Annotated in this window: 53 protein-coding genes, 1 tRNA gene and 4 pseudogenes; 23 read left to right on the top strand and 35 right to left on the bottom strand. The window is 69.2% G+C overall.

The window, feature by feature from the left end:
- Window positions 1-434: 434 nt before the first annotated feature.
- Window positions 435-779 (top strand): peptidase inhibitor family I36 protein, encoded by a 345-nt coding sequence (locus tag ABZ826_RS12705; RefSeq protein WP_361446668.1) that lies wholly within the window; start codon window positions 435-437, stop codon window positions 777-779.
- 572 nt (window positions 780-1351) lie between these two features.
- On the opposite strand, the pseudogene ABZ826_RS12710 reads toward ABZ826_RS12705, so the two are convergent.
- From ABZ826_RS12710 to cdgB, 4 genes and pseudogenes are all read right to left on the bottom strand, one after another.
- Window positions 1352-1543, bottom strand: a pseudogene (locus ABZ826_RS12710) (IS1380 family transposase); the annotation flags it as partial.
- Between the two features lie 21 nt (window positions 1544-1564).
- Entirely contained in the window at window positions 1565-1798 is a 234-nt protein-coding gene (locus ABZ826_RS12715) for a group II intron maturase-specific domain-containing protein (protein ID WP_361446670.1), read from the bottom strand.
- A gap of 3 nt (window positions 1799-1801) precedes the next feature.
- Window positions 1802-2734, bottom strand: coding sequence for a CBM35 domain-containing protein (locus ABZ826_RS12720; protein WP_361446333.1), 933 nt, complete (start codon window positions 2732-2734; stop codon window positions 1802-1804).
- A 152-nt stretch (window positions 2735-2886) separates the two neighbouring features.
- Window positions 2887-4530, bottom strand: coding sequence for a diguanylate cyclase CdgB (gene cdgB / locus ABZ826_RS12725; RefSeq protein WP_361446335.1), 1644 nt, complete (start codon window positions 4528-4530; stop codon window positions 2887-2889).
- A gap of 368 nt (window positions 4531-4898) precedes the next feature.
- On the opposite strand from cdgB, the gene ABZ826_RS12730 reads away from it, so the two are divergent.
- Entirely contained in the window at window positions 4899-5405 is a 507-nt protein-coding gene (locus ABZ826_RS12730) for a flavin reductase family protein (RefSeq protein ID WP_361446337.1), read from the top strand.
- 75 nt (window positions 5406-5480) lie between these two features.
- Here the strand turns inward: ABZ826_RS12730 and arfB are convergent, their stop codons facing one another.
- Window positions 5481-5915: an alternative ribosome rescue aminoacyl-tRNA hydrolase ArfB gene (arfB, locus tag ABZ826_RS12735; protein WP_361446339.1), complete on the bottom strand. Its 435-nt coding sequence runs from the start codon at window positions 5913-5915 to the stop codon at window positions 5481-5483.
- Between the two features lie 272 nt (window positions 5916-6187).
- Here arfB and ABZ826_RS12740 point away from each other — a divergent pair, with 272 nt between their 5' ends.
- Entirely contained in the window at window positions 6188-6763 is a 576-nt protein-coding gene (locus ABZ826_RS12740) for a TerD family protein (protein WP_361446341.1), read from the top strand.
- 254 nt (window positions 6764-7017) lie between these two features.
- Window positions 7018-8598: a M4 family metallopeptidase gene (locus ABZ826_RS12745; RefSeq protein WP_361446343.1), complete on the top strand. Its 1581-nt coding sequence runs from the start codon at window positions 7018-7020 to the stop codon at window positions 8596-8598.
- 26 nt (window positions 8599-8624) lie between these two features.
- Here ABZ826_RS12745 and ABZ826_RS12750 read toward each other — a convergent pair whose 3' ends face one another.
- Together ABZ826_RS12750 and ABZ826_RS12755 are read right to left on the bottom strand one after the other, a co-directional pair.
- The gene (locus tag ABZ826_RS12750; protein WP_361446345.1) at window positions 8625-10034 is read right to left on the bottom strand and encodes a M1 family metallopeptidase; all 1410 of its coding nucleotides are present in this window, start codon (window positions 10032-10034) and stop codon (window positions 8625-8627) included.
- A gap of 233 nt (window positions 10035-10267) precedes the next feature.
- Window positions 10268-10828, bottom strand: coding sequence for a heme-binding protein (locus tag ABZ826_RS12755; RefSeq protein ID WP_361446347.1), 561 nt, complete (start codon window positions 10826-10828; stop codon window positions 10268-10270).
- Window positions 10829-11059: 231 nt separating this feature from the next.
- Between ABZ826_RS12755 and ABZ826_RS12760 the strand changes: the two are divergent.
- The 5 genes and pseudogenes from ABZ826_RS12760 to ABZ826_RS12780 all read left to right on the top strand — a co-directional run.
- Window positions 11060-11626: pseudogene (locus ABZ826_RS12760) on the top strand (sensor histidine kinase); the annotation flags it as partial.
- A gap of 140 nt (window positions 11627-11766) precedes the next feature.
- Window positions 11767-12981 carry a transposase gene (locus tag ABZ826_RS12765; RefSeq protein ID WP_361446349.1) on the top strand — a complete coding sequence of 405 codons (1215 nt, stop codon included), beginning with the start codon at window positions 11767-11769 and terminating at the stop codon, window positions 12979-12981.
- Between the two features lie 33 nt (window positions 12982-13014).
- Window positions 13015-13618 (top strand): annotated as a pseudogene (locus ABZ826_RS12770) (histidine kinase); the annotation flags it as partial.
- Complete coding sequence (locus tag ABZ826_RS12775) at window positions 13615-14244, top strand: response regulator transcription factor (RefSeq protein WP_361446351.1); 630 nt, start codon at window positions 13615-13617, stop codon at window positions 14242-14244. The pseudogene ABZ826_RS12770 and the gene ABZ826_RS12775, both read left to right, overlap by 4 nt.
- A gap of 211 nt (window positions 14245-14455) precedes the next feature.
- The gene (locus ABZ826_RS12780) at window positions 14456-14953 is read left to right on the top strand and encodes a hypothetical protein (RefSeq protein ID WP_361446353.1); all 498 of its coding nucleotides are present in this window, start codon (window positions 14456-14458) and stop codon (window positions 14951-14953) included.
- A gap of 20 nt (window positions 14954-14973) precedes the next feature.
- Here the strand turns inward: ABZ826_RS12780 and ABZ826_RS12785 are convergent, their stop codons facing one another.
- The gene (locus ABZ826_RS12785) at window positions 14974-15651 is read right to left on the bottom strand and encodes a pentapeptide repeat-containing protein (RefSeq protein ID WP_361446355.1); all 678 of its coding nucleotides are present in this window, start codon (window positions 15649-15651) and stop codon (window positions 14974-14976) included.
- 175 nt (window positions 15652-15826) lie between these two features.
- On the opposite strand from ABZ826_RS12785, the gene ABZ826_RS12790 reads away from it, so the two are divergent.
- Window positions 15827-16828, top strand: coding sequence for a zinc-binding dehydrogenase (locus tag ABZ826_RS12790; RefSeq protein ID WP_361446357.1), 1002 nt, complete (start codon window positions 15827-15829; stop codon window positions 16826-16828).
- Window positions 16829-16957: 129 nt separating this feature from the next.
- On the opposite strand, the gene ABZ826_RS12795 is transcribed toward ABZ826_RS12790, so the two are convergent.
- Window positions 16958-17431, bottom strand: coding sequence for a GNAT family N-acetyltransferase (locus ABZ826_RS12795; protein ID WP_361446359.1), 474 nt, complete (start codon window positions 17429-17431; stop codon window positions 16958-16960).
- A 4-nt stretch (window positions 17432-17435) separates the two neighbouring features.
- Entirely contained in the window at window positions 17436-18473 is a 1038-nt protein-coding gene (locus tag ABZ826_RS12800; RefSeq protein ID WP_361446361.1) for an aminoglycoside phosphotransferase family protein, read from the bottom strand.
- 33 nt (window positions 18474-18506) lie between these two features.
- On the opposite strand from ABZ826_RS12800, the gene ABZ826_RS12805 reads away from it, so the two are divergent.
- Together ABZ826_RS12805 and ABZ826_RS12810 are read left to right on the top strand one after the other, a co-directional pair.
- Window positions 18507-19181 (top strand): rhomboid-like protein, encoded by a 675-nt coding sequence (locus ABZ826_RS12805; protein ID WP_361446363.1) that lies wholly within the window; start codon window positions 18507-18509, stop codon window positions 19179-19181.
- 55 nt (window positions 19182-19236) lie between these two features.
- Entirely contained in the window at window positions 19237-20637 is a 1401-nt protein-coding gene (locus ABZ826_RS12810; RefSeq protein WP_361446366.1) for an FAD-dependent oxidoreductase, read from the top strand.
- An 82-nt stretch (window positions 20638-20719) separates the two neighbouring features.
- On the opposite strand, the gene ABZ826_RS12815 is transcribed toward ABZ826_RS12810, so the two are convergent.
- The 3 genes from ABZ826_RS12815 to ABZ826_RS12825 form a co-directional block, all read right to left on the bottom strand.
- Entirely contained in the window at window positions 20720-21643 is a 924-nt protein-coding gene (locus ABZ826_RS12815; protein ID WP_361446368.1) for an aminoglycoside phosphotransferase family protein, read from the bottom strand.
- A 175-nt stretch (window positions 21644-21818) separates the two neighbouring features.
- Window positions 21819-22259: an NUDIX domain-containing protein gene (locus ABZ826_RS12820; RefSeq protein ID WP_361446370.1), complete on the bottom strand. Its 441-nt coding sequence runs from the start codon at window positions 22257-22259 to the stop codon at window positions 21819-21821.
- A 155-nt stretch (window positions 22260-22414) separates the two neighbouring features.
- Window positions 22415-22858: a helix-turn-helix domain-containing protein gene (locus tag ABZ826_RS12825; RefSeq protein ID WP_361446372.1), complete on the bottom strand. Its 444-nt coding sequence runs from the start codon at window positions 22856-22858 to the stop codon at window positions 22415-22417.
- A 397-nt stretch (window positions 22859-23255) separates the two neighbouring features.
- Between ABZ826_RS12825 and ABZ826_RS12830 the strand changes: the two genes are divergently transcribed.
- From ABZ826_RS12830 to ABZ826_RS12840, 3 genes are read left to right on the top strand one after another with little or no spacing between them, the layout of a single operon-like run.
- Window positions 23256-24050, top strand: coding sequence for a thioesterase family protein (locus tag ABZ826_RS12830; RefSeq protein ID WP_361446374.1), 795 nt, complete (start codon window positions 23256-23258; stop codon window positions 24048-24050).
- On the top strand, window positions 24047-24748 hold the full coding sequence (locus ABZ826_RS12835; RefSeq protein WP_361446376.1) for an SDR family oxidoreductase: 702 nt from the start codon (window positions 24047-24049) through the stop codon (window positions 24746-24748). The genes ABZ826_RS12830 and ABZ826_RS12835 overlap by 4 nt, the downstream gene beginning before the upstream one ends.
- A complete protein-coding gene (locus ABZ826_RS12840) occupies window positions 24729-26174 on the top strand; it encodes an MFS transporter (protein ID WP_361446378.1) in 1446 nt (481 codons plus the stop codon). Before ABZ826_RS12835 ends, ABZ826_RS12840 begins: the two co-directional genes overlap by 20 nt.
- 366 nt (window positions 26175-26540) lie before the next feature.
- Here the strand turns inward: ABZ826_RS12840 and ABZ826_RS12845 are convergent, their stop codons facing one another.
- Both ABZ826_RS12845 and ABZ826_RS12850 read right to left on the bottom strand, forming a co-directional pair.
- Window positions 26541-27284, bottom strand: coding sequence for a class I SAM-dependent methyltransferase (locus tag ABZ826_RS12845; RefSeq protein ID WP_361446672.1), 744 nt, complete (start codon window positions 27282-27284; stop codon window positions 26541-26543).
- Window positions 27285-27449: 165 nt separating this feature from the next.
- The gene (locus ABZ826_RS12850) at window positions 27450-28340 is read right to left on the bottom strand and encodes a GNAT family N-acetyltransferase (RefSeq protein ID WP_361446675.1); all 891 of its coding nucleotides are present in this window, start codon (window positions 28338-28340) and stop codon (window positions 27450-27452) included.
- 170 nt (window positions 28341-28510) lie between these two features.
- Between ABZ826_RS12850 and ABZ826_RS12855 the strand changes: the two are divergent.
- Window positions 28511-28821: pseudogene (locus ABZ826_RS12855) on the top strand (integrase); the annotation flags it as partial.
- Window positions 28822-29116: 295 nt separating this feature from the next.
- Here the strand turns inward: ABZ826_RS12855 and ABZ826_RS12860 are convergent.
- The 10 genes from ABZ826_RS12860 to ABZ826_RS12905 all read right to left on the bottom strand — a co-directional run bounded on the left by ABZ826_RS12860 (window position 29117) and on the right by ABZ826_RS12905 (window position 37448).
- A complete protein-coding gene (locus tag ABZ826_RS12860; RefSeq protein WP_361446380.1) occupies window positions 29117-30346 on the bottom strand; it encodes a hypothetical protein in 1230 nt (409 codons plus the stop codon).
- On the bottom strand, window positions 30285-31394 hold the full coding sequence (locus ABZ826_RS12865) for a site-specific DNA-methyltransferase (RefSeq protein ID WP_361446382.1): 1110 nt from the start codon (window positions 31392-31394) through the stop codon (window positions 30285-30287). The genes ABZ826_RS12860 and ABZ826_RS12865 overlap by 62 nt, the downstream gene beginning before the upstream one ends.
- Window positions 31395-31616: 222 nt before the next feature.
- Complete coding sequence (locus ABZ826_RS12870) at window positions 31617-32084, bottom strand: NUDIX domain-containing protein (RefSeq protein ID WP_361446384.1); 468 nt, start codon at window positions 32082-32084, stop codon at window positions 31617-31619.
- Between the two features lie 90 nt (window positions 32085-32174).
- Entirely contained in the window at window positions 32175-32705 is a 531-nt protein-coding gene (locus ABZ826_RS12875; protein WP_361446386.1) for an ATP-binding protein, read from the bottom strand.
- Between the two features lie 117 nt (window positions 32706-32822).
- Window positions 32823-33560: a methyltransferase domain-containing protein gene (locus ABZ826_RS12880; RefSeq protein ID WP_361446389.1), complete on the bottom strand. Its 738-nt coding sequence runs from the start codon at window positions 33558-33560 to the stop codon at window positions 32823-32825.
- A 60-nt stretch (window positions 33561-33620) separates the two neighbouring features.
- Window positions 33621-35015 (bottom strand): hypothetical protein, encoded by a 1395-nt coding sequence (locus ABZ826_RS12885; RefSeq protein WP_361446391.1) that lies wholly within the window; start codon window positions 35013-35015, stop codon window positions 33621-33623.
- 2 nt (window positions 35016-35017) lie between these two features.
- Window positions 35018-35782: a hypothetical protein gene (locus ABZ826_RS12890; protein ID WP_361446393.1), complete on the bottom strand. Its 765-nt coding sequence runs from the start codon at window positions 35780-35782 to the stop codon at window positions 35018-35020.
- Between the two features lie 39 nt (window positions 35783-35821).
- Window positions 35822-36406 carry a hypothetical protein gene (locus tag ABZ826_RS12895; RefSeq protein ID WP_361446394.1) on the bottom strand — a complete coding sequence of 195 codons (585 nt, stop codon included), beginning with the start codon at window positions 36404-36406 and terminating at the stop codon, window positions 35822-35824.
- A 152-nt stretch (window positions 36407-36558) separates the two neighbouring features.
- Entirely contained in the window at window positions 36559-36858 is a 300-nt protein-coding gene (locus ABZ826_RS12900; protein WP_361446396.1) for a hypothetical protein, read from the bottom strand.
- 80 nt (window positions 36859-36938) lie between these two features.
- Window positions 36939-37448: a nucleoside-diphosphate kinase gene (locus ABZ826_RS12905; RefSeq protein ID WP_361446398.1), complete on the bottom strand. Its 510-nt coding sequence runs from the start codon at window positions 37446-37448 to the stop codon at window positions 36939-36941.
- A gap of 408 nt (window positions 37449-37856) precedes the next feature.
- Here ABZ826_RS12905 and ABZ826_RS12910 point away from each other — a divergent pair, with 408 nt between their 5' ends.
- Together ABZ826_RS12910 and ABZ826_RS12915 are read left to right on the top strand one after the other, a co-directional pair.
- Window positions 37857-38516, top strand: coding sequence for an NUDIX hydrolase (locus tag ABZ826_RS12910; protein ID WP_361446400.1), 660 nt, complete (start codon window positions 37857-37859; stop codon window positions 38514-38516).
- Window positions 38513-38926, top strand: a complete 414-nt coding sequence (locus tag ABZ826_RS12915) for an NUDIX hydrolase (protein ID WP_361446402.1) — start codon at window positions 38513-38515, stop codon at window positions 38924-38926. Before ABZ826_RS12910 ends, ABZ826_RS12915 begins: the two co-directional genes overlap by 4 nt.
- A gap of 359 nt (window positions 38927-39285) precedes the next feature.
- Here the strand turns inward: ABZ826_RS12915 and ABZ826_RS12920 are convergent, their stop codons facing one another.
- From ABZ826_RS12920 to ABZ826_RS12945, 6 genes are all read right to left on the bottom strand, one after another.
- The gene (locus tag ABZ826_RS12920) at window positions 39286-40611 is read right to left on the bottom strand and encodes a hypothetical protein (RefSeq protein WP_361446404.1); all 1326 of its coding nucleotides are present in this window, start codon (window positions 40609-40611) and stop codon (window positions 39286-39288) included.
- A 14-nt stretch (window positions 40612-40625) separates the two neighbouring features.
- Window positions 40626-42335 carry a mobilization protein gene (locus ABZ826_RS12925; RefSeq protein WP_361446406.1) on the bottom strand — a complete coding sequence of 570 codons (1710 nt, stop codon included), beginning with the start codon at window positions 42333-42335 and terminating at the stop codon, window positions 40626-40628.
- On the bottom strand, window positions 42332-43075 hold the full coding sequence (locus tag ABZ826_RS12930; protein ID WP_361446408.1) for a MobC family plasmid mobilization relaxosome protein: 744 nt from the start codon (window positions 43073-43075) through the stop codon (window positions 42332-42334). The genes ABZ826_RS12925 and ABZ826_RS12930 overlap by 4 nt, the downstream gene beginning before the upstream one ends.
- Before the next feature lie 135 nt (window positions 43076-43210).
- The gene (locus ABZ826_RS12935; protein WP_361446677.1) at window positions 43211-43939 is read right to left on the bottom strand and encodes a DUF2637 domain-containing protein; all 729 of its coding nucleotides are present in this window, start codon (window positions 43937-43939) and stop codon (window positions 43211-43213) included.
- A gap of 489 nt (window positions 43940-44428) precedes the next feature.
- Window positions 44429-45721 (bottom strand): DUF3631 domain-containing protein, encoded by a 1293-nt coding sequence (locus tag ABZ826_RS12940; protein WP_361446410.1) that lies wholly within the window; start codon window positions 45719-45721, stop codon window positions 44429-44431.
- A 233-nt stretch (window positions 45722-45954) separates the two neighbouring features.
- The gene (locus ABZ826_RS12945) at window positions 45955-46185 is read right to left on the bottom strand and encodes a hypothetical protein (protein ID WP_361446679.1); all 231 of its coding nucleotides are present in this window, start codon (window positions 46183-46185) and stop codon (window positions 45955-45957) included.
- A 93-nt stretch (window positions 46186-46278) separates the two neighbouring features.
- On the opposite strand from ABZ826_RS12945, the gene ABZ826_RS12950 reads away from it, so the two are divergent.
- Complete coding sequence (locus tag ABZ826_RS12950) at window positions 46279-46959, top strand: helix-turn-helix transcriptional regulator (protein ID WP_361446412.1); 681 nt, start codon at window positions 46279-46281, stop codon at window positions 46957-46959.
- Between the two features lie 5 nt (window positions 46960-46964).
- Window positions 46965-48623 (top strand): tyrosine-type recombinase/integrase, encoded by a 1659-nt coding sequence (locus tag ABZ826_RS12955; protein WP_361446414.1) that lies wholly within the window; start codon window positions 46965-46967, stop codon window positions 48621-48623.
- Between the two features lie 129 nt (window positions 48624-48752).
- Here the strand turns inward: ABZ826_RS12955 and ABZ826_RS12960 are convergent.
- A tRNA-Thr gene (locus tag ABZ826_RS12960) sits at window positions 48753-48826 on the bottom strand.
- A gap of 179 nt (window positions 48827-49005) precedes the next feature.
- Here ABZ826_RS12960 and ugpC point away from each other — a divergent pair.
- The 3 genes from ugpC (at window position 49006) to ABZ826_RS12975 (ending at window position 51524) form a co-directional block, all read left to right on the top strand.
- Complete coding sequence (ugpC, locus tag ABZ826_RS12965) at window positions 49006-50142, top strand: sn-glycerol-3-phosphate ABC transporter ATP-binding protein UgpC (RefSeq protein WP_361446416.1); 1137 nt, start codon at window positions 49006-49008, stop codon at window positions 50140-50142.
- A 223-nt stretch (window positions 50143-50365) separates the two neighbouring features.
- Window positions 50366-50779, top strand: a complete 414-nt coding sequence (locus ABZ826_RS12970) for a hypothetical protein (protein ID WP_361446418.1) — start codon at window positions 50366-50368, stop codon at window positions 50777-50779.
- A gap of 34 nt (window positions 50780-50813) precedes the next feature.
- Window positions 50814-51524: a nucleotidyltransferase family protein gene (locus tag ABZ826_RS12975; RefSeq protein WP_361446420.1), complete on the top strand. Its 711-nt coding sequence runs from the start codon at window positions 50814-50816 to the stop codon at window positions 51522-51524.
- Window positions 51525-51606: 82 nt separating this feature from the next.
- Here ABZ826_RS12975 and ABZ826_RS12980 read toward each other — a convergent pair whose 3' ends face one another.
- The 3 genes from ABZ826_RS12980 to cysS form a co-directional block, all read right to left on the bottom strand.
- Window positions 51607-53253, bottom strand: a complete 1647-nt coding sequence (locus ABZ826_RS12980) for a DoxX family membrane protein (RefSeq protein ID WP_361446422.1) — start codon at window positions 53251-53253, stop codon at window positions 51607-51609.
- A gap of 105 nt (window positions 53254-53358) precedes the next feature.
- Complete coding sequence (gene rlmB / locus ABZ826_RS12985; protein WP_361446424.1) at window positions 53359-54315, bottom strand: 23S rRNA (guanosine(2251)-2'-O)-methyltransferase RlmB; 957 nt, start codon at window positions 54313-54315, stop codon at window positions 53359-53361.
- 83 nt (window positions 54316-54398) lie between these two features.
- A complete protein-coding gene (gene cysS, locus ABZ826_RS12990) occupies window positions 54399-55802 on the bottom strand; it encodes a cysteine--tRNA ligase (protein ID WP_361446426.1) in 1404 nt (467 codons plus the stop codon).
- Window positions 55803-55846 lie beyond the last annotated feature (44 nt).

A 55846-nucleotide genomic window follows, 5' to 3' on the forward strand; every position in this document is an offset into this window, starting at 1 on the left:
CAGCCACCGGGCCAGGCACCACGACGTCGGCAAGACCGTCAAACGCGCCGAATCGATCAAAGAACACCAAGCCCGCCCACGTTAAACGCCAAGCTAAGCAAGCTAAGCAGATCACCAAGCGCGCCCAGTGCAACCAGGGCCTACACATCCTTCACCGCTCCTACGACGGGTAACCGTATGCAAAGAATCAGCCATAGATGCATATGCCGAGAGTAGGTGACGCCCGCGTCGAGGTCGCCAAGTATAAGGGGAACTATCCACCTAACCAGGGCATTCCTGGGTCGAGAAAATCGGAATAGATCACGCAAATCGACTAGGAAGGGTTTCAGGCTGACATCCTTGCCGTGCCTTTACTTAAAGGTGTGGATCCGTGAAAGATCTACACGCAATCCCCATGCGGGGGAGTCATTAGATAGAGGGAACCTCATATGAGCATGCTCAGGAAAAGCCTGACGACCGCGGCTGTGGCCGGCGCATTGCTGGGCGGCAGCTTTGTCACCCCGGCTGCGGCGGCTGATCCCAATACCTGTCCAAAAGGGTACTTCTGCGGATGGTCGGGAACGAACAGGACTGGAACCAGGACCGTCTACTTTCAAGACCCCGGCTGCTATCCCTTCAAAACTGCCCGGTCCGTCTCAAACCAGACGTCCTATCGCATAGTGCTCTGGCACATCAGCACCGGCTGCGGCCAGGGCACCAAGCTAGTCACTCTGAAGCCGGGTACCTACTCGGACAACACCGGTTCCACCGTTACGGGGGTTGAAGTCTGGAAAAATTAGCCTCGCTGTTTGGTTGAGATGAGGCGGCGTCGCCTATCACCAGCTGTTGGGTGGCCGAGGTAATTTAAAGGTTCTTGAACAGGGTGGAGTCCCGGCGCGGTGGTTGGGTTCTCCGGGGTCCTCGGGGCGTGGGCGGACGGGAGTTTGCCGGTCAGCCGACGGGTCGGGGCAGTGCAGCGAGGCGATGGAAATGCGTGGCCAGGCGCAAGGGGCGGGAACTGCGCCGGGCGAACGAGGCCCTGTGGACGGCCTCGGCTTTTTTCGCCGCGCAGCTCGACCCGACCCAGGTGAGGGTGCTCAACGACGAGCACCCTCACCTGGGAGTCGAGCCTACTCCGGGAACTGCACATCCCTTCCTCCACCTACTACCGGTGGCGCCGCGCGAAGAAGGAGCCGTGCGAACGGCACCACCGGGACGCCGAGCTGACCGTGAAGACCCGGCAGGTCCACGAGGACTCCGACGCGATCTACGGCTCGCCACGCGTGCATGCCGTCCTCAAGCGCGAGGGCGTTTCATGTCGGCCGCAAACGGGTCGAGCGGCTCATGCGCGAAGCCGGTCTCGCTGGTGGTCCCGCAGTACGGCCAGATCCGCAATGGCCTCGCCGCCATCGGCGAGCGTCACCGCCAGATCAGTGGCGATCCGGCCCGGATCATGCCCAGTCCCGCGCGGCCGAAGCGGCCTGAGCGCGGTGGAGTACGCGGCGGTGAGGCCGGTGGCATCAGCGAGATCCGCCAGCAGCCGTGCCCCGGCGTGCCCGACCACCCCCGAACCATCGGCACTGACCTAGATCTTCGGGTGCCTGTGCAGAGCCCACCGGTGGGTGAGCTGCCACAGGTAGGAGTCCAGCGAGACGGAGACCTCCTTGGACACCACCGTCTGGTGGTAGGCCGCCCACCCGCGAACGATCGGATTGATCGCCCGCAGGATAGCGAGGGTCTCCGCGCCCCTCAGGGCACGGATCTCCTTCCTCTCCCGGGTTCGGACACCAGGAGAGGCCGCAAAGCGTTCGCCCTCAATGGGCTAACCGTTCGCAGGGGTGACTTCCAGCCAATCCAGGATCACGTCGCACTGATTCCCTTCCTGGCACGAGATGCTGATCTCGTTCTCACCCTTGATCAGGTCGACCGGCGCCCAGGTGGTCTGCCAGTTCTTTTCCCAGTTCGAGTCGGACGAGTGGATGAAGTTCTTGAGGCCGATGGGCTGCGAATTCGGCTTGCCGTTCACCGTCAGCGTTGCATTAGCGTCCTTGGCCGGAATCGCATAGCGCACCGTCAAGCGGTACTTGCCTTCCTCCTCTATCGCTGCCTTCCACGTCACGGATGACCCAACCGCGTTGAAGCCCGTGACGTATGAGCCGTTCGGGCCTTCCGCGCCCTTGACCGACTGGCTGACTTCCGCCGAACCGCCGAGCTTCAGCGTCGCCGCGTCCTGCTTGGGCAGCTCGGCCGGTGCCTCGGAGCTCGCGGACTCCTTGGGCTTCGGGGACTCCTGCACCTGGCTGCCGGGGTCGGCGGAGGAGGTGGCCTCGTCCTTCTTCTTGTCCTTCTTGTCGTTGCCCGTCAGCAGCGCGGCACCGATGCCGATGAGCACGACCAGGACCACCGCGACCGCCCCGATCAGCAGGCCCTTGGTGTTCGGGCCGCCCTTGCCGGGGCCGCCCTGCTGCTGGACCTGCGCGGTGGGGGCGCCGGGGTACGTCTCCGGGGCCGCGTACTGCGCGTTCGGCTGGCCGTACGCCTGCTGGTGCGGCACCTGCTGCCCGTACTGGCGCTCGCCGACGGTCCGCACCTGGTTGTAGGAGGTCCGGGGCACACCGGGCTGCGGAGCCGCCGGAGGGTAGCCGTAGCCGCCCTGCCTCGGCGGCTGGGCGCCCGCTGCCTGTCCGTCCTCGTACAGGTAGCCGAACGGATCGTCGTCCTCGGGCGTGTTTGCGCCGTTGTTCCCGGCCGTCATCCCTGGGTCACTCCTCACCATGTCGCCAGCCGTCGCCGAAAATTGCCAGCCGTGGCCGACCGGCCGAGCCTACCCCGAACGGCTCGCACCAAGAATTGCCGTCGCCCGTCCCACGACCACCTCCAGGTGCAGGAACGGCGCCGCCGTGAACATCAGCCGGCCCTGCGGTGAACCTTCGCCCGGGACCGCTTCTCCACGTACATCCGCTGATCCGCGGAGCGCAGCACCTCTTCGGCGGTCATGCCGCAGGCGGCCCAGCCGATGCCGAAGCTCGCCCCGACGCGCACCGCCCGGCCGTCGACCCGAATGGGCGGAATGATGGCGTTACGGAGGCGTACGGCCAGGTCCGCGGCGTCCGCGGCGCCGAGTCCGTCGGCGAGCACGACGAATTCGTCACCCCCGAGCCGAGCGACGGTGTCGCCGTCGCGGACACAGGTGGTCAGGCGCCGGGCGACCTCGATCAGCACGGCGTCGCCGGTGTGGTGGCCGAAGCGGTCGTTGATCGACTTGAAGCCGTCGAGGTCGCAGAAGAGAACCGCGAGGCCCTTCGCCCCGTCGTCGTTCTCGGTGTCGGGTGCGACGGCATGCACATGATGGTCGTACGGCCCGCCGGGCGCCGCGTCCACGTCGTAGCCGTGCGTCCGCGCGTCCGGATCGTCGGTGTCGCCGTACGCCGCGTCCAGCGCCTCGACCGCGGTGGTGGCCACCGAGTGCGGGCGCTCGCAAAGCCGGGAGCCGAGCCGGGAGCGCAGTTCGGCGCTGTTGGGCAGACCGGTGAGCGCGTCGTGCGAGGCACGGTGCGCGAGATGCAGCTCGTGCCGCTTGCGCTCCTCGATGTCCTCGACGTGGGTGAGCAGGAAGCGCGGGCCGTCCGCGGTGTCGGCCACGACGGAGTTGCGCAGCGACACCCAGAGGTAGGTGCCGTCCCGCCGGCCGAGCCGCAGCTCGGCTCGACCGCCCTCGGCGGAGGTGCGCAGCAGGGTGCCGATGTCCTCGGGGTGGACGAGGTCGGCGAAGGAGTAGCGGCGCAGCACGGACGCCGGGCGGCCGAGCAGCCGGCACAGGGCGTCGTTGGCGCGCAGCAGCCGGCCGTGCTGGTCGCCGCCCATCTCGGCGATGGCCATGCCGCTGGGTGCGTACTCGAAGGCCTGGCGGAAGGACTCCTCGCTGGCCCGCAGCGCCTGCTGCTCCCGCTCCAGACGGACCAGGGCGCGCTGCATGTTTGCTCTCAGCCGGGCGTTGCTGATCGCAATGGCCGCCTGCGACGCGTACATCTGGAGGGCCTCACGGCCCCAGGCGCCGGGGCGGCGGCCGTTGCGGGGGCGGTCGACGGAGATGACGCCCAGCAGATCGGGGCCGCCGCCGGACGCGTACATCGGGGCGTAGAGGCGGTCCTGGGGGTGCCACTCGTCCTCGAAGCGGGGATCGGGCCCGTCGGTGTGCCACTGCGGTACGTCGTCGTCGAGGAGGACCCAGCCGTCGGTGTGGGGTATGAAGCGGAGCTCGTCCCACTCCTCACCCATCGAAAGCCTGCGCTCCCAGGAGCTGCGCGAGCCGACGCGGCCGGTGATGAGGGCTTCCGCCGCACTGTTGCCCGCGAAGGCAGCGACGACGAGATCGCCGTCGGCACGGACCAGGTTCACGCAGGCCAGCTCGTAGCCGAGACCGGCGACGATTCCGTCGGCCACGGTCTGCAGTGTGTCGGCCAGGCTCCGCGCCGTATTGAGATCGGCGACGGCCTGGTGCAGCTGCCGCAGCGTCGCAAGACGGACGTACGGCTCCGACTCGGCCTCCATTGCTCGCACTCCCCGAGACCTCGACAGCACTCCAGGTTTCATATCGACGTACTTGCTGCAGTGTCACGGCCACTGAATCACAGTGAGCTGTGTAGTCGGTACACAGGGTCAGCAAATATTGCACTCTGTGACTCAAGTCACAAGAGGTGGTAAAGGGGTGAGAGTGTCGCGCGGCTGCGGTCCGTCCTTTTCTTGAACGCAAATCCGGGCGTTGCAGCACCGGGCCGCCGGGGCCGTGACCGGGGTCCTAGGACCGGCCTGGTCCCCTGGTCCGATGCGGCGGGACGCCGGGCGCGGCTAGCGTGCCGGGTGTGTTGCAGACGAAATCTCCCGCCCCGCGTTCCGAGCCCATCCCCCATGCTGAGGGGGTGAGCAACGATGAGTTCCGTGGCGCCCTGGCCCGGCTGGCCGCCGGAGTGGTGCTGATCACCGCCGAGGAACCGCCCCTGGACGAGAACGGACGCGGCGAGGACGTCGGGATGACGGCGACCGCCTTCATGTCGGTGTCGCTGGACCCGCCGCTGGTCATGGTCAGCCTGCGCAACGGCTCACGGATGGACGATCTGCTGGCGGAGCAGCCGCTGTGGGCGGTCTCCGTGCTCGCCGAGAGCCAGCGGCACATCGCCGGACGGTTCGCGATGAAGGGCCGGATCAGCGACCGGCTGCTGTTCGAGGACATCCCCTTCTCACGGGGAGAGATCACCGGCGCGCCGCTGGTCGGGGGCGCGCTGGCCACGCTGGAGTGCCGCACCGAGCAGCGGGTCCCGGCGGGCGACCACATGCTGGTGATCGGCCGGGTGCTGAGCGCGGCCCTGCCGAGCGGCGACGGGGCGCCGCTGACGTACTTCCGGGGGCGGTATCGGCAGTTGGGGTGAGACTCCCCGACCGACGACGCGCGGCCGGAGCGTCCGTGCTCCGTCACCAATCACGGCCAAAGTGCCCGCGCGTCGTCACCAGTCGCGGCCGGAGCGCCCGCGCTTCGTCTCGCCGCGCTGCTTCTTCTCGCGCAGCCGTCGTTCGTTGATACCGCGCGGAATCCTGGTCTTGCGGCGCGGCCTCGGGGGCGGCGCCGTGGCCTCGGCCAGCAGGGAGGCGAGCCGTACGAGCGCCGTCTCCCGGTTGCGCCATTGGGAGCGGTGCTCGGACGCCCGTACCGCGATCACTCCGTCCACCAGCCTGCCCTCCAGACGCTGAAGCGCCCGCTCCTTCCACACGTCGGGAAGCGATGGGGTCGCCGCGAGGTCGAAGCGGAGCTCCACCTGGGAGTCGCTGGTGTTGACGTGCTGCCCGCCGGGCCCGGAGGACCGCGAGAAACGCCACATGAGCTCGGCCTCCGGCAGGGAGACCGAACCGCGGATGACATAGGGCCCGGACATGACACCCATGTTCCCCGGCCCAGTGGGCGTTCGTCACCTTCTTTTGCCGCACGGGACGGTCCGGCTTTCGCGTACGGAGTGGCCGGAGGGGCTTCGGCACAGGAGCGGGGGCCTCGGCGGGCAGGGGGGCCTCGGCGGGCAGGGGGCCTCGGCGGAACGGGGGATTTCGGTAAAGAAAGTAAAGGGAGCAGGAACCTCCCGGTCCCTTGTCCGCGTTATGACCTGTGACGGTAGCTTCTCGATGGCATGAAGCCCGCACTCGACGATGAAAGGGACTTCCCATGGCTGTAAGCCTGTCCAAGGGCGGCAACGTCTCGCTCACCAAGGAGGCCCCGGGCCTGACCGCCGTCACGGTCGGCCTCGGCTGGGACGTCCGCACCACCACCGGCACCGACTTCGACCTCGACGCCTCGGCGATCGCGGTGGACACCGGCGGCAAGGTCGTCTCCGACGGCCACTTCGTCTTCTTCAACAACAAGTCGACGCCGGACCAGACCATCGTCCACACCGGTGACAACGTCACGGGCCAGGGCGAGGGCGACGACGAGCAGATCAACGTCAACCTGGCGGGCCTGCCGGCCGAGGTCGACAAGATCGTCTTCCCGGTGTCGATCTACGACGCCGAGACGCGCAGCCAGAACTTCGGCCAGGTACGCAACGCCTTCATCCGCATCATCAACCAGGCCGGCGGCACAGAGATCGCCCGTTACGACCTGAGCGAAGACGCCGCCACCGAGACCGCCATGGTCTTCGGCGAGCTCTACCGCAACGGCGCGGAGTGGAAGTTCCGCGCGGTCGGCCAGGGTTACGCCTCGGGCCTGCGCGGCATCGCCCAGGACTTCGGCGTCAACCTCTGACGTTCCTGCAGCCAGTAGATCCGTACACACCGGGAGCCCCCGGCCGCGTCCCCTGCGGCCGGGGGCTCCCGCGTGTCTGCGCGATGTTGCACAACTACCCCTGGGTTCCGCCGAATAGCGAACACAAGCGCACCCCATTCGGACAAGAAGTAGTCAAAAAAATGTGAGGCATTTGTTAGTGCACCGTCAATCTTGGTCATTCGGTGGCACGCTCTCCGCTCGTAACCCCCCACGGAACGAGCAACGGAGAACACATGACCCCCCACATGAACACCCGTCGCGCCGCAGCCCTGGCCGCCGTGGCCGCGATGGTCGTCGTCGGCGTCCAGACCGGTTCGGCCAACGCCGCCCCGGACAACGGCACCGACGGCCCCTCCGCCTCTCGCAGCGCCGTCCCCTTCGGCGCGAACAGCGCGTCGCAGCGCACCGCCGCCATCGAGTCCGCCCAGACCGACGCCTCTTCGACCGCCGACTCCCTCGGTCTCGGCAGCAAGGAGAAGCTGATCGTCCGTGATGTGATCAAGGACGCCGACGGCACCGTCCACACCCGCTACGAGCGCACCTACGCCGGGCTCCCGGTCATCGGCGGCGACCTGGTGACCCACACCGCTCGCGGCGGCAAGCTCAAGGGCGTCACCAAGGCGACCAAGGCCCGGATATCCGTGCCGTCGACGACGGCGAAGATCAAGACCGCGGCCGCCGCCCGCAAGGTGATCTGGGCCGGCGACGACAAGCCCGTCCTCGCCTTCGAGACGGTGCGGACCGGGGTGCAGAAGGACGGCACGCCCAGCAGGCTGCACATCATCACCGACGCGACCACCGGCAAGAAGCTCCAGAGCTACGAGGCGATCGAGACCGGCATCGGCAACAGCCAGTACAGCGGCCAGGTCGATCTGACGACCACCAAGACCGGCTCCGGTTTCGAGCTGACCGACGGCGACCGGGGCGGCCACAAGACGTACGACCTCAACCAGGGCGAGAGCGGCACCGGGGCCCTTGTCACGGACGACGACGACACCTGGGGCGACGGCACCGGCAACGACCGCCAGACCGCCGCTGTCGACGCCGCCTACGGTGCGGCGAAGACCTGGGACTTCTACAAGTCGGCGTTCGGCCGCGACGGCATCGCCGGTGACGGCAAGGCCGCGTACTCGCGGGTCCACTACGGCGACGCGTACGTCAACGCCTTCTGGGACGACAGCTGCTTCTGCATGACGTACGGCGACGGCGCCGACAACAAGAGCGCCCTCACCGCTCTCGACGTCGCGGGCCACGAGATGAGCCACGGCCTGACCGCGTCCACCGCCAACCTCGACTACGTCGGCGAGTCCGGCGGTCTCAACGAGGCGACCAGCGACATCCTCGGCACCGCGGTGGAGTTCTCCGCCGACAACAGCACGGACGTCGGCGACTACCTCATCGGCGAGAAGATCGACATCAACGGCGACGGCACCCCGCTGCGCTACATGGACGAGCCGAGCAAGGACGGCGGCTCCGCGGACTACTGGGACAGCAGCGTCGGCGACCTCGACGTGCACTACTCCTCCGGCGTCGCCAACCACTTCTTCTACCTGCTGTCCGAGGGCAGCGGCGCGAAGACGATCAACGGCGTCGACTACGACTCCCCGACCGTCGACGGCTCCACGGTCACCGGCATCGGCCGGGACAAGGCCGTCCAGATCTGGTACAAGGCCCTCTCCGAGTACATGACGTCGACCACCGACTACGCGGCCGCCCGCACGGCCACCGAGAAGGCGGCGACCGACCTGTACGGGGCGGACAGCGCCGAACTCACGGCCGTCGACGCCGCTTGGAGCGGCGTCAACGTGAAGTAGCGCCAACGGTCGTGCACGGGAGCCGGTCAGCCCTCCGAGGCGGGCCGGCTCCTGCCGTACAGCCAGGTGTTCCACAGCTTCGTCAGATCCTTGCCGGTCGTCTTCTCCACATAGGCGGTGAAGTCGGCGGTGGACGCGTTGCCGTGCCGGTGGGCCTTCGTCCAGCCCTTGATGAGCGCGAAGAACCGCTTGTCGTCGTGCACGGCCTGCCGGATCTTGTGGATGACCATCGCCCCGCGCCCGTACACCGGCGCCTGTGAGATGTCCGCGGCCGTCGGTGGATCGGCGGGCGGAAAGGCCCAGTTGTCGTCGTCCTCGAAGGCGGCGTCGAACCGGTCCTGGACCGGGTTGTCCTCCTTGTCGGCCTCCCACATCCACTCCGCGTAGGTCGCGAAGCCCTCGTTGAGCCACATGTCCCGCCAGCTCTCGGGCGTGACGGAGTCCCCGAACCACTGGTGGGCCATCTCGTGGACGAGCAGCCCGGTGCTCGGCGGGCCCGGGAAGTACGGCCGGTTCTGGGTCTCCAGCGCGTATCCGGCGTCCCCGGGACGCCCGACGATCGCGCCCGTGGCGGAGAAGGGGTACGGGCCGAAACGTTCCGCCTCCCATTTCACGACCTCGGGAACACGGGCGAGCACCCGCGCGCTGTCCGCCGCCACCTTCGTGTCCGCGGCGGTGAACACCTTGATGCCGTCCGGGGTGGTCGACGACTTCGTGTCGAACCGGCCGATGGCGACCGTCGCGAGATAGCTCGCCATCGGTTCGGCGACGTGCCAGTGGTACGTGGTGGTGCCGCCCGAGGTCGCGCGGGACGCCAGCTCGCCGTTGGAGACGGCCGTCAGCCCCTTGGCGACGGTGACGGTGATGTCGTACGACGCCTTGTCGCTCGGGTAGTTGTTGCCGGGGAACCAGGCCATGGACCCGGTCGGCTCACCGAGCGCGACCGCTCCGTCCGCCGTCCTCAGCCAGCCCTCCTTCGACTTGTCCGGGTCGGTGATGGTCTGCGGGGAGCCGGAGTAGTGGACGAAGGTACGGAACGTCCGGCCCTTGCGCAGGTGGCTCCCGATGTCGGCGTCGGGGCGCAGCGTCAGCTCGTGGCCGGCCCGGTTGACGGCGGCCGGGCGGCCCTCGACGGTCGCGGACTGCACGGTGAGCCCGGCGAGATCCAGGTTGAAGGCGCTGAGGTCCTGGGTGGCGCGCGCGGTGATCGTCGCGGTGCCGCGCAGCCGGCGGGCGGGCGCGTCGACGTCGAGGGCGAGGTCGTAATGCGTGACGTCGTAACCGCCGTTGCCGAGCTTCGGGAAGTACGGGTCGTGCAGACCGGCCGCGCCGGGGGCGCCTTCGACACCGCCGGCGCAACCGGTCGAGGTCGTCAGAACCAGCAGGGCGAGGACGGCGGCTCGTGCCTTGCGGCGAACCGGTGTTCGGTGATCCACACACGTGATCCTAGGCGCGCGGCGTCCGAACGCGGGGTGCGGACGCGGCGGACCGGCCGGGCGCGGGGCGCGGTGGGCCGGCTGGGGGAAGCGGGCCGGGCGGGTGCGAGGGGGAAGGACGCGGGGCCCCCGCCCGGCCTGCCGGTCCCTCAGGCCTGCCCGGTCTGCCCGGCGCTCAGGCCCGCCCGTCCCTCAGGCCTGCCCGGCCTGCGCGCGCGTTCGGGCCGCTCGGCCTACTTGGCGAGGGCTGCGACACCGACCGTCGCGAACTTCTCGTCGAGGTCGCCGCTGGGGGCGCCGGCCACGCCGATGGCCGCCACCGGGGCACCCTTGACCTGCACCGGGGCGCCGCCCGCGAGGAACAGGGTGCCGGGGATGTCCTTGAGGGTCGGGGCCTGCTGCAGGCGCTTGGCCAGCTCGGAGGTGGGCGCGTTCCAGGAGACTGCGGTGTACGCCTTCTTCACGGCCGACTCGTACGCCTGCGGGCCCGCGCCGTCGCCGCGCAGCGTCACGATGGTGTTGCCGTTGCGGTCGACGACGGCGACGGCGACGGCGACACGCTGGTTCTCCTTCTGCGCGGCGTCGAGGCTGGCCTGCGCGGCCTTGGTGGCGGCCACGGTCAGGTGGGTGGTCTGCTGGAGGTTCCGGTTCGAGGTGTCGGCCTGGACGGCGGCGGCGGGCGCGGCAGCCGGGGTGGAGGCGTTGGCGGACATGGCGCCGAAGGTCCCGGCGCCGAGTGCGACGGCGGCGACGGCACCGGTCAGGACGCGGGTACGCGGCGACAGCTTCTTCATGGTGGGTTCCTTCGGCAGCAGTTCGGTGGGTGAGCTTCTTCCGCTCTGTCATCGATCCTCCGGCCGCACAGGGCGCCGTACGGTCGACGAACCGGCTCGATGCCACGCGCGGGACGGCCGACGGCCCCATCGGCCGATCGGTTGATGCGGGGGTGGCCGTCCGGGGCGACCATGGACGTGTCCGTGCAGGTCAGCAGTGCCGACGACGACAGTGAGGAGCGAGGGCACAAGGTGAAGCACCGAACCCGATCGGCACCCGGCACGGTCACGGGCCGAACCGACGGCACCGGCAGGGGAAGGGCCGGTGGCACCGGCACGGGACGGACCGGCGCCACCGGAGCACGCGGGAGCGGCGACCCGGACGCACGCCGGCTCACGTTCCTGATGCACGCCGCGTTCTTCCTGCTGCTCGGCGCCTCGCTCGCCCGCTTCCTGCTGCGGCACCCCGGCGAGGGCCGCACCCCGTGGATCATCGCGCTCTCCGTCGCGCTGGCCGTGCTGTACGTGCTCGGGCCGGTGCTCGGTTCGCGTCCCACGCCGCGCAGCCTGGTGTGGCTGGGGGTGCTGGTCGCCGTATGGATGGTGCTGGTGGCCCTCGCGCCGAGCTTCGCGTGGTGCGCGGTCCCGCTCTTCTACACCGGGCTGCGGATCCTTCCGCCACGCGCCGCACTCGTGCTCGTCGCCCTGCTCACCCTGTTCGTCGTCGCCGCGCAACTGCGGCTGGCCGAGGGTTTCGACCCGAACCTGGTGCTCGCACCGCCGGCGGTGGCGGCCGTCGCCACAGCGGTCTTCGTCCATCCCTGATCTTCGCGGGGAATCCCGGCCTTCAGGCCGGGCGGGAATGCGATCCTTGGACCGGAGGCGCGGAGCGCCGGAGTGCTCTGCGTTGTCAGTGGCGCCAGCTATGTTGATCGGACTGACCGAAGGGGGGTGGCTGGGTGATTCGTGCGTACAAGTTCCTCATGCGGCCCACCGTCCGGCAGGGCCAGGCGCTCGGTGAGATGCTGCGAGATCACTGCTCGCTCTACAACGGTGCATTGCAGGAACGGCGTGATGCCTACCGTCATGTATCGAAGACGAGCATCAAGTGCGGGATGCAGTCGGCGCAGTTGAAGGATATCCGGGCGTTCGACCCGGAGCGTCAGGGGCGTTGGCCGTTCTCCTCGCAGCAGGCGTCCTTGCGCCGGTTGGACAAGGCGTTTGCGGCGTTCTTCCGGCGGATCAAGGCTGGGGAGACGCCTGGATACCCGCGTTTTCGTGGGGTGAACTGGTTCGACACGGTGGAGTTCCCGAAGGACGGGGACGGCTGCCGCTGGGATTCCACCCCGCACGACTCTGTCGCCCGCGTGCGCTTGCAGGGTGTCGGACATGTCAAGGTCAACCAGCATCGGCCCGTAGTGGGCAAGGTCAAGACGGTCAGCGTCAAGCGCGAGGGCCACAAATGGTTCGTCGTACTGACCGCCGAGCAGGAGCGGCCCGAGCCACTGCCGCCAGCGGGCAGCGTGGTCGGCATCGACCTGGGCATCGCCAACTTCCTCGCCGACTCCAACGGCGGGTTCGTGGAGAACCCCAGGCACGGACGCCGCGCTGCCGCGAGGCTCGAAGCCGCCCAGCAGGCGCTGTCCCGGTTCCCGCGCCGCAAGGCGAAGGACCGCACCGCCAACCACCGGCGGGCCGTGGAGCAGGTCGCCAAACTGCATGGCAAGGTGCGCTGTCAGCGCCTGGACCACACGCACAAGACCGCCCTCGGCCTGGTCCGCGCGCACGACTTCATCGCGCACGAAGATCTCAAGATCCGCAACATGAGCAGGGCCCCCGCCTCCAAGCCGGACCCCGACCAGCCGGGCACCTTCCTGCCCAACGGTGCCGCCGCGAAGGCCGGGCTGAACCGCTCGATCAACGATGCTGGTTGGGGTGTGTTCCTGACGATCCTGCACGCAAAGGCTGAAAGCGCCGGGCGGGAAGTGATCGCCGTGGACCCCCGCAACACCTCCCGTACGTGCCCCGAATGCGGGCACACCGCGAAGGAAAACCGGCCCACACAGAAGAAGTTCCACTGCGTCGCGTGCGGCCACAGCTCACACGCCGACACAGTCGGGGCTCTCAACGTCCTACGGGCCGGGCTGGTCCGTCGCGAAGCCCAACCGGCATAGCGAGAAGCCCCGCTCTTCAGGGCGGGGAGGAGTCACATGCAGCGTCAGGCCGTGCGGCAGCGCGAACTGATCGACGACCTGCTGCGCACCCGCCGCGAACTGGCCGCCACCGAACGCCGCGAAGGAACCCTCGCGGAACGCCAGCGGCTCTCGATGGAGATCCACGACACCCTCGCGCAGGGCCTGTCCAGCCAGCAGATGCTGCTCCAGGCCGCCGACCGCACCTGGGACGCCGACCCGGCGACCGCCCGCCGCCATGTCCGTACGGCGACGGGCATCGCGGAACGCAATCTCGCCGAGGCCCGCCGCTTCGTCCACGACCTGGCCCCGGCGGATCTCGCGGAGGGCGGCGGCCTGGAGGCGGCGTTGCACGCACTGGCCGCACGCGAGACCGCGCAGGCGCAAGGGCGGCTCGCCGTCCGCTGCCATGTGGAGGGGGAGCAGCACACCGCACCGCCCGACCGCGTGCACCCCCGGGCCCGGCGACGGCGTACGCGGCCACGGGCTGCCCGCGATGCGCGCCAGGCTGCACCAGCTCGGCGGCGCACTGACGATCGAGTCGGCACCGGGCGAGGGTACGGTCCTGTCCGCCGCCGTCCCCCTCACGCCCGCCCCCGCCCCGGAGGCCCCCGCATGAACGTGAAGCCGCCCGTACGCATCCTGCTCTGCGACGACCACGCCGTCGTACGCGCCGGGCTGCTCGCGCTGCTCGGCAGCGAACCGGACATCGAGGTCGTCGGCGAGGCCGGCAGCGGCGAGGAGGCGGTCGCCCTGGCCGCCAAGCTCACCCCGGACGTCGTCCTGATGGACCTCCAGCTCGGCGAGGGCATCGACGGCGTCGAGGCCACCCGCCGCATCGCCGCCACCGAGGCCCACGTCCTGGTCCTCACCACGTACGACACGGACGCCGACATCACCCGCGCCATCGAGGCGGGGGCCACCGGCTATCTGCTGAAGGCCGAGCGCCCGGAGGAACTGTTCGCCGCGATCCGCTCGGCCGCCCAGGGCCGCACCACGCTCTCCCCGCCCGTGGCCAGCCGTGTCATGGCCCGCATGCGCAAGCCCCGGCCCGGCCTCACCGACCACAAACTCGACATCCTGGCCCAGCTGTCCCAGGGCCTGGGCAACCGGGACATCGCCCGCGCCCTGTTCATCAGCGAGGCCACGGTGAAGACCCACCTGGGCCGCATCTACGACAAACTCGGCGTCGACACCCGCGCGGGCGCCGTCGCCGTGGCGAAGGAGCAGCGGCTGCTCCCGTAGGCCGGCCCCGAACGGGACCCCCCGCGACAGCCACGCGTCGGCGACCGCCCCGGCCCCGACGGCTCTGCCCGCCTCCAGATCGCGCGGGCCGGGGTGTCCGCCGGACCGGCCCCGGTGAATCCGGCGAAGACCGCCGCAGCATCGGCCTCACCCGATCGAGCAGTCACCGGCCCCGGCGTTGACGTGTGCTCGGGCATGACACCATCGAACCGTGCTCGATATCGGCTACTCCCTCTCCCGGCGCTTCCCCGATCCCCCGCAGACCGACTACCGCCGCGCGGACGTCCACGCCCTGCGGCACGACCTCTTCTCCGGGGACGTCTACCTCGCGGACACCAAGGCGGACCGCGAGGTGTCCACAGCCTGGGGATGGGTGCCGGTGCTCGACTTCGCGTGGGCGCTCTGCGACATCGTCGAGCAGATCGACCAGGACCCGCGCGGCAACCGCTCGCACCGGCCGCAGTTCGCGGAGCTGGACTTCACGGAGTCGTCCGACCGGATGCTCTTCGAACGCCGCTTCGGCTGGGTCGACGTCGAGGCCGACTGGATGCCCGGCGACGAGCCCCCGCTCACCTTCAACCACGCGATGCTGCGCCGCGAGGCCCGCGACTTCCTGCACGATCTGATCGCCGACCTCGCCGACATGCACGAAGGTCTCGCCGACAATCCCGTGATCTGGGACCTTCAGGCCCGCTTCCCTCGTGTCTGATCCGGGTGCCGGCCCGGCGGCTACGCCTCCACCCGCACCCCGATCTGCGCCGCGAACGCCGGAGCCAGCTCCATCAGCTGTGCCGGGCTGATCACCGCACCCGCCAGCCGCTCCACCCCGCGCGCGATGTCCAGCTCCGCGACCGTCCGCAGGTCCACCGCCTCCATCCGTACGGAACTGAAGTCCGCCCGCTTCAGCACGCAGTCGCGGAACTCCACCCGCACCAGCTCCGCGCCCCCGAAATCCGGCTCGGACAGCACACAGCCCTCGAACACCACGTCCTTCAGCCGCGCCTTCCGCAGATTCAGGTAGTCGATCTTCCCGCCGCGCACCAGCACCCGCTCCAGCACCGCGCCGTGCAGCTGCACCCCGCCCAGCCGCGCGTCCACCACCTCCACATCCCGCAGCGACGCCCCCGCGAGATCGGTGCCCACCCCCCGTACGCCCGTCAGCACCGAGTCGATGAAGCGGGCCCTGACCAGCTCCGTACGGTCCAGTGCGCAGCCGTTCAGCGCACAGTCCATGAACCGGGCACCCGGCCCCGCCCCGTCCGCCAGATCCGCCCCCTCGAAGCACACCCCGTCGTAGTCCCCGTCGGGCTCCAGCCCCTCCCCGTCGTACGGAACGAGCGGGGGCAGCCGCACCTCCGGCCGCCGTGCCGTCGCGATGGTGTCCGTCTTCCTGCTGCTGCGTGCCATGCCCCCATCGTGACCCACCCCGTTGACAACGCCCCTCGCGGCGGCGGGAGGAACGGAACAACCACGGCGCCACGACAGGACTTGACCTCAAGCGGACTTGAGGTCGGAGGGTGGCTCCACAGGTCCCGCAGGACCTGCCCGCCTCCACAGCGGCCGACACGACGGGGAGTCCACCGTGCATGCCATTCGTCTTCATACCTTCGGCCCGGCCGAGAACCTCGTCCACGAGCGGACCGACGACCCCCTGCCCGGCCCCGGCCAGGTCCGTATCGCCGTGGCCGCGGCAGGCGTACACCTTCTCGACACGGCTCTGCGCGAAGGCATGAGCGGCCCGTTCCCGGCCCCCGCCGAGCTGCCAACCATCCCCGGCCGCGAGGTCGCCGGCCGGGTCGAATCACTCGGCGAGGGAACCGATCCCGGCTGGCTCGGCCGGCGCGTCGTCGCCCATATCGGCATGGTCCCGGGTGGCTACGCCGAACTCGCCGTCATCGACGCCGAGAAGCTGCACCCGGTCCCGGACGGCCTCGACGAAGCCGCGGCCGTCGCCATGATCGGCACCGGCCGTACCGCCCTGGGCATCCTGCAGTTCACCGAGCTCGGCCCCGGCTCCACCGTCGTCGTCCCGGCGGCGGCGGGCGGCATCGGCACCCTGATCGTGCAGTACGCCAAGAACGCCGGGGCCACCGTCATCGGCCTCGCCGGAGGCCCCGCCAAGGTCGCCGCCGTCCGGGCGAACGGTGCGGACCTCGCCGTCGACTACACGCTCCCCGACTGGGACCGGCAGGTCCGCGCCCACCTCGACGGGCTCGGCCGCCGCGCCACCGTCGTCTACGACTCCGTCGGGGGGACCATCGGCCGGGCCGCCGTCGACCTCCTCGGCGCGGGCGGACAGCACATCGTGTTCGGCTGGGCCGGCGCCGGACTCCACGACGGAGCCCCGCTCACGTTCACCGACGAAGAGCTCGCCGAACGCGGCATCACCTCCGAGAGCGTGCTCGGCCCCGTCATGATGGCGAAGGCGGGCGGTCTGCGCGTCCTCGAAACCCGTTCGCTCGCCGAAGCCGCCGCAGGCCGGCTCCGCCCCGCCGTCCAGCGCTTCCCGCTCGCCGAAGCGGCCGCCGCCCACCGCGCCCTGGAGACCCGGGGCACGATGGGCAAGGTCGTCCTGATCCCGTAACCCGGCATCCGCCGGCCGAGCGGCCCCCGGGGCCGACCGCCTCCCGTGGGCCAGCAGGTCCATGACCCGGCATCCCGCGCCCGAGCGCGCCTTCCGGCCCGGCCGCCTCACGTGGACCGGCGGGGTCCGTCACCCGCCGAGCTTCGTCAACGCCCCGTCCGTCAGCCGGTACACCGTCCACTCCTCCTGCGGCCGCGCGCCCAGCGACTCGTAGAACGCGATGGACGGGGCGTTCCAGTTCAGCACCGACCACTCCAGGCGCTCGTAGCCCCGCGCCACGCAGATCCGCGCCAGCTCCGTCAGCAGAGCCTTCCCGTGCCCGCCACCGCGCCGCTCCGGACGTACGTACAGGTCTTCCAGGTAGATGCCGTGCACCCCGCGCCACGTGGAGAAGTTCAGGAACCACAGTGCGAAGCCGACCACCTCGCCGTCGTCGTCCGACTCCGCGATGTGCGCGTACGCGGCGGGCCGCTCGCCGAACAGCGCCTCGTGCAGCTGTTCCTCGGTGGCCCTCGCCTCGTGCAGGGCCTTCTCGTAGTCGGCCAGCTCACGGACCATGGCGTGGATGACGGGAACATCGGCAGGGGTGGCGGTACGAATCATGAGGTCAGCGTAAGCACCGGCCCGTGACCGGCCGGCCCCGCCCCAGCAACTGCCGCGCGATCTCGGCCTGGTCCGGGGCCAGCCGCCGCTGCCCGTCCGACACGTCCCACAGACCGTTCTGCAGCAGCCGCCCCAGCGTCCAGGCCCGCGTCCGCTCCCGGTCCAGTCCCAGCGCCTGTGTCAACACGTCGAACCGCCACCGCACCGCCGCCGCGTCGAATCTGTTGACCAGCGCCGGAAGCAGCTCGAACGCCGGATCGCCGACCAGTGGTTTCGGGTCGATGGCCACCCACCGGCCCTCCCTCCCGGCCAGTACGTTCCCGTAATGCAGGTCCCAGTGCAGCAACCGGTCCCCCGGCTCACCGGCGACCTCACACACCGCCGCCGCGCAGTCCGCCAGCAGCCGCCGCTCCTCCTCGTCCGCCAGCGCCGCCACCGCCCCCGGCGCCTCCTGAAGCATCCGCGCCGCCATCTCCCCCAGCCCTCGCAGAGCCGGTGGCCCTGGCGGAACCGGCGATCCCGACAGAGCCGGTGGCCCTGGCAGAGTCGGCGATCCTGACAGCCCGCGATCCGCCGAAGCCGGAGCCGAGGCCGAGGCCGAGGCCGAAACAGGAGCCGGTACGGACGAAAGCCGGGCCAGCAGCCCCGCCAGAATCAGCACCGCCTCCCGCTCGTCCGCCATCCCCGCCAGCGAGCGGCGGCCGTCCAGTCGCTCCAGCAACAGCGTCCCCGTCGCCGTGTCGTGGTCCAGCAGCTCCACGGCCCCCGCGCCCGCCTCGCCCCACACCCGCAGCGCGACCGGCTCCCCCACGGTCTCCTCGTCCACCGGCTGGAGCTTCAGCGCCGCCGGACGACCGTCCGCCACCCGCACAACCGGAAGCACCAGTGCGCACACCCCGTGGAACGCCTCCCCGTCCCGCCGCAGCCCCCACCGCCCCAGGAACTCGGCGGCCCGCCCCGGCAACGCCGCCAGAAAGACCCGCCCGGCCGCCCCGTTGTACTTGGACTGGGTGTCGATCAGTCCGTCCGGAATGTCAATCACGCGGACGATCGTAGAGCCGTGCATCAATCGGATATGACTCCGAGCAGCCCCGCCCCGCCCACCCGGCCGCGCACCACCGCCGGCTCGTGGATCCGCAGCGTCGGCTCATGGATCCGCAGCGCACCGGGCACCTACATCTGGCTGGCCGCGCTCTTCGTCACAACCGTCATCGTGCACCAGATGTCCCCGGACTTCGAGAAGGACTTCCTGCGTCAGCGCTCGACCAACATCCACGAACTCTCCCACGACCCCGTACGCGTACTGATCGTCAGCGCCTTCTGGATCGACAGCGGCCTATGGGTCCCCTACGCCATCCTCTACACCGTCTTCCACGCCCCCGCCGAACGCTGGCTGGGCACCCTGCGCTGGTTCGCCGTCGCCGTCGCCGCCCATGTCCTCGCCAGCCTCGTCAGCGAAGGCATCCTGGCCTGGGCCATCCGGCACGGACACGTACCGGAGTCCGCCGCCAACACACTCGACATCGGAGTCAGTTACGCGCTCGCGGGCGTCATCGCCGTCCTCACGTACCGCGTCCCGACGTCCTGGCGGCCCGTGTACCTCTTCGCCGTACTGGTCTTCTACGGCATCCCCCTCGTCACCGGCCCCACCTTCACCGACCTCGGCCACTTCACCGCCGTACTCATCGGCCTCGCCTGCTACCCACTGACCCGGTCCCGGCACAGGACGAAAACCCCTCCGGCGCAGTAACGTCCCGCTCACACGCTTCACGACAGGGCTTCACACCGGACAAAGCAGGGGCAACATGAGCACCGTCAGCACCGTCAACGGCGGCATATCGTTCTGGTACGCGGACCAAGGCACCCCCCTGGCCCGGGAGCCCCTGCCCGGCGACACCACTGCCGACATCTGCATCGTCGGCGGCGGATACACCGGGCTCTGGACCGCCTACTACCTCAAGAAGGCCGTCCCCTTCCTCAACATCGTCGTCCTCGAAGGCAAGTTCTGCGGCTACGGCGCCTCCGGGCGCAACGGCGGCTGGCTCTACAACGGCATCGCGGGCCGCGACCGGTACGCGAAACTCCACGGCCACGAAGCCGCCGTCCGCCTCCAGCAGGCGATGAACGACACCGTCGACGAAGTCGTCCGGGTCGCCGCCGAGGAGAACATCGACGCCGACATCCACCAGGGCGGTGTTCTCGAAGTCGCCTACACCCCGGCCCAACTGGCCCGGCTCAAGGACTTCCACTCCGTGGAGATCGCCTTCGGCGAGAAGGACCGCGTCCTGCGCGGCGCCCGCGAGACCGCCGAGCGTGTCAACGTCACCGGAGCCGTCGGCTCCACCTGGACCCCGCACGGCGCCCGCCTGCACCCGGTCAAACTCGTCAAGGGCCTCGCGGCGACCGTCGAGGCACTCGGCGTCACGATCCACGAATCGACACCGGTCACCGAGATCGAGCCCAAGCACGCCCGCACCCCGTACGGCACCGTCCGCGCCTCGTACATCCTGCGCTGCACCGAGGGCTTCACCGCGAACCTCAAGGGCCAGAAGCGCACCTGGCTCCCCATGAACTCGTCGATGATCGCCACCGAGCCGCTCCCGAGCTCGATGTGGGACACCATCGGCTGGGACGGCCGCGAGACCCTCGGCGACATGGCCCACGCCTACATGTACGCCCAGCGCACCGCCGACGACCGCATCGCGCTCGGCGGTCGCGGCGTGCCGTACCGCTACGGCTCGGCCACCGACAACGACGGCCGCACCCAGCCCGCCACCATCGAGGCCCTCCGCGACATCCTCGTCCGCCTCTTCCCCACCACCGCGGCCGCGCGCATCGACCACGCCTGGTCCGGTGTCCTCGGCGTCCCCCGTGACTGGTGCGCCACCGTCACCCTGGACCGCTCCACCGGCCTCGGCTGGGCCGGCGGCTACGTCGGCTCCGGCGTCGCCACCACCAACCTCGCCGCCCGTACCCTGCGCGACCTGATCCAGCAGGACTCCGGCCAGTCCGGCCCCACGGAGCTGACGTCCCTGCCCTGGGTCAACCACAAGGTCCGCCGGTGGGAACCGGAACCCTTCCGCTGGATCGGCGTCCACGGCATGTACGCCGCCTACCGCGCCGCCGACCGCCGCGAACTCGCCTCGCCCCGCGTGGGCACCGACCCCATCGCCAAGGCCGCGGACCGGCTGGCCGGGCGGCACTGAGCGAACGGCCGGACCCCCGCCACCGGGTGGTGGCGGGGGTCCTCGGGCCCTGCGGTCAGCGGTGCGAACGCCGAGCGGGTGCTCATGTGCCGGAGTCGTGGTCGGCCAGGACCTCCCCGATCACATGCCGTGAGCGGGCGGCGAGCGGGGGATTCCGGTGCTGGTAGTAGGGCAGCTGGATCAACGCGACGGAGAGCGCCCAGCCGCGGCCCCGCTGCCAGGTCGCGGCGTCGACCGCCAGAGCGTCACCGAAAGCCCTCCGGTGTTCGGCGGAGAAGATCTCCCACGCGGGAAGCAGGTCGCAGGCGGGGTCCCCGACGCCCAGTCCGCCGAAGTCGATGACCCCACTCAGCCGGTCCTGCCGGAACAGCAGGTTCCCCGAGGACAGATCCCCGTGGATCCAGACAGCCGGCCGGCTCCAGGCCGGTGCCCGCAGCGCGGTGTCCCACGCGGCGGTCACCGCTTCGGTGTCGATCGCCCCCGGTCCCGTGTCCGTCGCCAGTGCCGCGATGGCCTCGCGGGTCGCGGCATCGCGGTCGGCCAGCGGCACGCCGCGGAAGAAGTTGTGATCTCCCGGGGGCGGCCCGCCGTCGGCGTCGACCGACTGCAGGCCGGTGATGAATTCAGCCAGCTCAGCGGCGGTGCGGCGGGGATCGGCGACGCGTTCCGCGTTCTCGCCCCGAAGCCAGGGATACACCGACCAGTGCCAGGGATAGCCCGCGCCGGGGACTCCCTTCCCGAGCGGCTCGGGAACAGGCAGCGGCAGGAGCGGTGCGAGCCTCGGCAGCCACTGCTGCTCCTTGGCCACCTGCAGGGCCGCTCCAGGGATACGAGGCAGCCGTACCGCCATGTCCGCGCCGAGCCGGTACATGGCGTTGTCCGTGCCCGAAGAGGCCACCGGTTCAACGGGAAGATCCGTCCACTGCGAGAACTGCGCACCGATCAGCCGCCTCACGAGAGGGACGTCGAGCTCCGCCTCGTCGGCATGCATCTTCCCGGCAACCATGAAAACCCTTCGTCGGCTCGGCAGACCTTTGAACGTGTTGAGCGCGTCGACCGCTTGTCCGCATCGACCGCGTCGACCGCGTTGTCTGCATTGTCCGGTCTTCCATGTCGACCGCTCGTCCGCGTCGATCCCACCGTCCCGGAACGTCCGGCACATCACAAGCGAATTACCCGGCTCACCGGCCGGTCACGTCCGGCGTCCGGCGTGCACCGATCATCGCGAGAGCATCGAGCGCGGCCGCGGACAGCATCGAGTCCTCCAAACCGGACAAGGGCATCCAGCTGACAGCACTCGTGGAGTCATCGGCCTTGGTCACCACGGGCGGGCCGGGCTTGAGATCGACGAGGTAGAAGAGCCCCACCAGGTTCCAGCCGATCCCGAGCCGGTGGGCCGTGTACGCCCGCGCGTCCACCAGCCGGGCGTCGAGGAGTTCGAGGCCCGTCTCCTCGTACAGTTCACGCTCCAGCGTCTCCCGCGGCTGCTCGCCCGGATCGATCCCTCCGCCCGGCAGGTGCCACAGCCCGGGTTCGAAAACCGGTGACTTCTCCGAGAGCCGGGTCAGCAGCAGTTGGTCCCGCACGGTGGCCATGCCGTACGCCGATACGCGGGAGCGCACGTCGCTTTCCAATGTGGCCCCCCTGACTCCGAGTCGGGCGGACTTCACCGCCCCGTGCGGACCATCTATTGACCACACCCGATGAGGGACCGGTGACCACACGCGATGAGGGACCGGCCGGTCTCGCCCTCGTCCCGGCGCCGGGGCGCCCCGGACTACTGCGGGACGCCGCCGAGACGGATCGCGTGGGTGCTGTCGGGAGGGACAGGCCGACTGCAGGCGTCACAGACGGTGCGTGGATGGAGTACCTCTCCGCAGTCATGCCTCAACACCGTCGGGGGTTCCCCCTCGGTCACGTAGCGGTCGCCCCATTCCATGAGGGCGAGCAGGACCGGCTGCAGCGCGAGCCCGGCCTCGGTCAGCGTGTACTCGTAGCGCGGCGGGTGTGCCTGGTAGAGCTCCTTGGCCAGGACTCCGTTCTCCACGAGCTTCTTCAGCCGGGCCGTGAGGATGTCCCGGCTGGCGCCGGTGTTCGCCGCGATCTGGTCGAAGCGGCGCGCCCCGAGGAACACCTCCCGCAGCGCGAGCAGGCTCCAGCGCTCACCGATGACGGCGAGCGAGTTCGCGATGGAGCAGGAACGTGGGCGAGCGGCGGGCATCTGGGTGGACCTCCTGGGGTTGCGGCGGGCCGACGGGTCACAGCGCGTCCGGGCGCCGCTCCCCGATCCGGCCTGATCCGAATGACAGACCCCTGAGGGCTGTCCCGTAATCCCTGGCGGGCGCGCGACGACAGCTACGGGGCAGCCCTCAGTTGTCGTTTCCAACCCACTATAAGCACGGCGCGTTGGAAAACGGGACCCACCATGCGTCCTTGGCGGTCGACGCCCGGAATGGCGCTCGGACACCGAACGACATGACCGTTTGATTTTCAAACTGACACACCTATAGTGAGTCCTGTTTTCCAACTGCCTAGCGGCTCGTTGGGCTCGACCGAATGAGGAGACGGGAATGAGGGCTTCATCACCCGGCAGCGCGTGTGCCACCGATGATCAGGCGGTGGCTCGGATCGACCCCTTGTGGCGGTCCTGGGCGGGGGCGCACGGGGGGCATGTCGCGGCGGCCGCGCTCACCACCATGCGGGAACGAGGCGTCGGGGAAGGCCGTCCGGTCCGCGCCCTGACCGCCCACTTCCTCGCCTCTGTCGGCTCCCTTCCGCTCCATCTGTCCCTGTCCAGGCCGCCGGTGGGGCGCCGGGCCGCGACCTGCGCCTTCACGGGCCATCAGGACGGAGCCACGGTGCTCGTGGGCTCGGCGGTATTCGGCCACGGCCGCCGGGGGCCCGGCTATGTCGGGCGGACCTCGCCCCGGGTACCGGGTCCGGCCGACTGCATGCCCCTCGACCTGTCGGCCGGGTTCGTGGCCTTCGCCCAGCAGGTGGAGGTCCGTCCCGCCACCAAGGCGCTGCCCCTCGCCGGGGGTGAGCGGGCCGAGCTGGTCGCCTGGGTGCGGTTCACCGACGGGCGGGCGCTGGACGAGGCCGCGGTCGTCACCCTCACCGACGTCCTCCCGCCCGCCCTGTTCGCGCACTGGCGCACCCCGCGCCCGGTGCCGACCGCCGAGCTGACCATCCACTTCACCGACGCGCTGGACACCGAGGCACTCACGGGCTGGGCCCTGGTCCGGATCCGCACCGAACAGGCCGGCAGCGGCTGGGCGGTGGACGACAGCGCGGTGTGGTCGGCCGACGGCCGACTGCTGGCCCTCGCCCGGCAGGCCCGCGTCGTCCAGGACGCCTCCGCGGATCACGCGTCCTCACCCTCCTCCACGACACTCCAGCAGGAGACCCTGTGAACATCAACGGATCCATCGCGCTCATCACCGGTGCCAACCGAGGACTGGGCCGTGCCTTCGCGCAGGGCCTGCTGGCGCGCGGCGCGCACACCGTGTACGCAGCGGCCCGCGACCCGAAGTCGGTGACCGACCCCGGACTGACGCCCATCGCACTCGACATCACCGACCCGGCCTCCGTGGCCGCAGCCGCCGAGCGCTGCTCGGACACCACCCTGCTGGTCAACAACGCGGGCATCCTGCGCGGCGATTCGCTGCTCGGCTCGGACACCCTCGACGGGGCGCGCGCCGAGCTGGAGACCAACCTGTTCGGCACACTCGCCATGTGCCGAGGCTTCGCCCCCGTTCTCGGCAGGAACGGCGGCGGGGCCCTGGTCAACATGGTCTCCGTGCTCGCCTGGCACACGCTCCCGCAGATCGGCTCCTACGGCGTCTCCAAGGCGGCGGCCTGGTCGATGACCAACGCGGTACGCGAAGAGCTGCGCCCGCAGGGCACCCTCACGGTCGCCGTGCACGCCGCGTTCATCGACACCGACATGGCGGCCGGCACCGACCAGCCCAAGATCAGCCCCGCCGACGTGGTCGAGCAGGTCCTCGACGCCGTCGAGGCCGGCCGTGAGGAAGTCCTCGCCGACGCCATCACCCGCCAGATCAAGACCATGCTCTCCGGAGGAACGAACCATGACCACCGTTCTGCGTGACGCGGCAGCCGGGGAACGCGGCACCGCCCACGGCAGCAGCCCCGTGCCGGTCCTCGTCGCCGCCTGCCTGGGGCTGTTCACGGTGTTCCTCCAGACCACCGGGACCATCGGCACGCTCGGCGCCGTCCAGACCGACCTGCGCCTCGCCCCGGCCGACATGGTGTGGGTGCCGAGCATGTACACCCTGGTCGTGGCGTCCTGCGTACTCGGCGCCGGCGCACTGGCCGACCGGTGGGGGCGCAAGCGCGTCTTCGTCGCCGGCACCGCGGCGATGGCCGCGGGCGCACTGGTGCTGGTCCTGGCCGACAACCTGGCCACCGTCCTCACCGGCCAGGCGATCGCCGGCCTGGGCGGTGCCCTGATCACGCCCAGCTCGCTCGCGCTGATCACACACGCCGTCCGCGACCCGCGCCGCCGCGCCGGGGCGATCGCCGCATGGGCGGCCACCTCCGGGCTGGGGCTGGCCGTCGGCCCCCTCATCGCGGGCCTCGCGCTGCGCTGGTGGACCTGGCACGCGGCATTCTGGCTCAACCTCGCCGTGGCGGGCCTTGCGGCGGCGGTCGCGCTCGGCCGGGTCCCCGAGTCCCGCAACCCGGCCCAACACCTGGACTGGGCGGGGCAGTTCACCGTGATCGCGGGTCTCGCGCTACTGGTCTTCTGGCTGATCGATGGCGGTCACCACGGCTACGGCTCCGCACGGGCCCTGGCCGCTGTCGTGGCAGCGGCCCTTCTCCTGGCCGCCTTCACCATCGTCGAACTGCGCCGCACCGCCCCCATGGTCGACCTGCGACTCATGCGCGATCCGTCCTACAGCGCCTCTCTTCTGCTGGCCGCGATCGTCCTGTTCGGCTTCGTCGGCCTCTCCCTTCTCCAAGTGCTGTGGCTACAGCGGGTACGGGGCCTGACCGCCCTGCAGGTGGGCGTCCAACTCCTCGCGGAATTCGGCGCGTTCATCGCCGCCTCGGTCCTGGCCGGAATACTGGTGCGCCGACTCGGCCCGCGCGTCCTGATCACGGCGGGCCTGCTGCTCGCGGCCTTCGGCGCCGCCCTCTTCACGCAGGTCGAACCGGACACCGCGTTCGCCGGGTACGCCGCCGCCTTCGTCCTGTTCGGCCTCGGCTGCGGTCTCGCCAACGCCCCGTCCACCGCCCTCGCCGTCGGCCACGTCCCACCCGGCCGCGAGGGCGAGGCCGGCGGCACCGTCAACGCCGCCCGCCAGATCGGCGCCGTCCTCGGCACCAGCATCCTCGGCACACTGATCACCACACGCTTCGAGGACCGCGTCACCCACGTCCACGACCCGCGCACCGCGTTCACCGACGTGGTCGCCCACGCCACCTGGGTCGCGGTCGCGGTCCTCCTCGTCGGCACCGCCCTGGCACTCGGACTGTCGGGGTGGTCCCGCCGTAGGACCACCGCCCCATAAGAGGAGCTCAGGACAGCGAGCGGGGCGCTGCCGGAAGCCGCGGAATCGCCGGAGAAGAGTTCGGCGCCGACCATCACCCCGTTGCACGGCGGTTGCACGGCGGTCTTGGAGTTCGGCGAACCCTTCCGCGAGCGCCCGTCATCGACGAAACCGGGCGAGGCCCCGGTCGGGTAGCCCGGGGCATCCCGGCCCCGGGCTACCCGACCAGGCTCGTTTGCGGCGGCCAGTGGCCGTCGTCCGGTGCCGCGTGGCCACCGGACGACGACTCACCTGTCACCCGAGCCGCCCTTCCTGATCGCGGAAGCTGTCCCGGGCCCCGAGAGCAGGCAGCCGGGTTGCCACCAGGTTCTGGGCGGCGGGGCTGTGTCAGGCGTGGTCGGGCGTCCGACCGAGTACGAGGGAAACGAAGCCCAAGGTGTCCCGGTAGCCGCGCAGCCATTCGGTCCGGCGGACGGTCGCCGTGGTGAGCGCATGGGAACTGTCCGGATCGGCCGGGTGGTCGAGCGCCCAGGAGGCGAGCGCCCCCCAGCAGGCCCATTCGTAGTCGTCCAGTTCGTGACGTGTGCTGACGTGCCCGTGGATCGGCGTCCATCCGTCGGCGACGACGCGATCCACGGTGGTCGCCAGGTCGGTGAGGTCACCGAGCATGTCGATGGCCTCCTGGGACGGGGCTCGGTCCCAGAATCCCTCACCGATCAGGACACGGCCGCCGGGGGCCAGGTGCTTGCGGGCCGCGGCGAGGGTGGGCAGCAGACCACCGAAGGCGTGCGTGGCCCCGACGCTGATCACCAGGTCGAACGGCTCCGCGGAGACGAAGCCTTCGGCTTCCTGGTGGTGGAGGACGAGGCGGTCCTCCCCACCGCAGTCACTCGCCGCCTGCCGGGCCCGGGCCAGAGCGTCCGCGGAGATGTCCACGCCCTCGGCGTGCAGCTGCGGTCGTACGGCCAGGGCGCGCAGAAGCCATTCCGCGCTGCCGCAACCGAGGTCGAGCACCCGCTCGTCGCCTCGCGGCAGCCCGTGTTCCAGGAGCCGACGCACGGAGATGTCGTCGAGCGGAGACTTGATCGGGTGGTTGGTGTGGGCGATGGAGGAGATCTGTTCGCGGTTCAAAGCAAGCCTTTCCACGACGGGACGCACCTCGTCCCACTCCGGGACGGAGTCCTGCGAGGTGCTCGTCGATGCTTGAGTCCTGACGAAGAGTCGGATGGCCCGAAGACCGGCGTCGACCGGCCTGCGGGCGGACCCTGCTGACGCTGTGTCCGATTCCGAGATCGGCTAGTGCGGCAGGAGATCGAGCTTGTGGTGGACGATCCGATGGGTCGGCGTGTAGCCGACCGCGTCGTTGATCGCCCGCATCGGCACGTTGCCGTCGGCGGTGTCGGTGCGCAGGCCGTCGAGGTTCGGGTGCAGGTCGCGGGCCTGGATGATGGCGGCCGCCTTCATCCACCGGCCGAGACCGTTCCCGCGGTGCTCGGGCAGGACGCCGGTGCCGTAGTGCTGGCCGTCGCCGGTGCCGTCGCCGGGGACGACCAGCTCGGTGAATCCGGCGATCGAGCCGTCGGTCTCGTCGATGGCGACGACGGTGTGCAGCACATCGCCGCGCCGGGCCACGGCCGCGGCCGCGGCCCGGACGCGATCCACGTCCCAGTCCACCGTGCCGTAGTCGGTGTCGCCCATCGGCATGTCGTCCATGGCGCGGCGGGACAGTGCGAACGTGTCCGCGAGCTCGTCCGGGACAGTGCCGTCCCAGGAGAACAGCCGATAGCCCGGATGGGGCCGTTCGACGAGCGCCGTGAGCGCCGGCAGGTTCGCCTCGGCCAGGTTCAGCCGGGTGAACGTGAAGGCCGCGGCTTCGTTGAAGCCTCTGGCCGAGAGGAACCGCGCACCGGGGGACCCGGGTTCGGCCTGCGTCGCGAGCGAGCGGCGGCCGTCCTCGCGGGCGGCGTGCGCGGCGGCGGTCAGCAGCAGCGTTCCCGTGCCGTGTCTGCGTTCGGACGGGTGGACGTGCAGGTCCATCTCGGCGTAGTGCTTCTGTCCGGGCGTGGTGAACAGCCGCAGAAACACCGATCCGACAGGGATCCCATCAGCATCGGACGCCAGCCACGCAAGGCGGCGACTGAACGGCCTGTGCTCAGGATCGATCAGTGAGGTGATGTGAACGGACAGGGTGGCTCCAGAGTGAGGTGGTGTACGTCGAAATCGGGTTCGACAGCTCAGCACTCGTGCGCATGTGCTGCACACCTCCTCCTCGTTCGATGAGCCCGCCGTCCGGCGGCCGGTTGACCGTAGCGACCTGGGAAACGCGAACGCGAACCCTTTTCTCCGACCATGGATTTCAAGACGAGACGCGGGCCGCGGCCGGTGACCTGTGGCAGGAGCACAAGGTCGTGTTCTCTCGTTCGGCCCGATCCTGAACGAACTCGGGGTGGACATGCCCACGATCACGGAGATCCTGCGGCACACCCAGATCAGCCGGACCCGCCGGTACGTGAAGGGTCGATCGCACCTGTCGAAGGACGCAATGCGGCGCATGGGCGAGTTCTCCGTACCGCCGCCAGAGGCCCCGCCCGAAGCCACAACTGAGACCGGAACTGAGACGACGGACACCCGCGCGGCCCGCTCCCGGCGTCGTCGCCGCATCCGCTGAACAAAAGAACCCCAGCTCAGAGCGCATCTGAGCTGGGGTTCCACTTGAGCCCCCTGTCGGATTCGAACCGACGACCTACGCATTACAAGGGCCTACAAGATCATCCCGGGTGGTGGTGGACGGTGCCACCGAATCCCGTTTCCACTGGTCAGAGGCTTGCGGCCGTGACAGGCGTGACGTTCGGTCTGCCCTCCTGCCACCCAGTCCGCTCACGCAGCGCTCACGCATCCGCCGATGCAACGGCGGAGGCAGCGGACTGTCCGCTACCGGTTTCCTGCCAGGTCGAGCCGCGCCTCTAAAGGGTCATCTGTCCAGAGTTCCCAACAGTCTTCTTGCTCTTCTTGGCGGGCGCGAGCTCTGGGAGGTACTTGGAGAGGCGCAGCGTTATCTGGCTCCGCAAGCGGTCAACTGACCCGCCGGCCTGTAGAGCTGCTTCCGGTGCGACGTCGAGCGTGTAGTGGCTCAAGGTAGCCGAGTCGGTGCCGATCACCCGCCACAGCGCTAGAGGATTCGGGGTGTTCGTTGCCGACTCTTCGACATCAAAGACATAGATCCATGCTGGCGGGTTCTCAACCGGCTCATTGCCTTCTCGTACAAGCCTCCACGTGCCGTCCCCGTATTCGACCAAGTCCGGGCGGCCCAAGTGTCGTTGCCAGCTATCCCACACCGCACGCGGGATAGCCAGAATGCAGCCCGCAGACGATTCATGGGCGCCAACTTGGAACTTGAACATCATCTGGTAGAAGGTCCGCTTGAACGCGTTCGCAATATTCGGCCCCTCAACCTTCTCTGAAAGCCATTGAGGGTGCGAAGCTACAGCATTTCCGAACTCTCCAGCATGCATATGCCTCGCGTTCCGGAGATTCGAGACGGCCTTCTGGTAGGTCCCATGAAAGTCCATCGTCTGAATCTCGAATACCCCGTAGCGACCTACACTAAGGGCGCCCGCATCGTCCGGCAGAAGTTCGATCATGGTGGCGTCGAATGAAAATTCTGGCGATCGATCGGTCGGACTGATCGAGATTTCACCGCCGAGCTTGTTCTGAAAATACACGATTGTGGGCTTGGCGTCGGCGACCCTACTACGAACCTTTGTCGCCGCAGCCTCATCCTCCAGGACCGGCACGGCCACGATACTGACATCGTCACCCTTTGCATGGCCGAAGAGCCGGTGGGCGGCATCATGCAGCATCTCAATGTCCAAAGCCCGGAACGGGCAGGCCAGCCAGTCTTGGCGGCTACCGTTACTGGTACTGCTAATGGTGCAGACACCTGCAGAGTTGGCACGCTTGACGCACTTCGTTTGACTCCCCGTGACCTCCGTCAGGAACGGGCAGCGCTCAACTGCCTGGTCCTGGAGGCTTGCCGGCGTTTCCGCGACCACTGGGTAAACTCGGTGCCCGAACCACTCGGCAATAAAGTTCCCCGGCTCCTTCTTGGCCTTCCCGCCGCTCCCGGACAATTTAAATCCCCACCTCGTTGTTTTCCTCGCCAAGATCGAAAGAAAGTTGCCCGGCCGCCTCACGGGCGTTCCTTGCGGCAGCTTCATGGAATGGCTTGTGCAGCTCAAATCCGATTGCCTTGCGACCATTCTTTGCGGCCACTGACAACGACCGCCCGGTACCGCAAAACGGGTCGAGGACCGTACCCCCCGGTGGGCAGGAACTAAGAATTCGCGGCGTGATCAAGTCAGCAGGGAATGTCGCCGAGTGGCCATCCGAACCAGAACGGACATGCGTCTTCACCACGTCAAGCGCGCCTTCTTCTACTTCCTGGTGGTCGTAGTAAGAGATCTCGGTTTCGTCGCCATCGATGGGTTCAAGTTCTTCAAAATCGTAGTAGACGACATCTCGCGCACCTTGTTCGACCTGGTCGATGTCGTAAAAGTACTTCGCGCGTCCCTCCTTGGGGCGTTTCACGAAGTGGAAGAAGTGTTCGTGGGCCAGCCGTAGCCGGTCTTTTTCAGGGCGCGGGGGAACGTTCGGCTTGTGCCAGATCAGATCGTTTCGCAGGATCCAGCGCCGGTCCTGCATAGCGATGGCGAAGCGGCTCGGAATAAGCAGCAGCTGCTTCTCCTGCCGGAAGCCACCCATCGGCGTGCGGCGCCGTGACCTCGGATTGTCTCCCAGCCCCTGGCGTCCATCGTGTCGGATGCTCGACCACCGGGCGAAGTAGGTGTCTCCGATATTGATCCACATACTGCCGCCGGGCTTAATCGCAGCGGCACCGCGTTGCAAGATCTCCACAAGGTGGCTGATGAACCACTCAGGCAAGGGCTCCAGGCCCAGAACGCCACCGTGGTCCCGGTACCACTCGTAGGGCGGCACGTCGGTCTGAACCCGGCTTGAGTCCTCAGCGAGCCACTGCTTGAGGACGTCCTCGTTGTGGTCTTGCCCATAGCTGCGCAGGCCCCAGTATGGCGGCGAAGTGATCAAGAGGTCGATCGACTCAGGCGCAAGATCTGCCATGAGGTCGTATGCGTCGCCGCAGCGAACTTGAATCCGATCATCGTCGGCCACGGCCTCATCCTGCTCTTGCGTCGCGCTCTGCGTCATCTCTACCTGTTGAACCACCTATGCAGAGTAGAGGGTCATGCCGTCAGCTAGCGAAGCACGACGGGTTTTACTCATCGGGATCCGGGCTGAGATCATCCGGCGCGTCCTTGGCAAGGTCGATCTGCAAGCACCGTGCCAGATTGAGCAGAGCGCCTGCCAGCGCCCAGGCCATGACAGGGCACGAGAGCCTCATTGGAGCCTTGCCTCCGGACTCGGTGGCGAGGCTCCATGCCGAGAGAGTCAGCCGAGGTGCGGGTAGGAGCCGACCAGAAAGTCGTCGATCTGCTGTCGCATGCTCGGGTGAATGTCGTACTGATCGAGGTCGGCGGGCTGGACAAAGCGCACTTCGTCGGCTTCGTCGTTGATTGTGGGGGCGCCGCCGGCGGGGTGGCCGATATAGGTGTTCTCGTACTGCTGGCGGATCTCGCCGTCGGTGTACGCCACGATGTGGTTCGGGTTGGTGTAGACGCCGAGGAAACCGGTGATCTCCGCGATGATTCCGGTCTCCTCCAGACACTCGCGGACCGCGCACTCGGCTGCGGTCTCGCCGATGTCCTGGGCTCCGCCGGGGAGGGCCCACTGGCCGGTGTCGCGGCGACGCTGGAGAAGGATGGCGCCTGTCTCGTCGGCGACGAGCAGGTTGCTGGCCGGGATGAGGGTGTTCGCTTTTGGAGCGGCCGGGTCGTTGTAGTACTCAGTCCTGCCCACGTTCGGCGATCCTCCCTCGGTCGGCACCCAACGGACTCGCGCCAGCCCGGACGGGCTGGCCCCGCGAGCCTAGCCATTCACGTCCCGCAGTCACAGCTCGCGTAGGGCAGTGAGGACCTGCCCCATCACGAGCGGGGTGACTTCCGGACCACCGCCGGCGAGGCCGGTAATTGCTTCCTTGGGGTGCGTTGGAATCTCGGCCCAGACGGTCTTTCCGGGCGGAGAGGGCTCGGGATAGTAGCCCCAGCGGTTGGCCATGGTCTGGGTCAGGAGCAGTCCCCGACCTCCGGTGGCGTGACTGTCGCTCGCTCGGGGCGTCGGCGGGCGGGGGTCGCGGTCGCTGACCGCGACCAGAACGCCACGTACGGTCGGCCAGAGTTTAAGAACGATCGTTCCGATGGCGGCGTTCCCGGCGTAGGGCGCTGTGGTCACCGCGGGTGGATGTGCATGTTGGATCGCGTTGGTGGCCAGCTCCGATACGAGGAGACGTGCAACCTCGATGCCTTCGACCGGGAAGCGCCAGTGCTGGAGGACATCGACGGTATGGCGGCGGGCCCAGGCGACGGCGTTCGGGGTGGCGGCGAGGGTCAGTTCACTGGCAGGCGGTGGAATCTGGTTCATGCGGGTGGCTCCCTCGGCGACGTGGCCGGGTGGGTGCAGCGCTTTGGCGTGCATGGAAGCCCGCGAGGCCGGGACGGCTGGAGACGGGGCGCCTCGGCCTCGCGGGCGGCCTGTGGGCTACTTCGTGGCGACGACGTAGACGCTGCCCCAGCGGCGCTTCGGGTTGGCCATGCTGGGGTCGAAGGTCCAGGGCTCGACGGTGGTGAAGCCAGCCTCGGTGAAGAGCTGGACGAGCTTCTCGTGGTCGTAGGCCCACAGGTGCGGGGTGTACGTGGGGTCGTCGTCCTGGTCTCGGAAGACGAGGTTGACGAGGTCGAGACGGGTGTTGATGTCGTCGCGGCAGTCACGCTTGGCGTACCAGCGCTGGATCGTCTCGTCGGAGGCGTCCAGAGTGCCGGGGTACTGGTTGAGGGCGAAGGCGGCGTCGGGGACGCCGGTGGTGATCCGGCCGCCCGGCATGAGGACGCGGTGGGCTTCGCGGATGTAGTGCTTGGCGGAGCGGGGGTAGTCGATGTGCTCCAGGAAGTGCTCGGAGAAGATTTCGGCGGTGCTGTCGTCCTGGAGGGGGATGCCTTCGCGGATGTCCCACAGGAGGTCGGCCGGCGGGACGAGGTCGATGTTGAAGAAGCCGTCGATGCGGTGGCCTCCCCCGCCGATCTGAACCCTGTCGGGCTTGTCGTCGATGCGACCGTTGGGCCAAGCGCGGCGGCTGGCGTGGTGGTACCGGTGAAGTTCGATCTCCTTGGCGGCGGTCCGGAGGGTGCGGGCGAGGCCGTGGGTGGTGGCGGGGTCGGCGAGGACGGAGGCGATCTGCTCGCCGAGAAGGTCGACGGAAGGCATGTTGGAGGGACTCATCACGGATCTCCTGCGTGTGAGGTTGCTCGGGGTGGGGTGTGCCGCGATCGGCGGCGTTGATCAGGCAGCGCTGGGCGCGGGAGCTGCCCACTGGTTGTTGCGCATGAGGGTGTACTTGATGTCCACCAGCCGCGGAGCGATGGTCAGCGCGAGCTCTTCGGCGGGGTGAAGGTGGCCGGCGTCGTCCTGCTCCGCGCGCCAGACGCGGTAATCGAGGTTGGGGTAGGCCGGGTTGATGCCGATCTCACCCTTGGGCATCGTGCCGTTGAACGGGACGACGATGTCCATGTGGTTCCAGTAGTTCCAGGCTTGCAGCGCTTTGTGCTGGTCGAAGTAGAAGTAGAAGTCGGGGTAGCGGCCGAAGGTGCGCAGCTCCCGGTGGATGAGGTGGCCGAGAAGCGGTCCGAGCTGGGTGGCCAGCGAGTCGAACTCCCAGCGCGTGTGGTGCCAGGCTTCGGGGACCTCGTCGGCTGCGAAGAGGCGGGCAGCGACGAGGTAGCTGATCCGTTCGACCATGTACGCGCTCGCGTGGTTGGTGTCGATGGTCGGGTCGACTCGATGAATGAGCGCGGCCAGTTGCTTCGGACGCGGACGGAACTTGGCCAGGTCGAACTTGCCTGCCATCGCGGGGAAGGAGGCGAACAGCATCTCCTTGTAGAGCCAGTTGTTGAGCTCGCCGAGTTCGGCCAAGCGCCTGGTGTGACGGGAGGTCGAGTGGAGCATCAGGTACTCGGCGACCGCTTCGAAGTACAGGTAGCCGAGGATCGGCAGGCGGGGGATCGTCTCGTCGAGCAGCTTGAGGAACGGCTCGGCGTCGACCCGGTTGCCCCGGAAGGCGACGCCGGAAGCGGTGGCAAGAAACGCGGCCGAGTTCTTGACCCGGCTGACGACTGTCTCGCGTAGCTGGTGCCGTTCGTTCTTGCTCAGCAGGTATTCGAGGTGGCTGTAGATCTGTAAGTGGATGAGGCCCAGGCGCAGGTAGTCCACGCCGGCGAGTCCGCGGTACGCCTGCGGCGGGGTGTCGATCTCGAAGATAAGCGGGGTGGGGACGCGATCGGTGACGCCGAGCTTGGACAGGAAGGCCGGCGCTTCCTTCGTCAGGACGTAGGAGCCGAGGTTGTGCATCCGGAGGCCCTGGTCGGTCGCGGTGAGTGGCGCGCAGTAGATGCTGCCGACGAGACATCCGCCCGACGGGTAGAGGACCCCCTGCCGGCTGATCTCCTCCAAGGCGTGGGTGACGTGCAGCAGGTGCAGCTTGCCATTCCCGCTGAGGGCCTCGAAGAGGGCGTTCTGCCGCAGCAGGTGCCCGTTCGGGGTGTCCTCGGCAAGGCGTTTGTCCCAGGCCGTGGTCTGAGCGTCGAGTGGGGCGGCGTGGTCGGTGACGCTCGGGATGAGAGCGGAGTCGAAGAAGGCGTGGGCATCGGCCCACAGGTGGTAGGCGTCGCGGAAGTCCATGGTCAGACCAGGCCCTTCTCGGCGAGCGCGTAGCGGACGGCTGCGGGACCGCTGGCCCCGGCGAGGTAAGCCCGCTCCGAGACTAGGACCAGGTCGAAGGCGGGCCCACGCAGCTGGTCGAAGGCGGGTTCGTGGACATGCCGGGAGTCGGGCCACCACTTGAGCTTCGGCAAGCGGTAGCGGTCCAGGGCGTCGGCGGCCTTGACCAGATCAGTGATGCGCTCGACGCGGGCGTGGTCGGCCGTGTCGTCGGCCGCGAACTCCTCGTACGGGATGTCGTGCAGCCGCACGGCGGTGGCCGCCTGCACGATCCGCCGTGGTGTGGCGGCGAGGCCGAAGTGTCCCCAGACGGTGTCGGCGTTCGCGGCGAGCCATATGGCCGCGCGGGCGCCGTGCCCGCGGTCGTCCTGGTCGTGGCGCCGCTGGCAGTCATGTACGGCGGCGGCGAGGATCGCCGTGGCGGCGTCGGCGTCGTCGAGGCCGTTCGCCTCAGCGAGGACGGCGGCGAGCGCCGCAGTCCTCATGGCGTGCCGCACGCCGTGGAGCGACGTGTACAGCCGGGGGTCCGCCCACCACCGTGTCGGCAGTCCGCCGTGCGCGAGCAGCAACTTCGACTGCGGGCGCAGGACCGGTATCGGCGTCGGCGGAACGTCGGGCCTGTTGTCGCTGATCCACGCGACGGTGGCGTGGTCCATATGCTGGTGGAGCGGGAGCTGCCTTCGGGCAGCCAGGTCGATCAGACTTGCGGTCAACGGGGTCGTGCTCACTCGTGCCCACCCCCTTGGTGGTCTCCGCGGTGATGTTCCCTACCGGATCGGCGCGGCCTGCTGTTCGCGCTCCTTGCGTTCCTTCTCGGCCGCCTCGAAGGCGGCGGTGAAGTCAGCCAGCTCCTGCTCCGTCATCAGGGTCACGCCGAGTGTCGAGGCGACGTCCGTGATCCTGGCCTCAGCCTCGGCACGAGCGGCGTCGGGGGCGCCGTCTTCCAGCAGGACCTCGAACTCGGCGTGGTAGGCCCACGCCTCACTCCACTTGACCGCGATCTCAACGTCGTCGAAGCGGAAGTTGTGACGGAAATTGAACGCCTCGTGCATGGCCGTCTCGAACCCGAGGGCGTTGAACACCTTCACCGCGGCGGGAACGTCGGCGGGGGCGATGGCGAACTCGGTCTCCTCGAAGGCCGCACCCTGCCCGATCTTGCTCCCCTTGAGGGTGATCTTGGCGGTGCCGGCGGCGGTGTTGTCGGTGACCTTCAGGAGCTGGTCGGGCAGCACGTAGAAGTAGATGTGCTTGTCGTCGGGGCCCAAGTCCTCGCCGTCCGTCTTCAGGCGGGTGACGAGCTGGTCGTGAATCTCCTTGGTGAAGCGGGCACGCATCTCGATCTCGACGGCCACGGGCCTGTCTCCTCGTTTCAGGCATGGCGAAGCCAGCCGGACCCTGCCGTGCGGGGGCTTTCCGGTCGGGCGCCGCTATGAGGTTGGTGGTCAACCTGGGTGATGCGGCCGATGCGGGTGCTGGCCGCGTCACCCAGGTGAATCGGTAGGTCTCAGCCGAGGTCGCCGAAGCGCGCCTCGACGACACCCGCGTGCAGGTAGGTCGGCAGCGAGACACCTCCCACCGACGTACGGCCGGTGGCGACCTGCTCCTCCGTCTCGCCGGGGAAGCCCTCCAGCAGACGCAGACACTGCTCGACCCACTCACGCGACGCGGGCCAATCACCCAGGTCTCGATGGCGTACGGCCAAGGCGTACGCGGTCTCGGTGGCCGCCCAGCGGTCGGTCGCCAGCTCGCGCTGGAAGATCGACTCCAGCTCGTCGGTGGAGGCAAGGCGGGTCTGGTTGGTCATGGTGCCCTCTCGGTTCAAACGGTCGTGCCCCAGTGGTGATCAACGCCCAGGCGTCCCCGCAGTGACGCCGTGACCCGTTGCTAGTAGGTGTAGATCTCGGCCAGCGTCTTGTAGTCCTGCAGTTCGTCCTTCTCGAACCACAGCTCCACTTCCTGCTTGGCCTCCTCCGCGTTTCCGGAGGCGTGCACGAGGTTCGCGACCGCCTTGCCGGAGGCGATGCTGGCCGCCGAGCTGTAGTGGGAGAGGTCTCCCCGCACGGTGCCGGCCGGAGCCTGGTTCGGGTACGTGCTACCGACGATCTTGCGGACCGTCGCGATCGCGTCGAAGCCTTCCAGCACCAGGGCGATGACCGGCCCCTGCTGCATGAACGTCGAGGTGACGTTGTAGACCTCGGCCCCCAGCCGCTCCTCCAGGTCGAAGTAGTGCTTGCGGGTGAACTCCTCGTCCATCCACTTCATCTTCGTACCGACGATCTTCAGTGCCGCGTCCTCGAACCGCGAGATGACCCTTCCTGCCAGGCCACGCGCCAGCGCATCGGGCTTGAGCAGGACGAGCGTGCGCTCGACAGTGTGTGCCTGAACCTCGGCCATTGACTTTCCCTTTCGCCTTGCCAGATAACGAACATGACGTGCTATCAGCCGTCGTCCGTTGAGGTTACCGGCGCTGACCGGGTGGTTCAGACGTGCGGGCAAGGCCCCGGGCGGGCGATCATCCGTGAGGAAACGGCGACCGGTTCGCCAGCGTCCTGATCTGGCCAACTTGCCTTTATCTGTTATCCGCTGAGCATGCGCACCTAGAATCTCCCTGTGGTCGTCCGGCGCTCTCGCGCCTCTTGTACGCCTCCCAGGAGCCGAGCTATGGGCAGTGGCTCCTCGGCCCCCGGTGACTTCGATTCTTCCGGGGCTCCTCGCGCGAGGCCATGCAGTGCCGGTGCAGTGGGAGTGCAGTCCGGGCGGACGGGGTTCCTGCACTGAGACAGCAATGAGGGGACAGTCCTTGTGGACGTGGTCGAGCGCTGGAGTGGCCGGTACGCGTGCCTGCTGCAGTCCGCCCTGCGGCTCGGGAACGAACAGTTCGCCGCTCACCTGGGCATTGCCGTCAGGACGGTAGCGACCTGGCATGGCGACGCGTCTGTCATGCCTCGCCGGGAGATGCAGCAGTTGCTAGACACGGCCCACGAGCAGGCCCCGCCCGCCGCGCGTCAGCGCTTCGCGCTTCTGCTGGCGAAGGAGCAGGCACCGTCAGACTCGGTTCCACCCGGCGCGCAGGCACTGCGTGTGGCCATCGCTGTGGTCGTCCGCGACAGCGACGTCCTCCTGGTCTGCCGGCGGGACAGCGACGCCGCGGGGATCACCTGGCAGTTCCCGGCTGGTGTCATCAAGCCCGGCGGTAAGGCAGAGACCACCACTGTGCGCGAGACGTTGGACGAGACAGGGGTCCACTGCGCGGTACGCAAGCATCTCGGGAACCGCCTTCACCCCGCGACCGGCGTCCTGTGTGAGTACTTCCTCTGCGAGTACCTGGCCGGCGAAGCCACCAACAGCGATACCGCGGAGAACATCGACGTGATGTGGGTGCCCAGAAACGCGGTGCCCCGCTTCATCTCCGTCGATACGATCTTCCCACCCATCCTGGCCGCCCTGGAGGAGCAGACGTGACGCAGCAGACCACGGACGAGCGGCCGGGCATCGCCGCCGCCATCGTCGTTCACGAAGACCGTGTGCTCATGGTCCGCCGCCGGGTGAGCGAGGGGCAGCTCTCCTGGCAGTTCCCTGCCGGTGAGGTCGAGCCCGGCGAGGAGCGTGAGGCCGCCGCCGTACGGGAGACCCAGGAGGAGACTGGGCTGACCGTGGAGGCGGTCAAGCTGCTCGGCGAGCGCGTTCACCCCAAGACGGGCCGCCTCATGTCGTACACCGCCTGCCAGATTCTGGGCGGCACAGCTCACGTCGCCGATACCGAGGAGCTGGCCGAGCTTGCCTGGGTCGCCCACGGCGACATCCCGGAGTACGTGCCGTACGGACTGTTCGAGCCGGTACAGAACTACCTTGACGGGGCCCTGAACTCCTGAGGGATGCCCCGAACCCGCGGTTACCGCCTGCCCATACGCCGGGTCGTATATCACGATCGACACTCCCCGACTGACCACGAAGCCCTGCAGGCTTCCTCCGGATCTTTGCTCCGCCAGTACCCTGGCCCGGCACTGGCCCTGAACCGGTGACATCACCGTAGCCCTCGACCGGCTCACCCAGCTGCCCGGCCGTGGCGGGCCAGCCAATCCTCCATCCCTTCGACCGCACCTCAACACCCGGAGCCGTGGGACTCGACGCCACCCGAGACGACGCTCCGGTCTTCGGCCCGCACAGCCTCAGCCCGCAGAACGAAAACGGTCCACCGACTCCGTCGGCGGACCGTCACTAAGCTTCGAGGCTAGCGGGGATCAAATAGCGCTCGCTCCAGTTGGCGCCACCCCGGCTTTGGTGCCGCGACGGGTCGTACGACAGTGAGAAGTCGTCCGTCGAGACACACGTCGAACCGTCCTTCCGACCGTGCCATTCTCTCTCGGATCGCCACCTGCCGGGGCGGCCTTTCCGCAAGTACTCCGACCAAGACCTCGTGCTTCGCGGGCCCCAAGGCATCAGCCGGTACCCATCGGCCACGTACCGAAATTCCTGCGAGAGTGGCCTCTTGCTCTGATTGAGGGGCAGTTACGTAGAGCCTGCTCATCGCTTCCTCTGCGATTTCCTGGGGCGGCCGTGTGGGTTCATCCACCATGAGCCCAAGTGTTTCGATCCCCTTGGTCTCCCCGTTTGCAACACCTCTGCCTACCGCTCCCGTCGGGGACTGCTGATTCGTCGGACCCGTCGGGGACTGCTGATTCGTCGAGGGAACGTTGGTGCCAGAGGCTGCATGCGCTTCTGAATCGCCCCAGTAGAAGGGGTGCTCCTGGCTGTCCCCGTCCTCTGTGTCTGCCCAGTCGCTCAGCAATGTGTCTACCGATCCGCTGGCTTCGGGGATGAAGATGTCCACCGCCACCCCCGCCGGACCGACGTAGACCCAGCTCATGAAATAGGAGTGGTCGCCGTGCGCGGCCGACCAGTTCGTGAGCTGAGCGAGTCGCCGTCGCTGTTCTGCGAGAAGACGCTTGGGCAACAGCGCCTTCTGTTTGCGGTACCGCCCACGAGCCTCTCCCGCGATTGGCCCCTCCGGAACATGGAACAACAGATCAGGGCGTACGCCACCACCCTGATAGGACTTCGAGAGAGGTCGCGGGAGAGCATCAAAGCTGTGCAGCTCGTGGGTCCCGTCCGTCCACGAGAACAGGGCCTCACTCGCTGCGGTCAGCAGCCCAAGCCCCGCACATTCGCTGACGAAGCTGCGTATATGGCGTGAACTCGCCATAAGAGACTGGTGATCGAGCTGGAGGGAGCTCCCTCCTGGAGCATCGACGTAACTTAGAAGGAGGCGGGCCTCGAGTTCCTTCGTCTGAAGGTCAACGACGCTTTGCAGGTCGCAGGCCAGTGCATTGATGTGGACCAGCTGAGCCAATCCGACCGGCAGTTGCCCGCTCCCGACGATCCACGCAGCGCCTTGCCCGCTTGACCGCGGTTCGAATCGCCAAACCCGTGCTTTGACCGTGTTCACGTGGACTCCCTCCACAATCGCTCCACGACTCCCGTCAGCGGCCAGCCGTACGAAGGCGACGATACCGACGGCCTCGGACAGTCCCTTGGTCTGGAAGACGCCGGTGCTCACGCTTGGTCGATGAGCTAGCGCCTTGGGCGGACCGCTCGACGAACCGCGGGCCCCGCTGAGATACCCCCCGCTGAGCTGGGGCTGCTTCCTGTGCCACTCAACAGCGTAGAGCGGCGGCGGGCGGCTTCAGCGCGAGGGTTCGGGGCGGGCTTGCGGCTGGTGTGCTGGATGCGGGTGATCAGGACGCGGGCGGGCTGGCGGGCGGTCGTAAGTTCACGCTGGGCGGCGGCTTCCTTGAGGAGCTGGTGGGGTTTGTGGCCGCCGGCTTCGGCGTCGGCGAGGACGGTGGCGAGAGCCGGCCAAGCGGGGTCGGTGAGGATGCGGTCGGCGTGGTCGGGAATGGCGGCGCGCACGTCGTGGACCAGGGTGCGGCGCGTGTGGTCGGTGGGCTGGCGGGCAGTGAGCTTGTCGACGACGGGCGTGAGGGCGTGATCGGCGGCGGTCTGAAGGTGGTGGAGGGTCTGGCGGGCGGCTTCGGCCTGGTGGGCGTGGTTCTTGGCCTCGTGCCAGCGTGCGGCGACGATCGTGGCCCAGACGAGGGCAGCGAGCAGGGCGGCGAAGACACTGCCTTCGGGGCCGGTGGCGGTGTGGGCGATGTCGCGGGCCGCGCGGCGCAGGGTGTGGGCGGCCTGGTTTTCGGCTCGGATCTGGGAGCGCTGGGCGCGGGTGAATGCGCCTGAGGCAGCGCGTAGTTCCGCTCGGAAGTGGTCAGGGGCCTTCTGGGAGGTGGCCTCGATGAGTTCGCCGAGCGCCGTGATGTGAGCCTGGGCGTGGGTGTCATCGGTCATGTCGGAGTTGAGGGTGTCGAGGGCGTCGGTGGCCTGGTACCAGGGGGTGGTGGGGCGCTCTCGGCGCGCGGTGGGGTGTTCCTCTGGTGCGGTGGTTTCCAGGCGGGCCTTGAGCTTGGGGAGGGTGAGGTCGGGGGCGATCTTGCCGCCAGGGTGGAAGATCTGTTCGCCGTCCTTGTTGAGATCGCCGGGGAGGCCGGCTGAGTAGCCGAGGAGGTCTCCGGACGGTCCGCGGCGAGGCTTGATCGCGATGCCGTCGGCTTCGAGATAGGCGAGGAGTTCCTCCGTGTTGCTGGCATGGGGGATGGCAGTGCGGATGCGGTCCTGGAGCCAGTCGCGGCTGGTCTGCTCCCAGCCGAGGCGTTCCGCCTTGTGCATCTCGGCTTGGGTTGGCCGGCGTCCGGCGGTGCGGTCGCCCTTCTTCAGTTGGCGAAGGCCGTAGTCGGCTTCGATCTGGCGGCAGGCGTCACCGACACGGATGCCGCTGTCGTGAAGTTTGGGCCGACGGCCGTCCTCGCGAACGGTGATGGCGAGGATGTGGATGTGGTCGTCAGCGTGGCGTACGGCGATCCACCGGCAAGCCAGGTCGTCTCCGGGAGGGGCGATGCCGGCGGCTTCGACGATGCGCTGGGCGATGTCGGCCCACTCGGTATCGGAGAGGTGCCGGTCTTCGGGGGCTGCGCGAACGGGGCAGTGCCAGACGTGGTCGGTGATCTTCTTCCCGAACTCGCTGTTCCGAAGCTGGACGGGCTCGTCGAGGTGGCGGGCGAGCTGGGTGAGGGTGGCGTCAGGGTTCCGGCCGGGGTCGGGCATGCCGAGCACGGCGAAGCCTGTGACGACGTGCGGGTCGAGGTGTTCGTCGTGGCGGCCGGGGCCGTAGAGGTAGGCGAGCAGGCCGCGGGTGTTGCCTCCGGCCGGTTTGATGGCGGCTATCACGCGGCCTGGTCCTTCCTGGGGTCGGCGGGTTCGCGCAGGGCCTCGGCGATCAGTTCCAGCAGGTAGTACAGCTCGTCGAGACGGTGACGTACGTCGGGTGGGGTGAGGTCGCTGTTGAGGGCGCGGGCGATCTGGTTGACGTTGACACCGATCCGGTTGAGTTTGCGCAGTACCTGGGCGCGGAACATGTGGGTGCGGCGGCGGTCCTCGGACAGCGGCAGATTGGCGGTGAACCTGCCGGATACGAACGCGAGGACGATGTCGGCGGCGAAGCCGGATTCCCCTTTGTAGCCGTGCTCGGCGGCGGCCTCTTGGAGCTCGTTGTGCTCGTCTCCGGTAAAGCGCAGCGGGCCGACACGGACTGTTCGCTTGGTGCCGGTTAAACGGCGGATCGTCGGTTGGAAGCTCTGCACCGCTCGCTCACCGGCTGTCGGTTCGGGGGCGGGTTCGGTGTGGAGGATCTGCTGCTGGACGGTGTGGAGCTCGTCCAGTTCAGGGCCGCCCTCGGTCCCGAACTTCCGGTCCGGCGCCCCCTGGCGCCGGGCCGTCTCCGCCACCCCCGGGGCGGAGATCCCCGAAGACCGGCCTTGAGTCGGACCCGGGGTACTACTGGCTCCGCCAGGAGCCGCCCGTCCGAACGCCCGGCGCAGACGTTCCAGTGGCGTGGTCGGTTTCGTCGGCTTCGTCGATGGCTGCGGTTCGGCCAGGTTGTTCTTGGGGCGGTGCGGGTCGTACGTCACGGTCGGATCTCCGTAGTGGTGCGGGCGGGGCGGCGGCGTGAGTGGCCGTCGTCCCGTCCACAGGTGTGGATACACAGTCGGGCGGTGAGGGGCCGGGGCCGGTGAGCGCGCGGGTTGCGCCCACCGGCCGGGCGGTCAGCCGTCCTTCGGCCCGACGCCGTTCGTGGTGGCGGGTTCGGCCCGGAGGATGTTCATCACCTCGGTGAGCCGTTTGCCGCCGACCGTAAGTCCCTTGGCCCGTACGGCTCGCTGGACGCATTCACGGGTCAGCCTCCCTCCCTGGGCCGCGGCGGCCCTTCCGATCTCCACGAGTTCCTCGACCGTCGCGCCGGCCGGACGGCCGCTGCGTGGCTTGCCGCTCGGCTGCGTCTGTTCTTCCGCCCGCTGAGCGAAAGTGCCCGCCGGAAGTTCGGTGAAGGGGTCGGGGTACTGGTCGGAAGGCCCGGCGGACGCTTCGAGCAGCGGGGCGGGCTCTGCCTTGGTTGCGGTGGTGGTTCGGTCGACGAGTTGGTGGATCTGCCTCATGAGTACGGCGAAGGCCAGCAGGGCGGCGGTCGGGGGCACTGCGGCGACGACGTAGTCGAGTACGGGCACGGGGCCCGGTCGGCCCGTGCCACCGACTCCGGCCACGTTGAGCGCGATAGAGCCGACCGATCCGGTGGCCGTCAGGGCGACGGCCCAGCCGTCGGTGACCGCGCGCAGGCCCGCCCTGAGCATGAGCAGTTCGCCGGCGACGATGAACGCGTCCAAGGTCGCGGGCCACGCCCACTGTCGGATGGGCGAGCTGCCCAGACCGTGCTGTCCGGCGACCTCGGCGAGGTGGGCGTAGGAGAGCCAAAACCCGGCGGCAGTCAGGGCCACGATGACGGCCCCGGCGGCGCCGAGCGCGTACCGCTCGGGGGCGTACTTGGCGGGCTGCGGGCGGTGGGGTGGTGGGCTGGACGTGCGGTGGGAGGAGAGGGAGGGAAGGACCGGGAGGGACAAGCGGGCGCTCCTGTGGTTCGTGGTCTGGTGGTCCGTCTTGGCCGTCTTGGCCGTTGCAAGCCCAGGTCAGGGCCGGTACGGCAGCCGTTTCACCGGGCCGTCCCGGCCGGCGGGCGGGGTGCTTTGTGCCCTTGGCCGCCGGGACGGCTCTACTTCGGGTTGCCGTCCCGGCCGGTGCGGCTGTGACCTGCGGCGGTACGGCGGGGACGCCTGGGACGGCACAAAACGGATCCGGTCCCCGTTGGGGGACGATCACGCCGTACCAGGTCGCTCATCCGTCTTGAACCGCGTCTGCCGTCTTGAGCGCAGGCCGCCTGACCTGCGGGATCACGGCAGGGACGGCAGGGACGGCATCCGGGGGTGTGGGGCTCAGCCCGCCTCGGGGGCGCCGCCCCCAGGGTCTACGGGGTGGACGGTGGGGCAGTAGCGCCGCCACGCGTCGAGGAACTTGTTGCGCGTATATCCCTTGCGCTGGGTTCCGTCGGCGAGGCGGACGTTGCCGGGCTTGACGCCGAACTCGCGCAGCAGGTCTCCCAGGTGGCGGGAGGTGAGCCCGTCGCGTCCCCATTCCGCCCAGGGACCTTCGGGGTCCTGGCGGAGCAGGCGGAGGATGTCCTCCGTGGTGAGACTGTCGGGCTCGCGCTGAGCGGCGAAGGCCCTGCGGATGTCGGCCAGGATCCGCGCTCCGCCGGGCTGATCCTCCTCCACCTCGACCTCGGTGGCGACCATCCGTCCGCACGCCGTACGGGCGAGGCGGGGCCAGGGGCCTGCGGCGAGGTCCGCGATGATGACCAGCGGCTCCCAGGTGTCGGCGGCCCGGTCTTCCACAGGCATGTCCGGCTCCCGCTGTGCCGCGACCTCCAGGTGCGGCTTGGCCCACTGCGCTATCCGGTCCCGCAGCTCGTGCAGGACGGGGATGTCACGGCGTGAGCGGAACGGTTTCACGTACTCGCCCTCGGCCCGGCGCCGCATGCGGATCACCACGGCCCTGTCCATGATCGTGTCCGGCAGGTCGCCGATTCCGGCCAGCGCCGCCATCGCGAACGTCGCGAACCGGTGCGGGGTGTGGTCGTTGCCGACGACCCGTGTGACGTAGCGGTTGCGCTGGTGGCCGGCGTTGAGCAGGCCGCGCATCTCCTCGTTCTTCTCCGCCATCTTCGGCGTACCGAAGATGGTGTCCGCCTCGTCCACCAGGAGCGTGGGCGGTTCCTCCGTGATCGACCGGAAGACCGCGGCCGGCGTGGTGTTGATGGTGATCATCGGCTCGTGGACCGTCTCGGTCAGCACGTCGAGCAGCCTCGACTTGCCGCACCGCTTGGCTGGGCCCACCACCGCGAGCCTCGGTGCATGCTGCCAGGCGGGTTGCAGGTGCGTCGCGGCCACCCAGAGCGTCACCGCGTCCAGCGCCTCGGCGGAGGGCAGGATCACGAACTTCGCTATCTGGGAGCGCAGTTCCTCCAGCAGCGCCGAGCCTGGTGTCGGCTCCGAATCGGGCGTCGGCTCCGAGGCAAGGGATTGTGCCGTGACGGCGCACTGGGTGCGACGGTCGGGGTGCTGTTGGGATTCGTCGTCCTGGAGGTGGGCGGGCCGTCCGGGTACGGCGACCGGGGGCCACGCGGACTTGGCGGCTTCGGAATAGGGTTCGACTCCCGCGTGTTCCACGGGGCAGCTCCTCGTCTGGCGGTTGTGGGCTTGCACGCCCTGGCCGCCGGGTTGGTTCTTCACGGGCCGTTCGGGGTTGCTGGGGCCTCCGGCGTTGCACCGCCGGGGGCCCGTTCGCGTCTCGCGGGCATCGGGTGATCGCGAGGGACCACGGACAGTACGTCCACGTCCGGGCACAGTCCAGCGTTTCTGTGTCAGCTCAGCGCAGAATCGCCCGCACCGCGTTCGCCTCGTCATGCGGTCAGGCCCAACAGGTCGAGCAGGTCGGCAGTCACCACCCGGTAGGCATTGCCCAATCGGAGCACCTTGCACGGGTACTGGCCCCGCTTGGCCAGTTCGTATCCCTTGCTCCGCCCCAGCCCCAGCGCCCGATTCCCTGTCTCCAGGTCAACGGCTACTGGCAAGGCGAGCAACTCCTCCCGGCTCATGCCGTGCTCCCGCTCAAGGTCCTGGTTCTCGCGCATCCATGCTCCGTCCATGACGAGCCCTCGGCGAACACGGCGATCGCGTCCGTCTCCAGGCCAGTACATCCAGGATGATCGAGCTAATGTGTCTCCATGACACAACGTGATTTTCACCATGGAGAGGACGGGGGCGACGCCCCCCTGTGGGAGGACCAGGTCACGGCGACCGTGGCCGACGAGGTACGGAGACGGAGGAAGGAACTGCGCATGAGCGCCCAGGACCTGGCCGACCGGTGCGCGGACCTCGGCCACCCGATCCCCCGCAACGTCATCGCGAACATGGAGTCCGGACGCCGCTCCACCCTGCCCCTCGTCGACGTCATGGTCCTGGCCATGGCCCTCGACACCCACCCGATCTGCCTCATCTACCCGGTCGGGTACGTCGGCCACGTCCAGCAACAACCGCTGGAGGACCCTCGGCCCACCTGGGACGCCATGCAGTGGTTCACCGGCGAAATCCCCGACGCCCTGGACACCGAGTCCGTGATGCTGCGCAACTTCCGGGCGCACGCCAACCACCACCACGCCGCGCTCACCGCCCTCAGAGGCGAGGAGTACGAGCGGTGGAAGGCCAAGACCGCGAACAACCCCGCCACCCGCGCAGAGGCCCTGCTCACCCGGGAGGACTACGCCAGACAAGCCGCGCGCGCCAAGCACGGATTGCGTACCGCACGCGCCGACATCCGCGAAGACGGCGGCACACCCCCGTACCTCGCAGCCGAACTCTCCGACGTCGACGCGCCGGAGGACTTCCCCGACACCACCGAGGAGTAGGACATTTGAAGGGCTCCACCTACCGCCGCTGCTCCTGCCGCGACCCGAAGACCGGCAGGGAACTCGGCACCGCCTGCCCCAAGCGCGGCACCAGGAACCACTGCACGTACTCCATACGCCAGGAACTACCCTCCCGCGAGGACGGCAGCCGACGCTCCTTCGCACGGGGTGGATACAGCAGCCTCAAGGCGGCTCAGGCCGACCTCGACCACGTCCGTGCCCTCCTGGGCCTCGCCGAGGCCGACGACCGCGAGGGCACGGAGCTGATCGCAGCCATGCTCGCGGAAGTCAGCGGCGAGAAGGCACCCCTGCCGGAGGTCGAGGAGACCCGGCGGCGGCTCAACTCCGGCCAGGACCTCATCGGCAGCCTGACCGTCGCCGAGTGGCTCGACCGGTGGCTGGCCGGCAAGCGCATACGCAAGTCCGGTCTCAACCGCTACGAGACCGACATCCGCATGCACCTGAAGCCGCGTATCGGCAACCGGCGTCTGGACCGGCTGCGCGTCAGCCACCTCAGCGAGATGTTCACCGACATCCGCGACGCCAACGCCCAGATCGTGGAGGACAACGCCCAGCGCCGAGCCGCGATCGACGAGTTGGCGACCGTGCCGTGGAAGGGGGCGAAGAACCGAGCCCGACGCAAGGCGGTGAAGGCCGCCATCGACGAGATGCCGCCTTTCCGCCGCATCACCGGACCCGCCACGCGCCAGCACGTGAAGGCCACCCTCCGGGCATCGCTGAACGACGCGATCGGGCAGCAGATCATCACCTTCAACCCCGCCGCCCACGTCGAGATCGACCCCGTGCGCAAGCCGAAGGCACTCGTGTGGACCGACGAACGGGTCACCAAGTGGGAGCAGACGGGCGAGAAGCCGTCGCCCGTCATGGTCTGGACACCCCAGCAGACCGGCGCCTTCCTCGACTTCGTCGCCGAGGACCGGCTGTACGCGATGTGGCACCTCATCGCCTTCCGCGGTCTGCGCCGGGGCGAGGCGTGCGGCCAGCCCTGGTCGGAGACCAACCTCGACACCCACTCCCTCACCGTCTCCTCCCAACTCGTGCAGGACGGCTGGGAAATCGAGGCGTCTGATCCCAAGACCGACAGCGGCTACCGCGTGGTCGCCCTCGACGACGACACCGTCGACGTCCTGAAGCGCTACCGCGAACGGCAGGGCCAAGACCGCGAGAAGTGGGGCACGGCCTGGGTCGAGACCGGCCACGTCTTCACCCAGGAAGACGGCTCCTGGCTCCACCCGGGCAAGGTCACCGACCTCTTCGAGCGCCTCGTCGCCGCTTCCGGCCTCCCGCCGATCCGCCTGCACGACCTCCGCCACGGCGCGGCGACGCTCATGCTCGCCGCCGGCATCGACATCAAGATCGTGTCGGACACCCTCGGCCACAGCGACACCCGGATCACACGGGACATCTACCAGAGCGTCCTGCCCCACGTCGGCAGGAGCGCCGCCGAGGCCACCGCGAAGCTCGTCCCCCTCCAGCGCAAGGCCGAGGCCGAGAAGGCGGCGCTCAAGGCCGCGAAGAAGGAGAGGGGCAAGAAGGCTCCGGCCAAGAACGCCGACAGGGCCAAGGGCGGCAAGCCGAGCAACAAGACGAAAGGCCAGGCCGAGGAGGCCGTGAAGGCCAAGCGCCGGAAGCCCAAGAAGTAGGGGTCCCTGAGCGGCTCCGCTCACGCACCGCTCACGCAGGCCCTCCCGCCGCGCCCCGGCCATCCGGCACACCAGCCCCGGAACAGCAGAAACCCCAGGTCACGGGCTATGTGACCTGGGGTTTCTCAGAGCCCCCTGTCGGATTCGAACCGACGACCTACGCATTACAAGTGCGTTGCTCTGGCCAGCTGAGCTAAGGAGGCGTGCCGGAGCAGTGTAACCAACACCGCACCCCGCGCGGTCCCAAAATTTCGCGGTCCTCGAACTACTGACAGATTCCAAATGTCCAGGTAGCGTCGCTGAGGATTCACCCAAGTGGACCAGACCACTCCCTTACTCGGATCGTCCGGCACGTTCCTGCCGGTGAAGGAGAAGATTCAGCATGGCCAGTGTCACGTTCGACAAGGCGTCCCGCGTCTACCCCGGCTCCACGAAGCCGGCCGTGGACCAGCTGGAGATCGACATCGCGGACGGTGAGTTCCTCGTCCTCGTCGGTCCTTCCGGTTGTGGCAAGTCGACCTCCCTGCGCATGCTCGCGGGTCTTGAGGACGTCAACGGCGGCGCGATCCGCATCGGTGACCGCGACGTCACGCACCTGCCCCCGAAGGACCGGGACATCGCCATGGTGTTCCAGAACTACGCGCTCTACCCGCACATGACCGTCGCGGACAACATGGGCTTCGCGCTCAAGATCGCCGGGGTCAACAAGAGCGACATCCGGGCGAAGGTCGAAGAGGCCGCCAAGATGCTGGACCTGACCGAGTACCTGGACCGCAAGCCGAAGGCGCTCTCCGGTGGTCAGCGGCAGCGTGTCGCGATGGGCCGGGCCATCGTGCGTGAGCCGCAGGTCTTCCTCATGGACGAGCCGCTGTCGAACCTGGACGCCAAGCTCCGCGTTTCCACCCGTACGCAGATCGCCTCGCTCCAGCGCCGTCTGGGCATCACGACCGTGTACGTCACGCACGACCAGGTCGAGGCCCTGACCATGGGTGACCGTGTCGCGGTCCTCAAGGACGGGCTGCTCCAGCAGGTCGACTCGCCGCGCAACATGTACGACAAGCCGGCGAACCTCTTCGTGGCCGGCTTCATCGGCTCCCCCGCCATGAACCTGGTCGAGGTCCCGATCACCGACGGCGGCGTGAAGTTCGGCAACAGCGTCGTCCCGGTCTCCCGCGAGGCGCTCTCCGCCGCTGCGGAGAAGGGCGACACGACCGTCACGGTCGGCATCCGCCCCGAGCACTTCGACATCGTCGAGCACGGCGGCGCCGCCGCGAAGTCCCTCTCCAAGGACAGCGCCGACGCCCCGGCCGGTCTGGCCGTCTCGGTCAACGTCGTCGAGGAGCTCGGCGCCGACGGCTTCGTCTACGGCTCCGCGCGGGTCGGCAGCGAGGACAAGGACCTGGTCGTCCGCGTCGGCGGCCGCGCCGTTCCGGAGAAGGGCACCAAGCTGCACGTCGTGCCGCGCCCGGACGAGCTGCACGTCTTCTCAACCTCGACGGGTGAGCGTCTCACCGACTGACGCCCGCACACCCGCACCACGACGGCCCCGCACGTACATCGTGCGGGGCCGTTCGCGCGGCGCGGGGCGCGTCCGGGTTTGAATCCGTACGGTGCCGAATTCCCCGGCACACCGGGCATTTCACTGCGGCCCGTCAACGCGCGATTCGAAAGACACCGTCGAACCATCCCTCTCACGGGTGACGTAAGGTCGCCAAATCATCACTGCCCGCTACGCTCACTGCGTGACCCACACCGCTCGCCGTATCGGCCGATCCCTCGCTCTCGTACTGCCCGTCGTGATGGTCCTCTCCGGGACCCTCGCCGTCACCAGCGTGCCGTGGGCAGCGCACAACTCCGAGTCCCAGGTCCTGGCCGCCTCCGCTCAGGACGTCTCGAAGCGTGCCCGGACGCGCACCCCGCAGGACCTCCTCCGTGACCGGCTGCTCCTGGAGCTCCGGGAGCAGGACCCGGGTGTCGCCCTGACGGACCTGCAGCGTTCCGTCGAGGCCCGCCCCTCGCTCGCCCAGCACTGCATGTCGATCGCCAGGGCGCTGGGCCGCGCGGCCGTCGAGCAGTACGGTCCGACGCGGGCCCACAGGTTCTCGCGGCCCGTCTGCGACACGTCCTTCGCCTCGGGCGTCGCGCAGTTCAGCTGACGGCCCTGTCCGGGCACCGCATATCGTGCCTGGCATGCATACGTATCCGACGCAGGCCGTGGTCCTGGCAGGTGGCCAGGGATCGCGGCTGCGCCCGTACACCGATGACCGCCCCAAGCCGATGGTCGAGATCCCGGGCACCGGGACTCCGATCATCGGCCATCAGCTTTCCTGGCTGGCCGCCGAGGGCGTGACCGACGCCGTGGTGTCGTGCGGTCATCTGGCCGAGGTGCTCCAGGAGTGGCTGGACTCGGCGGTGCTGCCGCTGCGCGTGACGACGGTCGTGGAGTCCGAGCCCCTGGGACGCGGCGGCGGGCTCAAGTACGCCGCCACCCGGCTCCCCGATCCGGAGGAGCCCTGGTACGCGACCAACGGCGACATCTGGACGCGTTTCTCCCTGCGCGAGATGGCCGCGTTCCACGCCGAGCGCGACGCGATCGCCACCCTCGCCCTGGCCCGTCCCCGCATCCCCTGGGGCGCCGTGGAGACGGACGCGTTCGGACACATCACCGACTTCATCGAGTCGCCGCCCTCCCCGTATCTGATCAACGCCGGTGTGTACGTCTTCTCTCCCGCGTTCACCACCCTGCTGCCGGACCGGGGCGACCACGAGCGGACGACGTTCCCTCGGCTGGCCCGCGAGCGCAGGCTGGCCGGGTATCCGCTGCCGCACGGCGCGTACTGGCGGGCCATCGACACCGCGAAGGACCTGACCGAGGCCGCCAAGGAGCTCGACGGGCAGTAGCGGCACGCGACGAGGCACGACGGAGGGGCGGTCACCGGTTCGTTCCGGAAACCGCCCCTCCGTCCTGCGCCGACCCGGCGGCTCAGCCGAGCAGACCGCCGATGGGGTTCTGCCCGCCGCCGCCGGACGTACCGCCGGTGGAGCCGCTGCCGCCGTCCGATCCGCCGGTCGCGGAGCTCCCGCCGGCGCCGGTGGAGCCGGAGGAGCTCGGGCCGGAACTGCCGGACGGAGGCGGCTGCGGGGCCGTCTGCTGCGGGGGCTGCTGCACGGTGCCCTGGGTCTGGCTGGGCTGCCCGGCACCGGCCGCCTGGCCGGACTCGCGTACGGATTCCGCGGCGGGCGTGGACGCCTTGGCCGAGGGAGTGGTGGAGGCACTGCTGCGGGACGGCGAGGGATGCCGCCCGTCGGGCATGTGGGAGGCCCGGCGGCCATGGGACTCCTGCGGGAGCGGGGAGCCGGGGAGCTGGTTGGTCGGGTTGCCGTTCGGACCGGGCACGGTGACGACCCCGGAGGAACGGACCGCGCCGCCGAGCATGGAACCCACGAGCAGGGTGAGCCCGACGACCACGGTGGCGACGACGGCACCCCGGCGCAGCACCCGGCGGCGGAGGTCCCAGATCGCCGAGCGCGGGCCGAGCCTGCGCCAGGCCTCGCCGGCGAGCCGCCCGTCGACGGAGTAGACGGGGGCGCCCGCGATGATCAGCGGGCTCCAGGCGGCGAGGTAGATGATGTCGGGCGCGTCGTAGACGGCGACGGTGCGCCAGCTGACGGTGACCAGCAGGACGGCGGAGAGGAGCGCGCCGACGGAGGCGGCGACGCGCTGCCAGAGGCCGAGGACGGTGAGGACTCCGACGACGACCTGGAGGAAGGCGACGGTGAGTCCGGCGCCGACGGGGTGCGAGAGCGCGAAGTCACGCAGCGGCTCGGCCAGCGCCCAAGGGTGGAGCGAGGTCAGCCACTTGACCATGGAGCCGCGCTCGCCGCCATCGAAGTAGACGGGGTCGCACAGCTTGCCCATGCCGGCGTAGATGGAGATGAAGCCGAGGAACACGCGCATGGGCAGCAGCACGACGCCGAGGTTCATACGGCGACCGGGGTAGTACGCGTGCCGCACGGAGTCGTTGCCGTGCCGTCGGCCCCGGGCCTCGGTGAGGTCGTCGTACGCGTCGTCGTAGTCGCCGTCGTCGTACGCCGCGCGGCCGTGCGGTCCGGTGTCGAGCGGATCGTAGGCGCCGACCGCCCGGCGCATGGGCGGCAGCAGCGGGCCGTTGCCGTGGCGCCCCGGCTGGTGGGGTGCGGTGATGACGGGGTTGGGCTGGGTCTCTTCCAGGCGCTCGATGACCTGGGTGCCGCCCAGCCCGCCGTCGAAGTCGTGGCCGGTGCGGGGGGCGTAGGGATCGTAGGAGTCGTACGCGGAGGTCGGGCGGCCCGCGGTGGAGTTCCGTACGGCCTGGAGGAGCCCGGTGGCGCCGGGATCACCCGGGGCGGACCTGCCGCTCCAAACGACGGGCGCGCGCCTGCCGCGCACCGCTCCGGCGCCGCCGCTCATGGCGGGGATCCTGGGCGCGCCCGCGGAGGCCAGACCGCGCAGCCGCGTGCGCTGGCCGGGGGCGAGCTGTACCCGGAAGCTGGCGTGGTTGACGATGACCTGCGCGGGGTCGCAGTCCACCTTGGTCATACTCAGGGCGGGTTGTTCGTCGAACCGAGGCGTTCTGGTGTCCACACTCATCTAACCGAGTGATGTGTGTTTAGGACACTGCCTTGACGGGCCCGATGTGTCCGAGACCCGTCAACGGGGGGCGCCCCGGTCGGCCGCCCCCCGTCCGGGTGCGTCTCAGGCCCGGCGCCGCGCGACCTCGTACAGGACGATCCCGGCCGCGACACCGGCGTTCAGCGACTCCGCGCCGCCCGGCATCGAGATGCGGACCCGGTAGTCGCAGGTCTCGCCGACGAGGCGGCCCAGGCCCTTGCCCTCGCTGCCGATGACGATGACGACGGGGCCGTCGAGGGCCTCCAGGTCCTCGACGGTGTGCTCGCCGTCCGCGGCGAGGCCGACGACCGTGAGACCGGCCTTCTGGTAGCCCTCCAGGGCCCGGGTCAGGTTCGTCACCCGGGAGACCGGCGTACGGGCGGCCGTGCCCGCCGAGGACTTCCACGCGCCTGCCGTCATGCCGGCCGCGCGCCGCTCGGGCACGACCACGCCGTGCCCGCCGAACGCGGAGACGGAGCGGACGATCGCACCCAGGTTGCGCGGGTCGGTGACGCCGTCAAGGGCAACGATCAGCGGGTCCTCGCCGTTGTCGTACGCGGCGGCGGTGAGGTCCTCCGGGTGCGCGTACTCGTACGGCGGGACCTGGAGGACGAGGCCCTGGTGGTTCAGGCCGTTCGTCATCCGGTCCAGTTCGACGCGCGGGGCCTCCATCAGATTGATGTTGCCGCGCTCACCGGCGAGCTGGAGCGCGTCGCGGACCCGCTCGTCATTGTCGATGTACTGCTGGACGTACAGGGTCGTCGCCGGAACGCCGTCGCGCAGGGCCTCGTAGACCGGGTTGCGGCCGACGACCATCTCGGACGTGCCCTTGACGCCGCCGCGCCGGGGCGCGGGGCGGCGGGCCGCGGCCTGCTTGGCCTGGGCGTTGACGATGCGGTTCTTCTTGTGTCCCTTGCGGGCGGAGGCGGGAGGCGTCGGGCCCTTGCCTTCGAGGCCACGGCGTCGCTGCCCACCGCTGCCGACCTGCGCGCCCTTCTTGTTGGACGTGCGGCGGTTCCTGCGCTGGCTGTTCCCGGCCATGACCTACCTGTTTCGTTTCTGCTCAGACATGCGTACGTAAGTGAAGTGTGCCGCCCGGAGGGCCGGACGGCACATGGGATGGACTACTGGCGCGGGCCGAGTGTCCACCGTGGTCCGGCCGGGCTGTCCTCGATGACGAGACCGGACTGGCCCAGCTGGTCGCGGATGGCGTCGGCGGCGGGCCAGTCCTTGCGCTCGCGGGCCGACTGGCGCTGGTCCAGGACCAGGCGCACGAGCGTGTCGACGACGCCGTGCAGATCGTCGCCGCGGTCGCTCTCGCCGGCCCAGTGCTCGTCGAGCGGGTCGAGGCCGAGGACACCGAGCATCGCACGGACCTCCGCGAGCCGGGCGACGGCGGCTTCCTTGTCGTCGGCGGCGAGCGCGGAGTTGCCCTGCCGGACCGTGGTGTGGATGATCGCGAGCGCCTGCGGGACACCCAGGTCGTCGTCCATCGCCTCGGCGAAGGCGGGCGGCACCTCGCCGGCGGGCTCGATCGTCTCGCCCGCCTTCTCGGTGACGCGCTGCACGAAGCCCTCGATCCGGGCGAACGCGGACTCGGCCTCGCGCAGGGCCTCCTCGCTGTACTCGATCATCGACCGGTAGTGCGGGGTGCCGAGGTAGTAGCGCAGCACGATCGGGCGCCACGCCCTGACCATCTCGCTGACCAGCACCGAGTTGCCCAGCGACTTCGACATCTTCTCGCCGGACATGGTGACCCAGCCGTTGTGCACCCAGTACTTCGCAAACTCGTCGCCGTACGCCTTGGCCTGGGCGATCTCGTTCTCGTGGTGCGGGAAGATCAGGTCGATGCCGCCGCCGTGGATGTCGAAGGCGGTGCCGAGGTACTTGTGGGCCATGGCGGAGCACTCCAGGTGCCAGCCGGGGCGGCCGCGGCCCCACGGGGTCTCCCAGCTGGGCTCGCCCGGCTTGGTCGCCTTCCACATCGCGAAGTCGCGCTGGTCGCGCTTGCCGGTCTCGCCCTCGCCGGACGGCTGGCGCAGATCGTCCAGGTCCTGGTTGGAGAGCTCCAGGTAGCCGGGGAAGGAGCGCACGTCGAAGTAGACGTTGCCGTCGGCCGCGTAGGCGTGACCGCGCTCGATCAGGCCGCGCATCATCTCGATCATCTCGGTGATGTGGCCGGTCGCTCGCGGCTCGTACGTGGCCGGGAGGCAGCCGAGCGCGTCGTAGCCGGCGTTGAACGCCCGCTCGTTCTCGTACCCGATGGACCACCAGGGGCGGCCCTGTTCCGCCGACTTCGCGATGATCTTGTCGTCGATGTCGGTGACGTTCCGGATGAACGTGACGTCGTAGCCGCGGTACTCGAACCAGCGGCGCATGATGTCGAAGTTCAGCCCGGACCGGATGTGCCCGATGTGCGGGGCGGCCTGCACGGTCGCGCCACAGAGGTAGATCGAGACACAGCCCGCGGTGAGCGGTACGAAGTCACGGATCTGCCGGGCGCTGGTGTCGTACAGGCGAATAGTCACGCCTCAAGGGTAGTGGGCGCGCACCAGTGCCCCGCGACCCCTCG

This window comes from Streptomyces sp. NPDC047515, assembly GCF_040643055.1.
Classification (GTDB): domain Bacteria; phylum Actinomycetota; class Actinomycetes; order Streptomycetales; family Streptomycetaceae; genus Streptomyces.

Excerpts from the sequence above, each read along its gene's own strand:
- ABZ826_RS12705 (WP_361446668.1), top strand. The coding sequence starts at position 435 with ATGCTCAGGAAAAGCCTGACGACCGCGGCTGTGGCCGGCGCATTGCTG.
- ABZ826_RS12720 (WP_361446333.1), bottom strand. The coding sequence starts at position 2,734 with ATGACGGCCGGGAACAACGGCGCAAACACGCCCGAGGACGACGATCCG.
- cdgB (WP_361446335.1), bottom strand. The coding sequence starts at position 4,530 with ATGGAGGCCGAGTCGGAGCCGTACGTCCGTCTTGCGACGCTGCGGCAG.
- arfB (WP_361446339.1), bottom strand. The coding sequence starts at position 5,915 with ATGGGTGTCATGTCCGGGCCCTATGTCATCCGCGGTTCGGTCTCCCTG.
- ABZ826_RS12740 (WP_361446341.1), top strand. The coding sequence starts at position 6,188 with ATGGCTGTAAGCCTGTCCAAGGGCGGCAACGTCTCGCTCACCAAGGAG.
- ABZ826_RS12745 (WP_361446343.1), top strand. The coding sequence starts at position 7,018 with ATGACCCCCCACATGAACACCCGTCGCGCCGCAGCCCTGGCCGCCGTG.
- ABZ826_RS12755 (WP_361446347.1), bottom strand. The coding sequence starts at position 10,828 with ATGAAGAAGCTGTCGCCGCGTACCCGCGTCCTGACCGGTGCCGTCGCC.
- ABZ826_RS12775 (WP_361446351.1), top strand. The coding sequence starts at position 13,615 with ATGAACGTGAAGCCGCCCGTACGCATCCTGCTCTGCGACGACCACGCC.
- ABZ826_RS12785 (WP_361446355.1), bottom strand. The coding sequence starts at position 15,651 with ATGGCACGCAGCAGCAGGAAGACGGACACCATCGCGACGGCACGGCGG.
- ABZ826_RS12795 (WP_361446359.1), bottom strand. The coding sequence starts at position 17,431 with ATGATTCGTACCGCCACCCCTGCCGATGTTCCCGTCATCCACGCCATG.
- ABZ826_RS12805 (WP_361446363.1), top strand. The coding sequence starts at position 18,507 with ATGACTCCGAGCAGCCCCGCCCCGCCCACCCGGCCGCGCACCACCGCC.
- ABZ826_RS12810 (WP_361446366.1), top strand. The coding sequence starts at position 19,237 with ATGAGCACCGTCAGCACCGTCAACGGCGGCATATCGTTCTGGTACGCG.
- ABZ826_RS12815 (WP_361446368.1), bottom strand. The coding sequence starts at position 21,643 with ATGGTTGCCGGGAAGATGCATGCCGACGAGGCGGAGCTCGACGTCCCT.
- ABZ826_RS12825 (WP_361446372.1), bottom strand. The coding sequence starts at position 22,858 with ATGCCCGCCGCTCGCCCACGTTCCTGCTCCATCGCGAACTCGCTCGCC.
- ABZ826_RS12840 (WP_361446378.1), top strand. The coding sequence starts at position 24,729 with ATGACCACCGTTCTGCGTGACGCGGCAGCCGGGGAACGCGGCACCGCC.
- ABZ826_RS12875 (WP_361446386.1), bottom strand. The coding sequence starts at position 32,705 with ATGAACCAGATTCCACCGCCTGCCAGTGAACTGACCCTCGCCGCCACC.
- ABZ826_RS12880 (WP_361446389.1), bottom strand. The coding sequence starts at position 33,560 with ATGAGTCCCTCCAACATGCCTTCCGTCGACCTTCTCGGCGAGCAGATC.
- ABZ826_RS12885 (WP_361446391.1), bottom strand. The coding sequence starts at position 35,015 with ATGGACTTCCGCGACGCCTACCACCTGTGGGCCGATGCCCACGCCTTC.
- ABZ826_RS12900 (WP_361446396.1), bottom strand. The coding sequence starts at position 36,858 with ATGACCAACCAGACCCGCCTTGCCTCCACCGACGAGCTGGAGTCGATC.
- ABZ826_RS12905 (WP_361446398.1), bottom strand. The coding sequence starts at position 37,448 with ATGGCCGAGGTTCAGGCACACACTGTCGAGCGCACGCTCGTCCTGCTC.
- ABZ826_RS12945 (WP_361446679.1), bottom strand. The coding sequence starts at position 46,185 with ATGCGCGAGAACCAGGACCTTGAGCGGGAGCACGGCATGAGCCGGGAG.
- ABZ826_RS12950 (WP_361446412.1), top strand. The coding sequence starts at position 46,279 with ATGACACAACGTGATTTTCACCATGGAGAGGACGGGGGCGACGCCCCC.
- ugpC (WP_361446416.1), top strand. The coding sequence starts at position 49,006 with ATGGCCAGTGTCACGTTCGACAAGGCGTCCCGCGTCTACCCCGGCTCC.
- ABZ826_RS12975 (WP_361446420.1), top strand. The coding sequence starts at position 50,814 with ATGCATACGTATCCGACGCAGGCCGTGGTCCTGGCAGGTGGCCAGGGA.
- ABZ826_RS12980 (WP_361446422.1), bottom strand. The coding sequence starts at position 53,253 with ATGAGTGTGGACACCAGAACGCCTCGGTTCGACGAACAACCCGCCCTG.
- rlmB (WP_361446424.1), bottom strand. The coding sequence starts at position 54,315 with ATGGCCGGGAACAGCCAGCGCAGGAACCGCCGCACGTCCAACAAGAAG.